This window comes from Pseudomonas tensinigenes (assembly GCF_014268445.2).
Taxonomy (GTDB): Bacteria; Pseudomonadota; Gammaproteobacteria; order Pseudomonadales; family Pseudomonadaceae; genus Aquipseudomonas; species Aquipseudomonas tensinigenes.
On the sequence record NZ_CP077089.1, the window covers coordinates 995,778 to 1,042,500 of the forward strand.

General features: G+C 60.5%; 42 protein-coding genes (2 of these 42 only partly in view). 14 read left to right on the top strand and 28 right to left on the bottom strand.

All coding sequences use genetic code 11. The features are described from left to right. The 5 genes in view from HU718_RS04280 to cpaB are tightly spaced (at most 20 nt apart) and all read right to left on the bottom strand, a layout consistent with a single transcriptional unit that may run on beyond the window. Positions 1–478 carry the 5' portion of a type II secretion system F family protein gene (locus tag HU718_RS04280; protein WP_150730308.1) on the bottom strand. It extends 407 nt beyond the left edge of the window, so the window shows 478 of its 885 coding nt (coding positions 1–478); its start codon is at positions 476–478; its stop codon lies beyond the left edge, outside the window. Between the two features lie 18 nt (positions 479–496). Beyond that, the gene (locus tag HU718_RS04285) at positions 497–1,765 is read right to left on the bottom strand and encodes a TadA family conjugal transfer-associated ATPase (protein WP_007914641.1); all 1,269 of its coding nucleotides are present in this window, start codon (positions 1,763–1,765) and stop codon (positions 497–499) included. After that, a complete protein-coding gene (locus HU718_RS04290; RefSeq protein ID WP_102901613.1) occupies positions 1,762–2,952 on the bottom strand; it encodes a CpaE/TadZ family protein in 1,191 nt (396 codons plus the stop codon). The genes HU718_RS04285 and HU718_RS04290 overlap by 4 nt, the downstream gene beginning before the upstream one ends. Next, entirely contained in the window at positions 2,949–4,166 is a 1,218-nt protein-coding gene (locus HU718_RS04295; RefSeq protein WP_095121996.1) for a type II and III secretion system protein family protein, read from the bottom strand. The genes HU718_RS04290 and HU718_RS04295 overlap by 4 nt, the downstream gene beginning before the upstream one ends. 20 nt (positions 4,167–4,186) lie before the next feature. Next, positions 4,187–5,128, bottom strand: coding sequence for a Flp pilus assembly protein CpaB (cpaB, locus tag HU718_RS04300; RefSeq protein WP_150795297.1), 942 nt, complete (start codon positions 5,126–5,128; stop codon positions 4,187–4,189). Between the two features lie 338 nt (positions 5,129–5,466). On the opposite strand from cpaB, the gene HU718_RS04305 reads away from it, so the two are divergent. Then, the gene (locus tag HU718_RS04305) at positions 5,467–5,673 is read left to right on the top strand and encodes a Flp family type IVb pilin (RefSeq protein WP_186613097.1); all 207 of its coding nucleotides are present in this window, start codon (positions 5,467–5,469) and stop codon (positions 5,671–5,673) included. A gap of 71 nt (positions 5,674–5,744) precedes the next feature. Further along, positions 5,745–6,152 (top strand): response regulator, encoded by a 408-nt coding sequence (locus HU718_RS04310; RefSeq protein WP_095047381.1) that lies wholly within the window; start codon positions 5,745–5,747, stop codon positions 6,150–6,152. A gap of 667 nt (positions 6,153–6,819) precedes the next feature. Here the strand turns inward: HU718_RS04310 and HU718_RS04315 are convergent. From HU718_RS04315 to HU718_RS04330, 4 genes are all read right to left on the bottom strand, one after another. After that, complete coding sequence (locus tag HU718_RS04315; RefSeq protein WP_034154780.1) at positions 6,820–8,490, bottom strand: ShlB/FhaC/HecB family hemolysin secretion/activation protein; 1,671 nt, start codon at positions 8,488–8,490, stop codon at positions 6,820–6,822. A 134-nt stretch (positions 8,491–8,624) separates the two neighbouring features. Continuing rightward, complete coding sequence (locus tag HU718_RS04320) at positions 8,625–10,235, bottom strand: collagen-like triple helix repeat-containing protein (RefSeq protein WP_186612813.1); 1,611 nt, start codon at positions 10,233–10,235, stop codon at positions 8,625–8,627. Positions 10,236–10,533: 298 nt separating this feature from the next. Continuing rightward, on the bottom strand, positions 10,534–11,388 hold the full coding sequence (locus HU718_RS04325; RefSeq protein WP_186612811.1) for a MaoC family dehydratase: 855 nt from the start codon (positions 11,386–11,388) through the stop codon (positions 10,534–10,536). A gap of 2 nt (positions 11,389–11,390) precedes the next feature. After that, positions 11,391–12,743 carry a 3-oxoacyl-ACP reductase gene (locus HU718_RS04330; protein WP_186612809.1) on the bottom strand — a complete coding sequence of 451 codons (1,353 nt, stop codon included), beginning with the start codon at positions 12,741–12,743 and terminating at the stop codon, positions 11,391–11,393. Positions 12,744–13,000: 257 nt separating this feature from the next. Here HU718_RS04330 and HU718_RS04335 point away from each other — a divergent pair, with 257 nt between their 5' ends. From HU718_RS04335 to HU718_RS04345, 3 genes are all read left to right on the top strand, one after another. After that, positions 13,001–14,278, top strand: a complete 1,278-nt coding sequence (locus HU718_RS04335) for an acetyl-CoA C-acetyltransferase (protein ID WP_150709015.1) — start codon at positions 13,001–13,003, stop codon at positions 14,276–14,278. Between the two features lie 421 nt (positions 14,279–14,699). Beyond that, complete coding sequence (locus HU718_RS04340; protein WP_007914672.1) at positions 14,700–15,596, top strand: PA4780 family RIO1-like protein kinase; 897 nt, start codon at positions 14,700–14,702, stop codon at positions 15,594–15,596. Positions 15,597–16,083: 487 nt separating this feature from the next. Continuing rightward, positions 16,084–17,292: an MFS transporter gene (locus tag HU718_RS04345; RefSeq protein WP_186612807.1), complete on the top strand. Its 1,209-nt coding sequence runs from the start codon at positions 16,084–16,086 to the stop codon at positions 17,290–17,292. Here HU718_RS04345 and cueR read toward each other — a convergent pair. The 3 genes from cueR to HU718_RS04360 all read right to left on the bottom strand — a co-directional run bounded on the left by cueR (position 17,246) and on the right by HU718_RS04360 (position 20,628). Then, positions 17,246–17,659, bottom strand: coding sequence for a Cu(I)-responsive transcriptional regulator (gene cueR / locus HU718_RS04350; RefSeq protein WP_095122009.1), 414 nt, complete (start codon positions 17,657–17,659; stop codon positions 17,246–17,248). The two genes, HU718_RS04345 and cueR, sit on opposite strands and share 47 nt — an antisense overlap. Further along, positions 17,656–20,049, bottom strand: a complete 2,394-nt coding sequence (gene cueA / locus HU718_RS04355; RefSeq protein WP_186612805.1) for a copper resistance metal-translocating P1-type ATPase CueA — start codon at positions 20,047–20,049, stop codon at positions 17,656–17,658. The genes cueR and cueA overlap by 4 nt, the downstream gene beginning before the upstream one ends. 195 nt (positions 20,050–20,244) lie before the next feature. Beyond that, complete coding sequence (locus HU718_RS04360; RefSeq protein ID WP_102901604.1) at positions 20,245–20,628, bottom strand: hypothetical protein; 384 nt, start codon at positions 20,626–20,628, stop codon at positions 20,245–20,247. A gap of 148 nt (positions 20,629–20,776) precedes the next feature. Here HU718_RS04360 and HU718_RS04365 point away from each other — a divergent pair, with 148 nt between their 5' ends. Together HU718_RS04365 and HU718_RS04370 are read left to right on the top strand one after the other, a co-directional pair. Further along, a complete protein-coding gene (locus tag HU718_RS04365; protein WP_150709020.1) occupies positions 20,777–20,974 on the top strand; it encodes a cation transporter in 198 nt (65 codons plus the stop codon). A gap of 179 nt (positions 20,975–21,153) precedes the next feature. Beyond that, positions 21,154–22,356 (top strand): multidrug effflux MFS transporter, encoded by a 1,203-nt coding sequence (locus HU718_RS04370; RefSeq protein WP_186612803.1) that lies wholly within the window; start codon positions 21,154–21,156, stop codon positions 22,354–22,356. A gap of 6 nt (positions 22,357–22,362) precedes the next feature. Here HU718_RS04370 and HU718_RS04375 read toward each other — a convergent pair whose 3' ends face one another. The 3 genes from HU718_RS04375 to HU718_RS04385 form a co-directional block, all read right to left on the bottom strand. Beyond that, complete coding sequence (locus tag HU718_RS04375) at positions 22,363–22,536, bottom strand: hypothetical protein (RefSeq protein WP_007914687.1); 174 nt, start codon at positions 22,534–22,536, stop codon at positions 22,363–22,365. 161 nt (positions 22,537–22,697) lie between these two features. Beyond that, positions 22,698–23,711 (bottom strand): zinc-binding alcohol dehydrogenase family protein, encoded by a 1,014-nt coding sequence (locus HU718_RS04380; protein WP_186612801.1) that lies wholly within the window; start codon positions 23,709–23,711, stop codon positions 22,698–22,700. A 32-nt stretch (positions 23,712–23,743) separates the two neighbouring features. Further along, positions 23,744–24,037: a putative quinol monooxygenase gene (locus HU718_RS04385; protein WP_186612799.1), complete on the bottom strand. Its 294-nt coding sequence runs from the start codon at positions 24,035–24,037 to the stop codon at positions 23,744–23,746. Positions 24,038–24,156: 119 nt separating this feature from the next. On the opposite strand from HU718_RS04385, the gene vimR reads away from it, so the two are divergent. From vimR to HU718_RS04400, 3 genes are all read left to right on the top strand, one after another. Next, on the top strand, positions 24,157–25,086 hold the full coding sequence (gene vimR / locus HU718_RS04390; RefSeq protein WP_110721127.1) for a transcription regulator VimR: 930 nt from the start codon (positions 24,157–24,159) through the stop codon (positions 25,084–25,086). A 316-nt stretch (positions 25,087–25,402) separates the two neighbouring features. Next, complete coding sequence (locus HU718_RS04395) at positions 25,403–26,134, top strand: ArsR/SmtB family transcription factor (RefSeq protein WP_095122022.1); 732 nt, start codon at positions 25,403–25,405, stop codon at positions 26,132–26,134. A gap of 140 nt (positions 26,135–26,274) precedes the next feature. Continuing rightward, positions 26,275–27,657 carry an MFS transporter gene (locus HU718_RS04400; protein ID WP_186612797.1) on the top strand — a complete coding sequence of 461 codons (1,383 nt, stop codon included), beginning with the start codon at positions 26,275–26,277 and terminating at the stop codon, positions 27,655–27,657. 121 nt (positions 27,658–27,778) lie between these two features. Here the strand turns inward: HU718_RS04400 and HU718_RS04405 are convergent, their stop codons facing one another. From HU718_RS04405 to HU718_RS04415, 3 genes are all read right to left on the bottom strand, one after another. Further along, complete coding sequence (locus HU718_RS04405) at positions 27,779–28,732, bottom strand: adenosine deaminase (protein WP_042557518.1); 954 nt, start codon at positions 28,730–28,732, stop codon at positions 27,779–27,781. Between the two features lie 80 nt (positions 28,733–28,812). Further along, entirely contained in the window at positions 28,813–29,778 is a 966-nt protein-coding gene (locus tag HU718_RS04410; RefSeq protein WP_186612795.1) for a 2-oxoglutarate and iron-dependent oxygenase domain-containing protein, read from the bottom strand. Between the two features lie 143 nt (positions 29,779–29,921). Beyond that, on the bottom strand, positions 29,922–30,995 hold the full coding sequence (locus tag HU718_RS04415) for a BMP family ABC transporter substrate-binding protein (protein ID WP_150731324.1): 1,074 nt from the start codon (positions 30,993–30,995) through the stop codon (positions 29,922–29,924). Between the two features lie 287 nt (positions 30,996–31,282). Between HU718_RS04415 and HU718_RS04420 the strand changes: the two genes are divergently transcribed. Then, positions 31,283–32,374: a calcium:cation antiporter gene (locus tag HU718_RS04420; protein ID WP_102901595.1), complete on the top strand. Its 1,092-nt coding sequence runs from the start codon at positions 31,283–31,285 to the stop codon at positions 32,372–32,374. Between the two features lie 124 nt (positions 32,375–32,498). Here the strand turns inward: HU718_RS04420 and HU718_RS04425 are convergent, their stop codons facing one another. The 3 genes from HU718_RS04425 to HU718_RS04435 form a co-directional block, all read right to left on the bottom strand. Next, complete coding sequence (locus HU718_RS04425; protein ID WP_116256686.1) at positions 32,499–33,857, bottom strand: 8-oxoguanine deaminase; 1,359 nt, start codon at positions 33,855–33,857, stop codon at positions 32,499–32,501. 252 nt (positions 33,858–34,109) lie between these two features. Further along, positions 34,110–34,793, bottom strand: a complete 684-nt coding sequence (locus tag HU718_RS04430) for an SDR family oxidoreductase (protein ID WP_186612793.1) — start codon at positions 34,791–34,793, stop codon at positions 34,110–34,112. Between the two features lie 25 nt (positions 34,794–34,818). Continuing rightward, positions 34,819–35,169, bottom strand: coding sequence for a MerR family transcriptional regulator (locus HU718_RS04435; RefSeq protein ID WP_186612791.1), 351 nt, complete (start codon positions 35,167–35,169; stop codon positions 34,819–34,821). 83 nt (positions 35,170–35,252) lie between these two features. Here HU718_RS04435 and HU718_RS04440 point away from each other — a divergent pair, with 83 nt between their 5' ends. Beyond that, entirely contained in the window at positions 35,253–35,687 is a 435-nt protein-coding gene (locus HU718_RS04440) for a hypothetical protein (RefSeq protein ID WP_186613095.1), read from the top strand. Between the two features lie 59 nt (positions 35,688–35,746). Here HU718_RS04440 and HU718_RS04445 read toward each other — a convergent pair whose 3' ends face one another. The 7 genes from HU718_RS04445 to HU718_RS04475 all read right to left on the bottom strand — a co-directional run bounded on the left by HU718_RS04445 (position 35,747) and on the right by HU718_RS04475 (position 43,707). Then, positions 35,747–36,673, bottom strand: coding sequence for an ABC transporter permease (locus HU718_RS04445; RefSeq protein ID WP_095122036.1), 927 nt, complete (start codon positions 36,671–36,673; stop codon positions 35,747–35,749). Then, positions 36,673–37,779, bottom strand: coding sequence for an ABC transporter permease (locus HU718_RS04450; protein ID WP_186612789.1), 1,107 nt, complete (start codon positions 37,777–37,779; stop codon positions 36,673–36,675). Before HU718_RS04450 ends, HU718_RS04445 begins: the two co-directional genes overlap by 1 nt. Positions 37,780–37,792: 13 nt before the next feature. After that, positions 37,793–39,340, bottom strand: a complete 1,548-nt coding sequence (locus HU718_RS04455) for an ABC transporter ATP-binding protein (RefSeq protein WP_186612787.1) — start codon at positions 39,338–39,340, stop codon at positions 37,793–37,795. 608 nt (positions 39,341–39,948) lie between these two features. Then, positions 39,949–40,530, bottom strand: a complete 582-nt coding sequence (locus HU718_RS04460) for an IMPACT family protein (RefSeq protein ID WP_186612785.1) — start codon at positions 40,528–40,530, stop codon at positions 39,949–39,951. A gap of 7 nt (positions 40,531–40,537) precedes the next feature. Then, on the bottom strand, positions 40,538–41,188 hold the full coding sequence (locus tag HU718_RS04465) for a TetR/AcrR family transcriptional regulator (protein ID WP_016987357.1): 651 nt from the start codon (positions 41,186–41,188) through the stop codon (positions 40,538–40,540). An 88-nt stretch (positions 41,189–41,276) separates the two neighbouring features. After that, positions 41,277–42,665, bottom strand: a complete 1,389-nt coding sequence (locus HU718_RS04470; protein ID WP_150731329.1) for a uracil-xanthine permease family protein — start codon at positions 42,663–42,665, stop codon at positions 41,277–41,279. Between the two features lie 121 nt (positions 42,666–42,786). Continuing rightward, positions 42,787–43,707, bottom strand: a complete 921-nt coding sequence (locus HU718_RS04475) for a LysR family transcriptional regulator (protein WP_102901587.1) — start codon at positions 43,705–43,707, stop codon at positions 42,787–42,789. Between the two features lie 138 nt (positions 43,708–43,845). Here HU718_RS04475 and aptA point away from each other — a divergent pair, with 138 nt between their 5' ends. Beyond that, positions 43,846–45,195: an omega-aminotransferase AptA gene (aptA, locus tag HU718_RS04480; protein ID WP_007914732.1), complete on the top strand. Its 1,350-nt coding sequence runs from the start codon at positions 43,846–43,848 to the stop codon at positions 45,193–45,195. 76 nt (positions 45,196–45,271) lie between these two features. Further along, positions 45,272–46,723 carry the 5' portion of a CoA-acylating methylmalonate-semialdehyde dehydrogenase gene (locus HU718_RS04485; protein WP_038360740.1) on the top strand. It continues 42 nt past the right edge of the window, so only the first 1,452 of its 1,494 coding nucleotides appear in the window; the start codon lies at positions 45,272–45,274; its stop codon lies off the right edge, out of view.

Consider the following 46,723-nt stretch of genomic DNA (forward strand, 5'->3'; position numbering starts at 1 on the left):
TGGCTTTTTTCAGCGGATCTTCACTGGCTTCAATGCCGCCCATGACTGCGTCGCTCAGGGTGCGCCCGGACTTCAGGCTGCGCACGGTGTGGTCAAGCAACTGCGGCAGTTGCTCGATCATCCGTTTGACCCGGCGCTGGTAGAGCACGGCGATGTACAGCCGCAGCGCCAGTGGCGGTACGAAGATCATCAGCAGCAGGCCGACCCAGTCGGCGAGAAAAAACCCCAGCGCCATCGCCAGCGCCCACAGACTCAGCCACAGGCCGAAACGCTCGGTCGGGCGGCCCAGTCCGGCACGCAGAAACATCCGCTCCAGTCCGACCCACACAGGTTTGTCCGGCGCCAGTTGCGGCTGTCCGGCGGCGAGACGGTTGAGGACTTTTTCCGTGGCGGTCTTGCGCAGGCCTTGCAGGAACAGACGGATCGACAGCCCCAGCAGCGTCAGGCAGATAACAATGAGAATGATCGGTCCCAGCATGCTCGGTGCTCCTTGCCGTCAGCCCAGATGGGCCTCGTGGCGCAGCTTGTCGCCGGCCGGATTGACGGCTTCGCGCAGGAAGCCGAAACCGCTGCGGCGGTCGAGGCGGAACAGGGTGTTGGTGACGTAGACATCTTCGCGAATGCCGACCACTTCCACGACCTCGCTGACGCAGCGGCGCCCGTCAGGCATGCGCGTCAACTGGATGATCACGTCGAGGGCGGCGCAGATCATCTGGCGCAGGGTGCGTTCGGCGATGGAGCGGCCGGTCAGGCCGACCAGTGTTTCCAGACGCAGCAAGGCATCCTGGGCGTTGTTGGCGTGTACGGTGCTCATCGAGCCGTCGTGACCGGTGTTCATCGCGGTGAGGACGTCGACCACTTCGACGCCACGAATCTCGCCGAGGATGATTCGGTCTGGGCGCATCCGCAGGGCGTTGCGAATCAGGTCGCTGGCCTTCACTTCACCGTGGCCTTCGGCATTCGGCGGACGGGTCTCCAGGCGCACCACGTGTGGGTGGCCGAGTTGCAATTCGGCGACGTCTTCGATGGTCACCAGACGCTCGTGCGGGTTGATCAACTGGCTGAGAATATTCAGCAGCGTGGTTTTGCCGGTGCCCGTGCCGCCACTGATCAGGATGTTGCAGCGCTTGCCGACGGCATTCTGGAAAAACTCGAAGATCGACAGGTCGATGGTTTGCATGGCCATCAGGTCGCTGCTCTTGAGCATGTCCTTGCGAAATTTACGGATCGACAGGCATGGGCCGTCGAGGGCAATCGGCGGAATGATCGCGTTGACCCGACTGCCATCCGGGAGGCGTGCATCGACCATCGGCGAAGACTCGTCGAGGCGCCGACCGAGCGGCGCGAGGATGCGCTGCATCACGCGTTCGACGTGATGCGCATCGATAAAACGCAGGTCACTCTGGTGCAGCACACCGTCGCGTTCGATGAACACCCGGTGCGGGCCGTTGACCAGAATTTCGGTCACCGACTGATCGCGCAGCAGCACTTCCAGCGGGCCGAAACCGGTGAGCTCGTCGACGATCTCTTCGGCCAGCCGCTCCATTTCGTAGCGCGATATCGCCAAGTGCAAACGCGCGATGTATTCGGCGACTTTGTCGGTGACAAATTGCGCGAGTTGCTGGCGTGAACCTTCCAGCAGGTTTTTCCCCGACTCTTCGAGGGCGTCGATGATGTAGCGATGCAGGACCAGTTTCAGGCCTTCGTGATCGCTGTTGCCGACGCCACTGCGGGGCGCCGCACCGAAGAGTTTTTCTGCGCTCATGAGGTGCCTCGCAAGCGGTCGAACCAGGTCACTTTGGGCTTGGCCAGGCCTTCGGAACGTTTCGCCAGACGTTCGCCGAGGGCGCGCAGGCTCTGCGTGAGTTTTTCTCGCGGGGCCAGTTCGAACAGGCTGACGCCCTGGTTTTTCGCGTTCAGACGAACTTCCGGGGTGAGGGCCAGCGTGGCAATCACTTCCAGGTTGAAGGTCTTGCCGAGGGTGTCCGAATCGGGCGCGACGTTGCTCAAGTAGCGGTCGATCAGCAGGCGTCCGTGGTCGAGCTTCATGCCTTTTTCGCGCCACAGATTGAGCACGGCAAGGTTGCGTCGGCAGTTGAGCACATTCTGATCGGTGTACCAGAGCAACTTGTCGCAGTGGCTGACAAAGGTGCGCAAGGCTTCGCTGTCGGTCTGCCCGGTGAGGTTCACGACGATGTGCTGGAAGTGCTGGCGCAAGGCGCTGAGCAACATGTACAGCTCGGCAGCGCTGGTGTTTTCCAGCGGCTCGTCGTTGCTGGCGTAGGCGAGAATCCGCAGGCCGGCTTCGGCACTGGTGAAGGCGCTGTCGATCAACGTGGCGTCGAGCCTGCGCAAGTGGCGCAAGGCATCGCCGAAGTGGAACGAACTCTCCAGCCCGAGCAGGGCGAGGCTGTCACCGCGCGGCAAACCGAGATCAAGCAACAAGGTTTGCTGACCGCTTTTTTGCACCACCAACGCCATGTGATTGGCCAGCAGTGCGCCGTCGGAACTGCTCTGCACGCCATACATCACCGTGAGGCCGCCCAGTTGCGTGTTCGGTGCCACGGGCGGCAGGCGTTTGCTCAAGCGCCGCACCAGCCCGGCGACTTCACTGGAGCGTGAACCGTAAGCGACAAAATCCCGGGCGCCGGCGCGCATCGCGTTGAGCACCAACTGATTGTCCATGCCGTCGCCGAGGGCCACGATCGCCAGCATCGGTTTGGCCTCCAGCGCGCCTTCGATCAACGCGCTCTGGGCGACCACGTGCTCGCGATCAAGGCCGACGAACACCAGATTGGCAAAGGTCACGTCCACCAGCGCCAGCAGTTCATCAAGGCTGCCGCCACCGGCGCTGACCACTTGGCCCAACGGTGCGAGTGCGCCTTGCAGCCACTCCAGATCGGTGCTGTTGCGGGTGATGGCGAGAAAGGTCTGGCTCAGGCTCTGGCTCATTGCGATAACCCGCTGCGCTTGTCGAAGTTGCCGTTTTCAAGGAAGAACATGCGGTAGAAATTCGGATCGTAATTACGCAGTTTTTCGCCCGGTAACGACGGCAGTTGCGCATCGGCGGCCAGTGGCTGGACCAGATGCGGGGTGACGATCATCAGCAGTTCGCGTTCTTCGCGCTTGATCTGCGAGCCTTTGAAAAAGGCGCCGAGCACCGGGATGTCGCCGAGGCCGGGAAACTTGTTCACTTGCGAGCTGTTGGTGGTGCTGATCAAGCCACTGATGACGAAGCTTTCGCCATCGCCCAGTGACACGCTGGTGTCGGTGCGGCGGATGGTCAGGGCCGGCACAGTGGTGCCGGCGATCTGCACGGCATTGCTGAAGTCCAGTTCGCTGACTTCCGGGGCGACCTTCAACGCGATGCGATCGCGGCCGATGATGGTTGGCGTCAGGGTCAGGCGGATACCGAATTCCTTGTATTCGATCGACACGCTGTCACTGCCGGAACTGGGCACCGGAATCGGGATTTCACCGCCGGCCAGAAAGCTTGCGCTCTGCCCGTTCAGTGCCACCAGACTGGGCCGCGCGAGGGTATAGGCGAAGCCGCTGGTTTCCAGCGCATTGATGATCGCCATGGTCTTGCCGCCGACCCACGAGAAGTTGAACAGCGAGTTGTCCACCGGCAGGCGTGGCTGCGGCACCCCGTCAATCGGCGGCAGGGTGCCGGGCGAGCCGAACAGAAAGTTACCGCGCGTGCCGATCAATGAGGCGGTGGCTTCCTTGAGTTTGGTGCGGCTGACTTCGACGAAACGGATGTCGGTCTGCACTTGCGACGGCAGGCTCGGGTCATCCGAGGGTAGGGTGGCGGTCATGGCGGCAGTGGCGGCGCCCTGAACAAAGACCATGCTTTGGCGCGGCTCGCTTGAACACGAGGTCCAGACCATCAGGCTGGTGGCGCCGGGCGCAACACCGGTGAGCAGAAAGGACGAACTGCCGTTGGCGTGCACGTCGGCGATTTTCGGATCGCCAATCGCCAGACGGGTGATCGCCACTGGCGATTGCACATCCTGCTGAAAGCCTTCGCCGATTTCGATCACCGGCGGCATGCGCCCCAGTGCCGAACAGTTGCCGACCGCCGCCAACGCGGCGTCCATCGACAGGCCCATCAGTAGCAGGGCGCGCAGCATGGGTTTGAATGTCGGCCTGGAACGACTCTGCATGCCCTTGGATCCTTGCGCAGTCATGGGTTTTGTTGGGTGATCTGGTTGCCGCGAATGATTTCCACGGCAGGCCTCGGGGCCGCGCCGGAACCGCCGCCGGCAGGCGCTTTCGGTCCAGCGCCCAAGGCCAGTTGGGTGAACTGGAAGAGTTGGCTGTTGGCGCTGCTCAGATGCTCCGGCGCCTGAGTTTCGCCGGCCCAGTATTTGGCCAGGCGTTGTTCTTCACTGCTGCGTACGGCCAGACGCAAGGTGCCGACTTGCGTTGCCAGCATCAGTCGGCTGAGCAGTTGTTCGGGCACCGCCAGCACCACGGTGCGCGCGGCGATGCGGCGTTGATCCTGTTTGAGTTTTTCCTCGGCGCTCAGGGCCGGCGAGGCGGGTTGGCCGTCGTTGGTCAGGCCGTACTGGTCACCGACACCCAGCACGCGCATGGCCGGCAAAACGATCTGTGCCGACTGTTCGAGGTTGCTGGAATCCTGGCGCAGGTAGAGCAAGACATCGACGTAATCCCCGGGGATCAGTTGCCCGGCCGCGCCGATCACTTCGTCGACGGCCACGGTGAGGGCGCGTTCATCGCTGTGAATCATGCGTGCCAGTGAGCCGCCGGCGCTGAAGCTTTCATCGTTCAGCCAAGTGCCGGCGCTGAGGTGCCGCCAGGGTGTGCGGCCGATGGCCTGATCGACGTTGCTCAAGCTGCCGGCCGGTGCACTGCGCAGTTTTTCCACCGCGACATCGGCAGCGGTCAGCGCGGTAAAGGGTGGCACGTCGTGCAGCAGTACCACCACCGGTTGGCGGGCCTGGTCTTCGGCGATCGCGACAGTTTTTTCAACGGTGACGGCTGGGGCAACGGGGGCCTCGGCGACGGGTGCCGGTTGACGACTGAGCACCAGTCCCCAGTAACCGACAAAGATCGCTCCAAGCATAAGGATGGCTGCAAGGCCCATGGTGACGCGACTGTTCATGACGGCTCTCCCTTTCCTGCTGCACTACCCACCGCACTTGCTTACGAGAGAAGTTCCCAATCCGGCAGCTATGAACATGCAACTATTTCGCTATTTCCACGCTAGCTGATCCGAGCCAAAACGCCATTAGTGACAGGAAAATAACCCACTAAAGTATGAGTCTTGGCCAATTAACAGCAGCAATCGGCAACTTCGCGATGTGATTAATCCTTTGTGATTAATCCGTTCTTACAGTTGTTGGGTGGGGGTTTGTTGACAATGCTCAAATGGCACGGTGGTTCTTTGCCGTTGTAGTGACATCAGCGCCAGAGGCGCAAAGGAGCAGTCCTATGTTTCGCATGACTTTCGACTATCTAATGTCCAGAGCCCGGGTGTTCATCAAGAACGAAGAAGGGGCTTCGGCGATCGAGTACGCCATTGTGGTGGCGATGGTCGCCGTCGTGGTTGTGGCATTCGTAACCCCTCTTGGCGATAGGGTGCTGGCGATCTTCAATAATATTTTGACGTCTCTTGATGGTACGGTTGTGACACGGCCGACGCCTTGAGTCATGGGAACGCTGCACCTGGCTGATATCGCACTACAATGGATTTTCCATTCAGCTTTCAGGTATTGCCTATGAACGCGTCTTCGCCGCACCGCCAACAGTTGCTTCTGGTTGACGATGAAGAGGACGCGTTGCTGGAACTGGCGGAGTTGCTGGAGGGTGAGGGGTTTGTCTGTCATGCGGCGACGTCGGTGAAGCTGGCGTTGCATCATCTGACTCGCCATCCCGATATCGCGCTGGTGATTACTGATTTGCGTATGCCGGAGGAGTCCGGGATGTCGTTGATCAAGCGGTTGCGTGAGCATACTTCTCGGCAGCATTTGCCGGTGATTGTGATGTCGGGGCATGCGGATATGGAAGACGTCAGTGATCTGTTGCGGTTGCAGGTGGTGGATCTGTTTCGCAAGCCGATTTATTACGTCAGGTTGTTGGAGACTCTGGATAATTTGTTTCCCAAGCCTAAGGTTCAGGTTGGCTGAGGTTGAGCTCGGCGGCCTCTGGGCCGACCGTGCTTTGGGTGTTTTGGGTGAATATCCGTTTTTTTGGGTGTTGCGGCTGGCGGTTTCGCCCTTACGGCGAGGCACTTTTTCCAGACGCCGAAAAAGTACCCAAAAAGGCTTGCCGCAACGTTCGGCCCGCTCGCTGGGGCTCGGGGTTCCTTCGCTCCGGGATCGATCCGGGCGCAGCGCCTACGGTTTGCTTCGCTGCACCTCCTCTCGCTGTGTTTGGCTTCGCCAAACGGTCGCTGCGCTCCCACCCCCGGATCAATCCCTCCACTCAGCCTGCCGACGCGGCCGATGAGTCAAGATCAAAAGCTGCAGCCGAGCTAACGCTCATCCTGTTGAGTGGTGAAAAGCCTAGGAGCGGCGTGGGTCGCTTTTGCTTTTCTGTGGGAGCGAGCTTGCTCCGGGCGGCGTTCCTACGAAAGCAGCCTGACAGCCGGCCAATTTCTAACTGAATGCACTCAATCCAACTGTAGGAGTGAGCCTGCTCGCGATGGCGGCCTGACAGCCGGCCAATCTCTCTTTGTATGCACCCAATTCAACTGTGGGAGCGAGCCTGCTCGCGAAGGCGGCCTGCAATCCGACCCATTTCTGCCGGTTGTACATTCCACCCGCCGCTGCCGAAGCCTCCTGGTTTTTCAGCTTACAATTGGTAACTGAAACTGATGCTGTACCTGGGCTTGCGATTGAACGTGTCCAGTGCTTCATCCGACATCGCCTTCGCCGCTTCCAGCGCAATGTTGTAGTACTTGGCATCGCCAAACCGCAGCCCGATTGCTGCCGATGACAGATTGTTGGCCTTTACCGGCAGTTCATTGAACCAGCTGCGCGAGCGATCGAGTACGACATACGGTTGCAGGATGCGCACCCAGTTGCCGTCGCGGTTGAAGCTGTAGTTGACCTCGTACGCCACGCCCCAGCCCTTGTCGCCGGACGCTTGATCGTCGGGATAACCGCGACCGAAATTCTGCCCGCCGAACACCGCGCGCTCGCTGTCGGGCAGGGTGTCGTCGCTCCAGTACAGCGCGGCCGAAAGCACGCCTTGCCAGTTGTCGAGGAACTTGTTGCTCTGCACCCCGGACAGGCGTACGCGGAAGAAATCGAGGTCGATGTCGTCGTAGTTGGTATGCGCGCCCAGGCTGTCGAAACCCTGATACACGCCGCCACTGAGAATACGCAGTTGCCGGGCATCGGCTTTGCGCCAGTCGCCTTCGAAAGCCAGAGCGCGTACGTCGGTACGGAACTCGGTGCTGAACGGGAAGTTGATGCCGTTGTAGCGGGTCTTGTCATCGACTGCGTACAGGCGCGAGCCGGCGGTCAGCAATTCGTTGGAGGCGGCAATCAACGGCAGGGTGAACCCGATGGAGTAGCGGTCGTTTTCTCGATGGGTGCTGAGTCGACCACCGCCGTCGATGAGCACTTCGGTGCTGGGATCGGCGCGGTAACGTGAAGCAGACAGCGCCAGTTGCGCGCCCTCGTCATTGAGGAACTGGTTGTAGTCGAGGCGGTAGTAATGCTCATGATCGTCACCCGGTGGAAACAGACCGCTGAGGGTCAGTTGTTCGCCCATCGAGGTTTGCGAATTGCTACTGACGCCGAGCAGGGCCTGGGTGCCGTTGCGGTTGTCTTCGGTGGTGCTCAGCGTGCTGGTGAAGGGTTTGCGACTGGCCTGGGCGACCAGCGTTGTCGCACCGTCGGTAGTGCCGGGCGGTGGCACCTGGGCCTGGATCGTCACGCCGGGGATGCGTGTCATCAGCGTGGTGTAGCGCTCGAACGTCTTGCGGGTCAGCGGCCGTTCGGCCTGGATCTTCGCCGCCAGTTTGTCGAGCAGCGCTCTGACCCGGCCGACATCACCCTCGATCTGGATATCGCGAACGTAGCCTTCTACCAGCACCACGCGTGCTACGCCGTCATTGAAATTTTGCTGCGGCAAGAACGCGTAGGACAGCAGGTAACCGTCCTGCTGATAGCGTCGAGTGATGTTGCGCGTGGCTTCGATCAGTTCGGCGAGGGTGGCTTGGCGGCCGATCAGGGGTTTGTAGATTTCGGCGAGCTCGTTGAGCGGGTAGAGGGTTCCGCCTTCGATCTGCACGGTTTGCAAATTGATCTTGGTCTCCATCAACAGCGGTTGCGCAGCGGCGGCACCAGCGTCAGGCACTTGCACGGGCGTGGCGCTCGGGCGATAGGCGTCGGCGGGCAGGTTCGGCACCGGCAGGTTGCGGATGGTTTCGTTGCTGTTGAGAAAGCTGGGCAGGGTGTCGGCGAGGGCGGCGGAACTGAGACTGAGGAACAGCAGGGATGCCATTACGCGCATAGGACACTCCATGGTCAGATCACAGCACTGGGCTGAATTCTCCTAAGAAAAAAGGCGGAAGACTCGTGGGAATCTTCCGCCCTCAACCAAGCGTAGGCGCTGTAGGTGAGGCCGTCGAATCGGCCAGGTGCAATTTAGCGTTGGCTGCCTCCCAGAGTATTAGTCAGACCACCGAGTACACCGCCCAGACCGCCACCAGTGGTACCTCCGCTGGTCCCGCCGTTGACCAGTCCACCGACGGCGGCAACGGTGCCGCCGACGTTGGTGACCAGACCACCGACCGCTGTGGTGACCGGGTTGTTGGTCGCGGCAATGGTGGTGCCGATACTGCTGACCGCACCGCCAACCTGGCCGGTGAGACCGGCGACGGGTGCTCCGATACCGGTCGCTGCGCCGACTTGTTGAGTCACGTTGGTTACAGCACTGGTGACCGGATTCAGACCCGTGCCCAAGGTGGCGCCAACCGTGGCCAGAGGTGAGGTTGTCGCGGTGATCGGGGTGCCCGATCCACCGAGTACGGTGTTGAGCGAAGCGACGGTATTGCCGAGGCCGGTAGCGGTAACGCCGCCGGCGCTGACGACGCCATTGGTATTGCCGGCATTCAGCCCTGCGCCGACGTTGACCACGGCACCGCCGACGGTTTGCAGCAGGCCAGTACCACCGAGGCCGCCGCCCAGACCACCACCCACTCCACCAGTACCCGAGCCGGTGCCGTTGGACACAAGACCACCAGCCTTGCCGACCGCGGTACCGGTATTGCTCAACGCGCCGCCGAGGGTGTTGGTCAAAGCATTGCCGTTACCCGCATCGGTGACCTTGCCGCCCAAGGTGTTCACCGCGCCACCGACTTGCGAGATCGCGCCTTTGAGTGGATCGCCGAGCCCGGTGGCAGCGCCGAGTTTGTCCGTGGTGCTTTCGACCATCGCGATCACGGGTACCAGACTGCCGCCGACTTTGTTCGTCAGTTGGCTGGTCGGGCCGTTGGTCAGCGTGGTGTCGAGGGTATTGCCGAGCATGGTGACTTTCTCGCCGACACCATCAAGCAGCGGCGCGACTTTGGTCACAACACCGCCCACCACTGGAACGCTGCCAGTCGCAGTGGACAGCTTGGCGCTGAGGTCGGACACGCCGTTGCCGACATCAGTCACCACGCCGCCGACCGAAGCGACGGTGGTGGTCAGGCCATTCGGGTCGGTGGCCAGTTTGCCAACGCCATTGGTGACACCGTCACCCAAGGTGCTGACGACATTTCCGGCGGTTTTGGCCGCACTTTGTACAACGCCACCGACAACAGGAACGCTGCTCAGCGAGTCACCGATCTGGCCAACGCCATCGCCGACGCCAGCGACGGTATTACCGACATCCTGCACCAGCGTGGTGGTCACCAACGGGGTGGTGGTTGGATTGGTCGGGTTGGTGGGATCGGTCGGATCTGTCGGGTTGGTTGGATTGGTCGGATCGGTGCCACCTGTACCACCTGTTCCGCCAGTACCACCCGTTCCGCCCGTGCCACCGGTTCCGGCAGTATCGCCGGTGCCCCCGGTTCCGCCGGTGCCGGCAGTATCACCGGTGCCACCCGTACCGCCAGTATCCGAGGTACCGCCAGTGCCAGCGGTACCGTCCGCCGCGGAACTGCCGGAACTGCTTTTATGACCGCCACCACCGCTGCTGCACCCGGTGAGGCCAAGGGAGAGAATCAATGCCAGAGCGATTGCCGATTTGCACCACACGCCTTGAGTTTTCATGATCGTATTCCTTGCACCTGTCACAACGTTCGTTGACCTCGATGGCTCGCCGATCTGATGCCGGTGATGCCTTCGTCCGTTGTGCTCAATCTCAGTCCAGGGGCGGGTTTCAGACCATTCTCAAGTTGGTATTAACGCCTTTATATAGAGGGCGAAGTTCAGCGCCTAAGGACTAATACCCACGATATAGCCGCACAAAAAAAGGCCTTGATAATCAAGGCCCGGGTTTTTTCAGTGGAAGGAGGAGAGACGGCGAAAACTTAAGTTATATACACACAATTAACGGTGTCCCGCGTGCTCAGGCAATGGGTTGCCACTGCCCGACCATGTGTTCCAGCTCTTGTGCACCGATCAGCCGCAACTCACCACTGGACCCCGCCGCACTTGCCAGCAAGGTCACCTCACTGGGCAGGCGCACCGGTTTGCGAAAGTGCACGGCGATCTCAAGGTTGGCCTTGGGCAAATGATCGCCCAGCGCCGCGAGCGTTCGCGCCTTGTTCCACAAACCATGGGCGATCGCTGTTGGAAAACCGAACAACTTGGCGCTGGCTGCACTCAGGTGAATGGGGTTGTAGTCTCCTGAGACTTTGGCGTATTGCCGGCCGATATCGGCCGGCGCTTTCCAGCGCGCCACCTCCACCAGCGATTGCGAGGGTTCCCAGGTTTGTTCGACAGCTTCGCCCTCAAGCTTCACGCCGCGACAGAGCATCTGGCTTTCGGCTTCCCACAACGGCCCGAGCTGGTCATCCAGCGTGGTCAGCAGATCGAACGTCGCACCTTTGGGATGCGCTTGCAGATTCGTCACGCGCACGCTTACCTGCGCCCGACTGATCCCGCCCATCGGGCGCAACACGCGAATGCGGTTGCTCAGATGAATCAACCCCAGCAGCGGAAACGGAAAGTCCTTGGCCGTGAGTAATTGCATCTGCAAGGCAAACGCGAGGATATGCGGATACGTCGGTGGCAACAGACCATCATCGACGAATCCGCAGACCTTTCGATAGGCCGCCAGGCGTTTGCCATCGACATCGACCCAACAGCGCAAACCGCTGTCGGGCAATTGCGTGCCGGTGATTTTCCGTCGCGTCGCCGCCCGTGCATACAGCCCGGGCAGACTCGGCTCGCGATCCAGCGTGTGCCATTCGATGCTCATGCCTAAGCCCCCAGAACACTTTGTCCACAGACCCGCAGCGCCTGCCCGGTGAATGCGCCGCTGCCCGGTTGTGCCAGCCACGCGACCGCTTCGGCGACGTCCTGCGGCAAGCCGCCCTGACCGAGCGAACTCATGCGCCGCCCGGCCTCACGCAGGCCGAACGGAATGTGCGCGGTCATCTGCGTCTCGATAAAACCGGGAGCGACGGCATTGATGCTGATGCCACGTTCCTGCAGCGTCGGCGCCCAGGCTTGCGCCAGACCGATCAGCCCGGCCTTGCTCGCGGCGTAGTTGGTTTGCCCCCGGTTACCGGCAATGCCGCTGATTGAAGCCAGCAGAACGACCCGCGCATCATCCTGCAGCGTGCCGCTGTCGAGCAGCGCTTTGGTCAGCACTTGCGGGGCATTGAGGTTGACCGCCAGCACCGCGTCCCAGAATTCCGGGGTCATGTTGGCCAGTGTCTTGTCGCGGGTGATGCCGGCGTTGTGCACCAGAATATCGAGGCCGTCGGGCAGCTGTTCGATCAGTTGCGTGGCGGCGTCTTCGGCGCAGATATCGAGGGTGATGGCGCGCCCGCCGAGGCGCGCGGCGAGGGCTTCAAGATCAGTCTTGGCCGGTGGTACATCGAGCAGGATCACGTCGGCGCCATCGCGCGCCAGGGTTTCGGCGATGGACGCACCGATGCCGCGCGCAGCCCCGGTGACCAACGCCTTGCGCCCGGCCAGCGGGCGCGTCCAGTCAGTCACTGGCGTCGCACAAGCGGTCAGGCGAATCACCTGTCCGGACACAAACGCACTTTTCGGCGAGAGGAAAAACCGCAGCGGGCCTTCCAGTTGATCTTCCGCGCCTTCGCCGACATAGATCAATTGCAGCGTGCCGCCGCTGCGCAGTTCCTTGGCCAGCGAACGGGAGAACCCTTCCAGCGCGCGCTGTGCGCTGGCGGCAAACGGATCACTTAGGGTTTCCGGCGCGCGACCGAGAATCACCAGATGGGCGCTGTGGTCGAGGTTTTTCATCAGCGGCTGGAAGAATTCGCGCAGTTGCTTGAGCTGGTCGGTGTGCAGCAATTCGCTGGCGTCGAACACCACGGCTTTGAGTTTCGGGCCGTGGCCGGGAATCCATTCGGTGGCGGTTTCCGGTTGTTCGCCGTAACGGTAGATGCCGTCGGTCAAACGGTTGGCGAAGGCACTGATGCGCTCGGCCAGCGGTCCGCCGCCGATCAGCAGTGCACCTTCCACCGGCCGCAGGCGCCCGGCCTGCCAGCGTTCCAGTCGCACCGGCGACGGCAGGCCCAGCGCCCCGACCAGACGATGGCCGATGGACGAGTTGGCGAAGTCGATATAGCGGTCAGACATGGAACGCTCTCCAGAAGTTGGGGTTCAAAGTGTGGACTGCCGACGGCAATCAATCGTTCGATTCACGCAATAAGGCCTACGCTAGACACTGAGGTTTAGCAGGTCTTGCAGAGGAACGCGGTAATTGTGGGAGCGAGCCTGCTCGCGAAAGCGATGTGTCAGCCACTGAAGATGCTGAATGTGCCGGCGTTTTCGCGAGCAGGCTCGCTCCCACAGGGGACTGCATCAAATTCGATCAATTTGAAAAGGAGTTATTCATGAGTCAGCTGCGCCGCGTCGCGATCATTGGCGGTAACCGTATCCCTTTCGCCCGTTCCAACGGCCCCTACGCCACCGCCAGCAATCAGGCGATGCTGACCGCCGCCCTTGAAGGCTTGATCGAACGCTATAACCTGCACGGCCAGCGCCTCGGCGAGGTGGTGGCGGGCGCGGTGCTGAAATTGTCACGAGATATGAGTCTGACCCGTGAATGCGTGCTCGGCTCACGTCTGTCACCCGCTACGCCGGCCTACGATATTCAGCAAGCCTGCGGCACCGGGCTGGAAGCGGCGATCCTGGTCGCAAACAAGATCGCCCTCGGCCAGATCGACTGCGGCATTGCTGGCGGCGTCGACACCACCTCTGACGCACCGATCAGTGTCAGTGAAGGCCTGCGCAGAATCCTCCTGCAAGCCAACCGCGGCAAGACCACCGGCGACAAACTGAAAACCTTTCTGCAACTGCGGCCCAGACATCTGATTCCGGATTTCCCACGCATCGGCGAACCACGCACTGGGCTGTCGATGGGCGAGCACTGTGAGTTGATGGCGCAGACCTGGCAGATCCCGCGTGAAGAGCAGGATCAACTGACTCTCCAAAGCCATCACAAACTCGCCGCGTCCTACAGCGAAGGCTGGCACAACGACCTGATGACGCCGTTCCTTGGTCTGACCCGCGACAACAACCTGCGCCCGGACCTGACCCTGGAAAAACTCGCGACGCTAAAACCGGCGTTCGAGAAAAGCGCGAAAGGTACGCTGACGGCGGGCAACTCCACGCCGCTGACTGATGGTGCCTCGGTGGTGCTGCTCGGCAGCGAAGAATGGGCAAAGGAACGTGGCTTGCCGATCCTCGCCTACCTGCGCGATGGCGAGGCGGCGGCAGTGGATTTCGTCAACGGCGCCGAAGGACTACTGATGGCGCCGGTGTACGCTGTGCCACGTTTGCTGGCGCGCAACGGGCTGACCTTGCAGGATTTCGATTACTACGAAATTCATGAGGCATTCGCCGCGCAAGTGCTGTGTACGTTGAAAGCCTGGGAAGACCCCGAGTACTGCAAAACCCGCCTGGGCCTCGACGCGCCGCTAGGCTCGATCGATCGCAGCCGACTCAATGTGAAGGGCAGTTCTCTGGCGGCCGGGCATCCGTTTGCCGCGACTGGCGGGCGTATCGTCGCCAATTTGGCGAAGCTGCTGGATGCGGCGGGCAAGGGCCGGGGCCTGATCTCGATTTGCGCCGCGGGCGGGCAGGGCGTCACCGCCATCATCGAACGCTAGAAGAGCCCCTCACCCTAACCCTCCCGAAACGTCGGACCGCCCAAAGGGAGAGGGGACAGATTGGGGGATGTTTGAGAGATACGCCGACCTGATCGAGATTTACCGAATCCATAATCGACGCGGTATTTCAGGTCGATGTATAACGCCAGACACCTCGGTCGGCCCCCTCTCCCTCGGGGAGAGGGCTGGGGTGAGGGTAAGAGGGCTGAATGGCAAATGTCAGATTCTGTCGCAAATGCCCTCAACGGCCGATACCAACAATCGAGGCCGGCTCGGCTATGATTCGCCGTGGTCGATTTTTTCGGCACAGTGTGTGCATTCACAGGTTCACAGGTCGGCAACCCCTCCCCGTAATGCGAGGATTGCCGTATAACGAGTGACATTCGCGTGTTTGGTAATAAAGGACCCACAATAAAAGCTGATGAAGACTCCAAAACGCATTGAACCCCTGATCGAGGACGGTCTGGTCGACGAAGTGCTGCGCCCACTGATGAGTGGTAAAGAAGCAGCTGTTTATGTGGTGCGCTGCGGCAATCAGTTACGTTGCGCAAAGGTCTACAAGGAGGCGAACAAACGCAGTTTCCGCCAGGCGGCCGAGTATCAGGAAGGCCGCAAGGTGCGCAACAGCCGACAGGCTCGCGCGATGGCGAAAGGCTCCAAGTTCGGTCGCAAAGAGACCGAAGATGCCTGGCAGAATGCCGAAGTGGCGGCGCTGTTCCGTCTGGCCGGTGCCGGTGTGCGAGTGCCCAAACCGTACGACTTCCTCGATGGCGTGCTGTTGATGGAACTGGTGGCCGACGAATTCGGCGATGCCGCGCCGCGTCTGAACGACGTGGTGCTGGAGCCGGATCAGGCGCGCGAGTATCACGCGTTCCTGATCTCGCAGATCGTGCTGATGTTGTGTACCGGTCTGGTGCACGGTGACCTCTCGGAGTTCAACGTGCTGCTGACGCCGACCGGTCCGGTCATCATTGACCTGCCGCAGGCTGTCGACGCTGCCGGTAACAACCACGCGTTCAGCATGCTGGAGCGCGATGTCGGCAACATGGCTTCGTACTTCGGTCGCTTTGCCCCGGAATTGAAGCTGACCAAGTACGCCAAGGAAATGTGGGCGTTGTACGAAGCCGGCACCTTGCACCCGAACAGTGTGCTGACCGGCGAGTTCGATGATCCGGAGGACCTGGCCGATGTCGGCGGGGTGTTGCGCGAGATCGAAGCGGCGCGCCTCGACGAGGAGCGCAAGCAGGCCATCCGTGCGGCGGACGACGAGCCGAAAGGCAAGTCCGACGAACCACCGCCACCACCGTGGATGCAGTGATTGCTTGACGAGAAACCCGGCTTCGGCCGGGTTTTTTGTAAATCAGAAGCTCCCTCACCCCAGCCCTCTCCCGGAGGGAGAGGGGGCCGACCGAGGTGTCTTGCGTCATACATCGACCTGACATACCGGGTCGATTATGGATTGGACGAGGTCAGCGTTTGGACCTGTCTGGATTCGGTAAAGAAATTTCAGGTCGGCGTCTCTCCACAGCATCCCCCAATCAGCCCCTCTCTCTCCGGGAGAGGGGGCCGACCGAGGTGTCTTGCGTCATACATCGACCTGAAACACCGGGTCGATTATGGATTGGACGAGGTCAGCATTTGGACCTGTCTGGATTCGGTAAAGAAATTTCAGGTCGGCGTATCTCCACAGCATCCCCCAATCAGTCCCCTCTCCCCCTGGGAGAGGGTTAGGGTGAGGGCCACTTTCGGATCAACGCAATTTCGCGTCTACTGTCCACCGCTCCAACCACACTCAAGGACTGAATGTGACCACCCCGCGCAACACCCACCTGATCGTGACTGCACGCCTGATCTCCGACTTCGGCGCTTTCCTCAACATGGTTGCTCTGGCCACCTACGTCTATCTGCTGAGCAACAGCGCCATGAGCGTCGGGATCTTTCTCGCCAGCCGCGTGGGCGGAGGAATTTTTGCCAGCCTGATCGGCACCGCGTTTTACCGCCGTTGCGGCGGCCGCGCACCGCTGATCGCGTTCGACCTGTTGCGCGCCAGCGTGCTGGGCTTGTTGTTGATCGTGCCCGTCAACCAGCAGGCCTTGCTGTTGCCGGTCATCGCCTTCGGTCTGGGCCTGGGCAATTCGATGTTCGCCATCGGCCTCAACAGCCAGTTACCGCGTTTGATCCACGCCGATCAGTTGCTCAAGGCCAACGCGTGGATCACCTCGGCCTCATCCGCCGCGATGGTTGGCGGCAGCCTGGTTTCGGGTTTGCTGGTCGCGGGGTTTGGGTTTGAAACGGTGTTCGCCCTGAATGCGCTGACTTACCTGCTGGCAGCATTATTGATTGTGCCGCTGCGGTTCGAACCGGCGACCGTCAACGACGAACCTGATCGCGGCGAATGGACAGCGCTCAAGCAGGGCCTGCGTGCTACGCCGGTGATTGCCGCGATGCTCGCGGTGACGATGGCCGACACCTTGGGCAGCGCTGCGCACAACGTCGGCTTTCCGATCATTTCCAAATTGCTCACGCCGGAGTCAGCGAGCACCACGCTGGGCCTGATGCTCGCGGTGTGGGCCAGCGGCAAACTGCTGGGCGCGCGCATCGCCAGCCGTCTCAAAGGCTCGGACAACATCCACCTCGAACGACGGTTTTTCTTCGGTGTGGCGCTGATGTCCTGTGGCTTTATCCTGATGTTCCAGCAACACAGCCTCTACGGTCTGCTGCTGTTTTCCTTGCCGGCGGGCCTCGGTGACGGCTTCTCCGAAGTCGGGCTGATGTCGCGTCTGCAACGTGAGCCCGAGCGCTTGCGCCTGCCGATTTTCAGCGTGCTGACCTTGCTGCAGATGACCGGGTTCGGCATCGGCATGCTCATCGCCGCGCCGTTCTACGGGTGGTGGACGCCGGGTGCCGTGGTCATGCTGTTCCACGGCATTCCCCTCGGCACATTGCTCACGATAAAGCTGTTGGCGCTCAAGCGCGGGCGGGTTGCGCGCAGCAGCCCGACGCCAGCTCCTTGAGAATCGGGCAGTCGGGGCGGTGGTCGCCGTTGCAGTGCTCGACGAGGTCTTGCAGGGTGTCGCGCAACTCGCCGAGTTCGCGGATCTTCTGATTCAACTCGTCGATGTGCTGGCGGGCCAAGGCCTTCACATCGGCGCTGGCGCGTTGGCGATCCTGCCAGAGGGTCAGCAGTTTACCGACCTCTTCCAGCGAAAAGCCCAGGTCCCGCGAGCGCTTGATAAACGCCAGCGTGTGCAGGTCATCGTCACCGTAAACCCGGTAACCGCTGTCGGTGCGATGCGCCGCTTTGAGCAGGCCGATCGACTCGTAATAGCGGATCATTTTTGCGCTCAGGCCACTGTGTTTGGCTGCTTGACCGATGTTCATCGGTGCTCCTCCAAGTCCTTGGGTTTCCAGGTTTTCAACAGTAGCGCATTACTCACCACGCTGACGCTCGACAGCGCCATGGCTGCACCGGCCAGCACTGGATTGAGAAAACCGAACGCCGCCAGCGGAATGCCGATCAGGTTGTAGACGAAGGCCCAGAACAGGTTCTGGCGAATCTTCGCGTAGGTCTTGCGGCTGACTTCCAGCGCCGCCGGCACCAGCCGTGGATCGCCGCGCATCAGGGTGATGCCCGCCGCGTGCATGGCCACGTCGGTGCCGCCGCCCATGGCGATGCCGATGTCGGCAGCGGCGAGGGCCGGGGCGTCGTTGATGCCGTCGCCGACCATGGCGACCACGCCGGTTTTTTTCAGCTCGCTAACGGTCGCGGCCTTGTCCGCTGGCAGCACTTCGGCGTGGACATTGCGGATGCCCAGCGCTTCGGCGACCACACGAGCGCTGCCGCGGTTGTCGCCGGTCAGCAGGTGGCTGTGGATATCCCGGGCGGCAAGTTGCTGCACGGCTTCTAGTGCGCCGGGTTTCAGGGTGTCACCGAAGGCGAACAAGCCGAGCACTTGCGGTTCAGGGCTTTGCTCGATCAACCACGACAGCGTGCGGCCCTCGGCCTCCCATGCCTGGGCAGATTCGCTCAGGTTGCCGGCGCTCAAACCACTTTCCTCAAGCATCCGCCGATTGCCCAGCGCCAGACGTCGTCCATCGAGATTGCCGGCAATGCCGCGACCGGTCAGCGACTGGCTGTCGCTGACATCCGGCACGTTCAGGCCTCGTTCGGCGGCTGCATCCAGCACCGCTTTGGCCAACGGATGTTCACTGCCGCGTTGCAGCGCGCCGGCCAGTTTCAGCAGCGCGTCTTTATTGCCATCCACTGCACTGAAATGGGCGATGCGCGGCGTGCCAGAGGTCAGTGTGCCGGTCTTGTCGAACACCACGCTGCTGACTTCATGGGCGCGCTCCAGTGCTTCCGCGTCCTTGATCAGAATGCCGTGGCGCGCAGCTACGCCGGTGCCGGCCATGATCGCCGTCGGCGTAGCAAGTCCCAGTGCACACGGGCAAGCGATGACCAGAACGGCAACGGCATTGATCAGTGCAGTCTCCAGTGGTGCGCCATAGAGCCACCAGCCGATCAGTGTCGCCAAAGCTAAAACCAGCACGGTCGGCACGAACACCTGACTGACTTTATCCACGAGTTTCTGGATCGGTGCCTTGGCGGCTTGGGCGTCCTCTACCAGACGAATAATCCGTGCCAGCACGGTTTCCGCACCGAGTGCCTGAGTGCGCACCAGCAAACGGCCTTCACCGTTGATCGCGCCGCCCGTGACCTTATCCCCCGGTTGTTTCGGCACCGGCAGGCTTTCGCCGCTGATCAGTGCTTCGTCGGCATGACTCTGGCCTTCGATGACTTCGCCATCGACCGGGAAACGTTCGCCGGGTTTGACCAACACCAGATCGTTCAGGCGCAACGCGCTGATGGCGACATCCTGTTCGCGGCCATCGATCACTTGAATCGCCCGCTCCGGGCGTAACGCCTCGAGGGCGCGGATGGCGCTGGCGGTCTGACGTTTGGCGCGACTTTCCAGGTATTTGCCGAGCAGCACCAGCGCAATGACCACCGCCGACGCTTCAAAGTACAGATGCGGCATACGCCCGGCAGCGGTGGCCCATTCGTAAAGACTCAGGCCGTAACCGGCGCTGGTGCCGAGGGCGACCAGCAAGTCCATATTGCCGGCGCCAGCGCGAACGGCTTTCCACGCCGCAACATAAAAGCGTGCACCGAAAATGAATTGCACCGGCGTGGCGAGGGCGAATTGCGCCCAGGCCGGGAGCATCCAGTGGATGCCGAACGGTTGCAGCAACATCGGAGCCACCAGCGGCAGGGCGAGGGCGATCGCGCAGATCAGCGCCCAGCGTTCATGTTTCAGGCGCTGTTGTTGGTTATCGTTTTGTGGGTGTTCGGCTTGCCAGACGCTGGCCGAGTAGCCGGCCTTGTTCACGGCGTCGAGCAGGGTTTGTGAGTCGACCTGACCGAGCAATTCCAGATGCGCGCGTTCGTTGGCAAGATTGACGCTGACGCTTTTCACCCCGGCGACTTTATTCAGGGCACGCTCGACGCGACCGACGCACGAGGCGCAAGTCATGCCTTCGATATTCAATTCGATAGTCTGCTGCGGCACGCTGTAACCGGCGCGCTCAACCGCCGCCATCAAGGCCGGCAGGCTGTCACCCGGCGCCTGCACACGGGCCTGCTCGGTGGCGAGGTTGACGCTGACGGCACTGGCGCCGCTGACTTTACTCAAGGCCCGCTCGACACGCCCGGCGCAACTGGCGCAGGTCATGCCGGCAATCGGCAGGTCGAAAGTGATGGAATCGGACATCGGTCGTACTCCCTGTAGTAGATGCCTACAAGGATCAACCTTGCCATGCGGGCAAGGTCAAGCGCCAATCTTTGAACCGCTGCAAAAGCAACTGTGGGAGCGAGCCTGCTCGCGAAGGCGGTGGGTCAGTCAACATCATCGCTGAATGACACACCGTATTCGCGAGCAGGCTCGCTCCCACAGGTCTGGATTTGCTTAATAGCCGAGATCGGCGCGCTTCAGGTACATGCCTTCCTGTGTCATCGCGATCCGGTACTTCTGCACATCGCCCGCCTGCAGTTTTATTTCCTGTGAACCCGGTGCGAGCAAGCCCGGATTGCAACCCGGTACTTGCCCCGGCAGTAGTTTCAGACGTAGCGAAACAGTGCCAGGTGGCAAGTTGAAAGATGTGCTCTGTTCCTGAAACAGGCGTGCCGACAGCTGATCCTGGATATACACACCGATCTCGCAGGAGGTTGCCACTTCCAGACGCTCACGGGAGATGATCAGAACGCCGTAATCCTCGCCGGCAGCTTGTACTTGAGGAACGGCGGCAAAGAGGCTGAGCAAGCCAAACAGGCTGAAAGCTGACCAGCGCATGGCTGAATCTCCTGAATTTAAGTCATTGATGCACGCAGCTTGGCCGAGCGCGACGCCGATTGCCAGCCCGGCAGTTTATTGAAGAACTTGACCTTGCCATCGTGGCAAGCTCGAAACTGCCGGCAACCTCACTCAAAGGAGTCATTCCATGCAAGTGTTCAACGTTCAAGGCATGTCCTGCGGTCACTGCGTCAAAGCCATCACCAACGCTGTGCAGGCCAAGGATCCGGCGGCCAGTGTGCGGGTTGATCTGGGGGCGAAAGAGGTCGGCGTGGAAAGCGCGCTGAGCGCTGAGCAGGTGATCGAGGTCATCAGCGAAGAAGGCTACGCAGTGAAACTCGCCTAGAAGCAAAAGATCGCAGCCTGCGGCAGCTCCTACAAAGGGACGCATTCCAAAGTAGGAGCTGCCGCAGGCTGCGATCTTTTGATCCTGGCTTTTTTGATTGTTAGCGAGCTATCGGAATGTTCAAGGCGTTCGGGCGCGGCTAGACTGACGGGCTGCCGACTTGCCAACTTGGATGCCTGATGAACTTCCGTACCATTCTGATCCTCGGTGCCTTGACCGCCTTCGGGCCCTTGGCGATCGACTTCTATTTACCTGCCTTTCCCTCGATGGCGCTGGCGTTCGGCACCGACGAGAAACATGTTCAGATGACGCTGGCGGCGTATTTCGCCGGGTTGTCGATTGGCCAACTGGCTTACGGCCCGGTGGCGGATCGCTTTGGCCGACGCATCCCGTTGCTTGTGGGCCTCACGCTGTTCACTTTGGCATCACTGGCCTGCGCTTATGCGCCGAACCTGGAATGGCTGATCGCTGCCCGTTTTGTCCAGGCCTTGGGCGGTTGTGCGGGGATGGTGATTTCCCGGGCCGTGGTCAGTGACAAATGCGACGCGGTGGGTTCGGCGAAAGTCTTTTCGCAATTGATGCTGGTGATGGGCCTGGCGCCAATTCTGGCGCCGATGCTCGGCGGTCTGCTGGTCAACACCACAGGCTGGCAGTCGATCTTCCTGGTGCTGACCGGGTTCAGCGCGCTGGCCGGTTTGGCCGTGGCGCTGGGGCTGCCGGAAAGTATGCCAGCACACATGCCGCGCCAGCCGTTGTCCGGCGCCCTGCGCCAGTACGGGCGCTTGCTCAAGGACCGGGTTTACCTCGGCCACGCCCTGACCGGTGGCATCGCCATCGCCGGGATGTTCGCCTACATCGCCGGTTCGCCGTTTATCTTCATCAAGTTGTATGGCGTCCCGGCCGAGCATTTCGGCTGGTTGTTCGGCACCAACGCGGCGGGGTTCATTCTGGTGGCGCAGGTCAACGCGCGGATGTTGGCCAAGCGCGGCCCGGCGTTTCTGCTGTCGCGGGCGGTGTGGGTTTACTTCGGCGCGGGGCTGGCGTTGCTCGCGGTCAGCGCAATGCACACCGAATCCTTGTGGCCGCTGCTGATTCCACTGTTCATCTGCGTGTCGAGCCTGGGCTGCATCAGCCCGAACGCCGCCGCCTGCGCGATGAACGGTCAGGGCGCACGCGCCGGCAGTGCTTCGGCACTGCTCGGCTGCATGCAATTCAGTGTCGCCGCTGGTGCTTCGGCGCTGGTGGGGGTGTTGCACGACGGCACCGCCGTGCCGATGGCAATAGTCATCAGCCTGTGCGGTTTGCTGGTGGTGTGCGTGGCGCTGCTCACCCGCCGTCTGCAGAATGCCCGGGCACTGGCGCAAGCTCAGGCCGAGGCATAAATAACCTCAGCCGGCGGCGCGCTGCTGGCTGCGGTCGGGAATCTGATGGGGCGCGCAAAGTCGCGCTTCGAGGGTGCGAGTGAAGGCCAATGCTTCGGCTTCACTGCGGAATGTCACGGCGTGTTGGTCCAGACGAACCTGCCATTGAGACTTTGCCACTTCTTTTATCAGGATCTTCATTGCTGACCTCCCTTGCGTAAAAGATGTATCGCAGAGGCTTCGATTGTAGACCTGAATACGATCGCAATTGTGACAACGCTCAAGCATCGGACTGACGGCAAAAAAACAGCGCAGCCCCGCCGACCGCTCTAGGTTCGGCGAAGGCTGCGCTGTGCGGTTTTTTAGAAACCTTCTAAAACAATTTTCCCCTTGGCTTTGCCACTTTCCAGCAGCTCATGGGCGCGACGCAGATTCGCCGCATTGATCGTGCCGAAATGCTCGCCCACTGTGGTTTTCAAGGTTCCGGCATCAATCAGCTCAGCCACGCGGTTGAGCAGGTTGTGCTGCTCAATCATGTCCGGCGTTTCGAACAGCGAGCGGGTGTACATGAACTCCCAGTGCAGCGACAGGCTCTTGCGCTTGAGTTTGCTCACGTCCAGCGACTTCGGATCGTCGATCAGTGCCAGTTTGCCTTGCGGGGCCAGCGCCTCGACCAGTTGATCGAGGTGCTGATCGGTCTGGGTCAGGCTGGCAACGTGCGTTACGCTGTCGATCCCGGCGCGCTTGAGTTCTTCGCTAAGCGGCTGGCTGTGATCGATGACCAGGTCGGCGCCCAGTTCTTTGACCCAGTCGCGGGTCTGCTCGCGGGACGCAGTGCCGATGACCTTCAGGCCGGTCAGTTGTTTGGCCAGTTGCGTGAGGATCGAGCCCACCCCGCCGGCCGCGCCGACGATCAGCAGGCGCTGATCTTCATTGGTTTTGGTTTCGCGAATTTGCAGGCGCTCGAAGAGCAATTCCCACGCGGTGATCGCGGTCAGCGGCAGGGCGGCTGCTTCGGCGAAACCGAGGGATTTCGGCATATGGCCGACGATACGCTCATCGACCACGTGCAGTTCACTGTTGCCGCCGGCACGGGCGATGGAGCCGGCGTAGAAAACCTTGTCGCCGGCCTTGAACAACGTCACTTCGCTGCCGACAGCCTTGACCACACCGGCAACGTCCCAGCCCAGCACTTTCGCCGCGCCGTTCTCCGGCGCCACGTTCTGCCGCACTTTGGTGTCGACCGGATTAACCGAAATGGCTTTGACTTCCACCAGCACATCGCGCGGGCCGGCGACCGGCTCTGGCAGATCGATGTCTTGCAGGGATTTTGCGTCGCTGATCGGCAGTGAAGCGTAATAGGCGATGGCTTTCATGAGTGGCTCCGTACAGGTAATAGAAGAAGGGGTCAGGCAATCGCGCCGAGGCGCTTGAGCTGAAAGTGTTCGATGGCGTGGCCAGCCGTTGCCTGGAAATGCTGGAAGTGCGCGCTGGCGTTGTGCGCCTCAAGAATCGCTTCGCTGGCCCAGTGTTCAATCACATAAAAAACCTGCGGGTCGGCGAGGTCGCGGTGCAAGTCGTACTGGCTGCAACCGTCCTCGGCGCGGCTCGGTTCAACCAGTGCGCGCAGGCCCTGTTCGAGAAGGTCCTGTTGGCCCGGTTTGGCGATCAGGGTGGCAATAGCGGTGAATGGCTGGGTCATGCTCGGCTCCAGAGAAGCGGGATGAATGCGATGGAGAGATGATTGGCTATTTCTCTGCGAGATAAAACCGGCTAAAAGTGCAGTCTCTTTCAATATTTTTTTGATAATCGAGGCTGAGCATGCTGCGTTTCGACGACTTGCAGTTGTTTGTCCGGGCGGCGGACCTGGGCAGTCTGTCAGCAGCAGCGCGGGTGATGGACATGTCTGCGGCCGTGGCGAGTGCGGCGTTGAAACGGATCGAGCAGCAGTTGGGCGCGCGCTTGCTGGCGCGATCGACTCGCAGCTTGCGCCTGACAGCCGAGGGCGAAGGCTTTCTCGAATACGCGCGGGCGGCGCTGAGCAATCTTGATGAAGGCCGACGTTTGCTCGCCAGCGGGCAGGAACAGGTCAGCGGCGTTCTGCAGTTGTCGGCGCCTTCGGACTTCGGGCGCAATCTGTTGCTGCCATGGCTCGACGAGTTCCAGCGCGAGCACCCGAAGCTGACCGTGCGCTTGCTGCTCGGCGACCGCATCGCCGATCTGTTCCGTCAACCGGTGGACATCGCCTTGCGCTATGGCGAGCCGGAAGACTCAAGCCTGGTCGCTTTGCCCATCGCCCCGCAAAACCGCCGCGTGCTGTGTGCCTCCCCGGCGTACCTGGCCCGACACGGCGAGCCGCACCAGCTCGAACAACTGACTCAGCATAACTGCCTGCTGTACATGCTCGGCAGCCGGGTTCACGACCATTGGAGTTTTCACGACGGCAAACGCGAGGTCAGTCTGACCGTCAGTGGTGACCGTTTCAGTGATGACGCCGACGTTGTGCGTCTATGGGCGTTGGCTGGAGCGGGAATAGCCTACAAATCCTGGCTCGACGTGGGCGCCGATGTGCTCGCCGGCCGCCTCAAAGTGCTGCTGCCGGAGCTGCTGTGCGAACGCGCTCCGCTGAATCTGTTGTGCGCCCATCGCGCACAATTGAGTAAGCCGGTGAACCTGTTAAGGGAAATGCTCGCCAGCCGATGCGCTTATTTGAGTAGCCAATTTCCCGTTTTCTCGAAAGTTGATCATTAGTCGCAGCTAAATAGAGAAATTTCTGTCAGGAACAATCACCACCCGTGCAGGCTGCGGCACGGGACGCGGCCTGCATCCCGCTTATACTAGCGCCCGCCTCATGCAAGTACCTTAACCCGGCCCGAACGCCTTCGCACTGTGCTGCTCCTGTCTGGTTCAGGATTGTTCAGCGAAGATGGTTTCTGCGCCGGAAGATGTTATGTCAATGGCCTGCCTTGCCCCGGCTCAGAGCGATTTTCGCGTCTTGGCCGCCGACCCATTACTGGTCAAGATGTCTGCGAGCAGTAGACGATACGATTCCACAGGGAGTGAATACATGGAACATGCACCTTGCATCAGCCAGATCGCCACGTTGCTGGCCGACCCCAAGCGCAGCGCGATGATGTGGGCGCTGATGGATGGCTCGGCCCGGCAGACCGAGGAGCTTGCGTTACTGGCAGGTCTGTCGCCGTCGTCGGCCAGTGCGCATCTGGCACGGCTGGCCTCTGGTGGTCTGTTGAAGGTCGAAGTCCGTGGGCGCAAACGGTTTTTCCGCCTCTCGGCACCGGAGGTGGGCGCGGCGATAGAGGCGCTGGCCAGCGCCACCATCGCCAGCGCCCCGCGCGAAGTCGCCGAGGTTTTCAAACGCAGCACCCCTATGGCCAAGCCCCAGGCGGCACCGTCTTCGCTGTTGCGCGCACGCTTTTGCGACGATCATCTGGGGGGCACGCTGGCGGCCGACCTGTATCAGCGATTGCTCGACGCCGGCTGGATCGAACAGCTTGAACAGCGCGTGGTGGTGACCCTCAAGGGTGCAAAACAACTGGCAGGGCGGGGAGTGTTCATTCAGGCGCTGGCCCATCGCAATGTTCAGGTCGCCTGTGCCTGCCCGGACTGGAGCGAGCGTCGTCCGCACATGGGCGGTACCCTCGGCGCCGCGTTGCTGCAGTTGTTCATGCAATCCGGCTGGCTGACCCTGCCCAATGACTCAAGAGCGCTGCAACTGACGGCGACCGGGCAGCGTGAACTGCATCGATTTGCCAAGGAAACCGAGCTGGAGATGGCCTAGCAGAGCCGCTTGATCATTACCTGCCACGGCGGCATTCCGGCTGGCGTCGTCTACGGCTGCGAACAGGTCGCATCCAGCACGAACGCCCAGGCGTGATCGCGCACACTCGATCCGGGGACATTTCGGATGGGGGACGCGGTATGGATAATCAAGGCTACAGTGCGGCAGAACGCTTGGAACGACTGCCGATCAGCGGTTATCACCGGATCATTTTTATCATCATCGCTCTGGCGTTTTTCTTCGACTCCATGGATCTGGCGATGATGACGTTCCTGCTCGGCTCGATCAAAGCCGAGTTCGGCTTGAGCAGTGCGCAAGCTGGACTGCTCGCTAGTTCGAGCTTTTTCGGCATGGTGCTGGGGGCGTCGCTGTCCGGCATGCTCGCTGATCGCTTCGGGCGCAAACCGGTGTTTCAGTGGAGCATCGTGTTGTGGGGCGTGGCCAGTTATCTGTGCTCGACGGCGCAAACGGTCGAGACGCTGACGCTGTTTCGCATCCTGTTGGGGATTGGCATGGGCATGGAGTTTCCGATCGCCCAGTCGATGTTGTCCGAGCTGATTCCAGCGCAACGCCGCGGGCGCTATATCGCGTTGATGGATGGCTTCTGGCCGCTGGGGTTCGTAGCGGCCGGCGTACTGTCTTACTTCCTGTTGCCGCTGATTGGCTGGCGCGACATCTTTCTGGTCTTGGCGGTGCCGGCGGTGTTTGTGCTGGCGATCCGCTTTTTCATTCCCGAGTCACCGCGCTGGCTGGAACAGGCTGGAAAGCTTGAAGCGGCAGACAAGGTGTTGAACGGCATAGAGGCGCGGGTGCGTTCGTCGCTCGGTGGCGCCGCGTTGCCGGAACCGCTGCGCTTGCCGCGCGCCGTGACGCCGCCGGGAGATTTCTTTGCGGCGCTCAAACAGATCTGGTCGCCGCAGTATCGCCAGCGCACCACGATGATCTGGAGCTTGTGGTTCTTCGCGCTGCTCGGCTTTTATGGGCTGACGTCGTGGTTGAGTGCATTGCTGCAACAGTCGGGTTTCGCCGTGACGCAGTCGGTGTATTACACCGTGCTGATATCCCTGGGCGGGATTCCCGGGTTCTTGATGGCGGCGTGGCTGGTCGAGCGCTGGGGGCGTAAACCGGTGTGCATCGTCACCTTGCTCGGTGGTGGGGTGATGGCGTTTCTCTACGGCCAGAGCGCAGTGTTTGGCGGCAATGTGGCGCTGTTGATCAGCACTGGGTTGCTGATGCAGTTTTTCCTGTTCGGCATGTGGGCGGTGCTTTACACCTACACGCCGGAGTTGTATCCGACGTCGGCACGGGCGACAGGCTCGGGCTTTGCCTCGGCAATTGGCCGGGTTGGCTCGCTGCTCGGGCCATTGGTGACCGGGCTGGTGTTCCCGATAACCGGGCAGGGCGGGGTGTTTGCGCTGGGCGCGGCGTGCTTCGCGATAGCGGCGGGGGTGGTGTGGCTGTTCGGGATGGAGACGCGGGGGAAAACCCTGGAAGAGCTGACTGAAAGCCAAATCCCAGGCTGAACAAAGAACCCACTGTGGGAGTGAGCCTGCTCGCGAAAGCGGAGTGTCATTAAACGAAAATGTTAACTGACACTCCCTCTTCGCGAGCAGGCTCGCTCCCACATGGGTACTTCGGTGTTGCTTACGGTTTTACCAGTCGCGCATCCAGGCTGTTCTGCGCCAGGCGCTTGGCCTGATCCTGGGTCATGCCCAAATGCTCATACAACGCATGGAAGTTCTCGGTCACATAACCACCGAAGTACGCCGGGTCATCGGAGTTCACCGTGACCTTCACGCCACGCTCGAGCATGTCGAGAATGTTGTGCTGCGACATGTGATCGAACACGCAAAGCTTGGTGTTCGACAGCGGGCACACGGTCAGCGGGATCTGTTCGTCGATGATCCGCTGCATCAAACGCTCGTCTTCGATAGCGCGTACGCCATGGTCGATGCGCTGGATTTTCAGCAGGTCGATGGCTTCCCAGATGTACTCCGGCGGGCCTTCTTCGCCGGCGTGGGCAACGGTCAGGAAGCCTTCGTGGCGGGCACGGTCGAATACGCGCTGGAACTTGCTCGGCGGGTGACCCATCTCGGAACTGTCCAGACCGACAGCAACAAACGCGTCACGGAACGGCAGCGCTTGATCGAGGGTTTTCTCGGCTTCTTCTTCGCTCAAGTGGCGCAGGAAGCTGAGGATCAAACCGCTGGTGATACCCAGTTGCTGCTCGCCATCCTTCAATGCCGCTGCGATGCCGTTCAGCACCACTTCGAACGGGATGCCACGGTCGGTGTGGGTCTGCGGGTCGAAGAACGGTTCGGTGTGAATCACGTTCTGTGCTTTGCAGCGCAGCAGGTAAGCCCAGGTCAGGTCGTAGAAATCCTGCGAGGTGCGCAACACGTCCGCGCCCTGGTAATACAGGTCGAGGAATTCCTGCAGGTTGTTGAAGGCGTATGCCTTGCGCAGGGTTTCCACGTCGTTCCACGGCAGGGCGATCTTGTTGCGTTCGGCCAGGGCGAACAGCAGCTCAGGCTCCAGCGAGCCTTCCAGATGCAGGTGCAGTTCAGCCTTGGGCAAGGCGTTGAGCCAGTCGTACATATTCTTTTCTCATCAGGTGCAATGACGGCATTCTACAGATGCTCGCCGAAACAATTGGCAAAACCTGACCAAGCGATCCATCAAACAGCTTCCTGCTCACGGCGATAGGCATAGGTATCGGCGAAGCGCGAGAGCAGAAATTCGGCGCAAGTGGTCGTCGGATATTTCGCCGGATGCTGTGCGTCCTGACAACCGGGCAGGCATTCGATGCGCGTGTCGGGGTGCGGCTCGGCAAAGAACGGCATCGAATAGCGATCCACCCCGAGCGGGCTGATCACCCGGTGCGGAGTCGAGCGATAACGGTCGTTGCTCCAGCGCGCCATCATGTCACCGAGGTTGACCACGAAAGTGCCGTCGATCGGCGGTGCATCGATCCATTCGCCATTGACGTTTTTCACTTGCAAGCCGCCGGCGCTGTCCTGATAGAGCAGGGTGATGCAGCCGTAATCAGTGTGCGCGCCGGCACCTTGCTGCTCGGCGGAGCTGGCGGTGTGGCGCGGTGGGTAATGGATCATGCGCAGGACGCTGACCGGGTCAACGAAGCGGCTGTCGAAGAAATCGCGTTCGATGTTCAGGGCGATGGTCATCGCGCGCAGCAGGGTTTGCGCGAGGGCTTGCATGTCGAGGTAGTGCTGCTCCATCAGGGTTTCCCAACCCGCTTGCGATGGGTGCCGGTTCGGCCCGCGTAACGGTCTTTCAGCGAGCACGTCGGGATGCTCGGCCGGCAGGTGCAGGCCCATGTCGAAGGTTTCTTTCAGATCGCTGGGTTTGCTCGGGTCGAGTTGCTCGGTGGCGATCGCACCGTAGCCGCGATGGTGGCGGGTCTGGGTGATGTCGATCTTGAGTTTTTCTGCTGCGGGCAGGGCAAAAAAACGCTGAGTCTGATCGAGCACCGCGTCGATGCGTTGCGCTGAAATCGGATGGCCCTGGATGTAGAAAAAGCCCCATTCGCGGCAGGCTTGGTCGATTTGCCCGGCGACGGCAGGCCAGGCGTTTTCATCGTCGCTATAGAGCGGGCTGATATCGATGATCGGAAGCTGATCCATACACAATCCTTGAATACGCTGTGTTTCCAATGTGGGAGCGAGCCTGCTCGCGAAGAGGGAGTGTCAGACAACATTTTTGTTTAATGACACACCGCTTTCGCGAGCAGGCTCGCTCCCACAGGGTTTTGTGTAATTAGCAAAAATTACTTCGGCATCTCAGCCTTCATGCCTTCAACGTAATAGTTCATCGACGCCAGTTCAGCATTCGTCGCACTCACGCCCGCCGGGATTTTTTCGACGCCGGCCTGATCCTTGATCGGCCCGGTAAACGGCTGCAACGCGCCGCTCTTGATGTCGGCGATGATCTGCTCGGCCTCGGCTTTCACCGGCGCCGGCACCAGGTCGCTGATCGGCAGTTCAACCGTGCCTTCCTTCAGTCCGCCCCAGTAATCCTGGGGTTTCCAGCTGTGATCGATCACGCTCTGCGTCGCCTGGATGTAATGGGGCGCCCAGTCGTTGACGATCGAGGTCAGCACGGCTTTCGGCCCGAAGTGCGCCATGTCCGAGGCGTAACCCACCGCGTACACGCCACGACGTTCGGCGGCCTGAATCGGCGCCGGGCTGTCGGTGTGCTGGAACACCACATCGACGCCCTGATCGATCAGCGCGTTGGCCGCATCAGCTTCCTTGCCCGGGTCGAACCACGAGTTGACCCACACCACTTTGATCTCGGTGCCTGGGTTGTATTTGTTCAAGGCCAGTTGAATCGAGTTGATGTCACGGATCACCTCGGGGATCGGGAACGAAGCGACATAGCCGATCTTCTTGGTCTTGGTCATCTTCGCCGCGAGGAAACCACCGACGTAGCGACCCTCGTAAGTGCGCGCCAGATAGGTGCCGAGGTTCTTGTCCTGTTTGTAGCCGGTGGCGTGTTCGAAGGTCACCTTGGGAAACTGCTTGGCGACTTTGACAGTGGGGTTCATGTAGCCGAAAGAGGTGGTGAAAATCAGGTCGTACTTGTCCTTGGCCATGTTGCGGATCACCCGTTCGGCGTCGGCACCTTCGGCGACGTTCTCGACGTAGTTGGTGGTGATCTGATTGCCGAATTTCTCGGCGAGTGCCTTGCGCCCCTGCTCATGCTGATACGTCCAGCCGTGGTCACCGATCGGGCCGATGTAAACGAAACCGACCTTCAGCGGATCGGCGGCGCTGGCGCTCAGGCTGATCCCCAGACCGAGGGCGGCGCACAGCAGTTTGTGCAACGGACGTATTTGCATGAATTGGAGCTCCATTTTGTTGTGTGTGGTCAGGGCCAATGCAAATTGCTGACCAACAGGACAACAAACCGGTTTGAAACCGTGTGAAGGCCTTCGCGAGCAGGCTCGCTCCCACATTCGAGCGCATTCCCCTGTGGGAGCGAGCCTGCTCGCGAAGGGGCCAGCAAGTCCAATAAAGTGCAACTGCCAAAAGCCCTGCCAGCGCTTGGTGCGCTAAGGTGTAACGAAACGTTAGCGCCGCCCCGCAGTCAGTAGCTCATTCGCACTCTTCGGCAAAAGGCCCGTCCATGCTCACCCTCCTCAAGCAAGAAAGTTTTCTGCTACTGGCCGTCATCGCCGCGTGCGTCGCCTATCCGTTGGAACACTGGATGCTGCACAGCGGCCAGATCGTCGCGCTGACTGCCGGCCTGGCGCTGATCGCTTTCATCGTCGCCGCCTCGATGCGCGTCGCCCATCACGCCGAATTGCTCGCCGAAAAGGTCGGCGACCCTTACGGCACGATGATACTCACGCTCGCGGCTGTGCTGGTCGAAGTGGTGATTCTGGCAATCATGATGAGCAACGAAGCCTCGCCCACACTGGTGCGCGACACGATCTATTCCGCCGTGATGCTCGACATCAACGGCATCCTCGGCCTCGCCGCGCTGATGGGTGGGATCAAACATGGCGAGCAGTCGTACAACGACGATTCGGCGCGCAGCTACAGCGTGATGATCCTCACCGCCATGGGCGTGTCGATGGTGGTGCCGGAGTTTATTCCCGAGGCTAACTGGAAGATTTATTCGGCATTCACCATCGGTGCGATGGTGGTGCTTTACGCGCTGTTTCTGCGCATGCAAGTCGGCCCGCACAGTTACTTTTTCAGCTACAGCTATCCGGACAAACGCCGCAAGAAAGAACCGCAGGACGCGCAGGCGAAAGCACCGAGCATCGGCTTGTCGATCGGCATTCTGGTGTTTGGCATTGTGGTGATCGGCGCATTGGCCGAAGTGATGTCGAAGACCCTCGATCTGGGCCTGGAAGGCACGGGCGCACCGCCGGTGATCACGGCGATTCTGGTCGCGGCGATTTCCGCGGCGCCGGAGATTTTGACCGCGTTGCGTGCAGCGTTGGCCAACCGCATGCAGTCGGTGGTGAACATTGCGATGGGTGCGTCATTGTCGACGGTGATTCTGACCGTGCCGGTGATGGAGGCGATGGCGCTGTACACCGGCCAACCGTTTCAAATGGCGATGACGCCGGTGCAGACGGTGATGATCTTCATCACGCTGATCGTCAGCGCGATCAATCTGAATGATGGCGAGACCAATGCCATCGAAGGCATGACCCACTTCGTGCTGTTTGCGACGTTCATCATGCTGTCCCTGCTGGGGCTCTGAGGCTGGCAGAAACCAATGTGGGAGCGAGCCTGCTCGCGAAAGCGGTGTGTCATCCAACAAACATGTTGTCTGACACTCCCTCTTCGCGAGCAGGCTCGCTCCCACAGTTTTGAACGGCGGGGGATCAGGTACCGGCGATCAACTGGCGCGCCGCCTGGCTGTGGTCGGCGATCAGGCCTTTCAGATCCAGCCCTTCAACCTGGCCATCGACCACGCGCCACTTGCCACCAATCATCACCCGATCCGCACGATCCGCGCCGCACAACAGCAACGCCGAGATCGGATCATGGCTGCCCGAGAAGCGCAGCTCATCAAGCTTGAACAACGCCAGATCCGCCTGCTTGCCCACGGCAATCTCACCAATATCGGTACGGCCCAACAAGCTCGCCGAACCCTTGGTCGCCCAGCCCAGCACGCGTTCCGGGGTGATCTTCTCGGCGCCGTAACGCAGGCGCTGGATGTACAACGCCTGACGCGCTTCGAGAATCATGTTCGAGGCATCGTTGGACGCCGAACCATCGACGCCCAGACCAAAAAGTGCACCCGCGTCAGTCAGATCGATACTCGGGCAGATGCCGGAAGCCAGACGCATGTTCGAGCTTGGGCAATGGCAAATACCGGTGCCCGCCTGACCGAGGCGAGCGATTTCGTCCGGGTTGAAGTGGATGCCGTGGGCCAGCCAGGTGCGCGGGCCGAGCCAGCCGACGCTGTCGAGATAATCGACGGTGCGCAGGCCGAAACGCTGCAGGCAGAAATCTTCTTCATCGAGGGTTTCGGCGAGATGCGTGTGCAGGCGCACGTCGAGTTTGTTCGCCAGTTCGGCGCTGGCCGACATGATTTCCGGGGTCACCGAGAACGGCGAGCACGGCGCCAGGGCGATCTGGATCTGCGCCCCATCGCCACGTTCGTGGTACTCGTGAATCAGGCGCTGACTGTCGTCGAGAATCACTTGGCCTTCCTGCACGGTCTGCTGCGGCGGCAAACCGCCGTCCTTCTCGCCGAGGCTCATCGAACCGCGAGTGAGCATGGCGCGCATGCCCAGTTCACGCACGGTTTCGACTTGCACGTCGATGGCGTTTTCCAGACCGTCCGGGAACAGATAGTGGTGGTCGGCAGCGGTGGTGCAGCCCGACAGCAGCAGTTCGGCCAAAGCGACTTTGCTGGCGAGGGCGAGTTTTTCCGGCGTCAGGCGCGCCCACACCGGGTACAGGGTTTTCAGCCATGGGAACAACGGCTGATTGACCACCGGCGCCCAGGCGCGGGTGAGGGTTTGATAGAAGTGATGGTGAGTGTTGATCAGGCCCGGCAGGATCACATGCTCGCGGGCATCGAACACTGCATTGCACGGCGCCGACGGCTGCTGGCCAGCGGCGAGGACTTCGACGATGACACCGTCTTGCACGACAAGACCGCCACGGGCATCGAGCTCGTTGGAGGTGAAAATGGCGAGGGGATTTTTTAACCAGGTACGGGTCGCGGGCATGTTGCCGGCTCCTCTGAAAATGGGGTTCAGGGTTGCCAGCTCAGTGATGCCCTGTCTGCTGATCCAGGGTCGCCGCGGGGGACGAGGTGCGCAGTTTCAAACAAAACGCCGCATCGGGCAAGCCCAACCCGACCGGACAACATCACCAAAATACACAACCACTGTAGGAGCTGCCGAAGGCTGCGATCTTTTGATTTTGTTTTTAAGATCAAAAGATCGCAGCCTTCGGCAGCTCCTACAGGGGATCATCAATTACCAGGGAATCGTTTCGCCCTTGTAATTGATGAAGTGATGCCCGCCCTTGCCGGTGTACGCATTCACCTGATCGATCAACCCACGGGTGCTGGTTTCCACATCAAGGTCAGCCCCTTCACCGCCCATATCGGTCTTCACCCAACCCGGATGCAGCGACAACACGGTCATCTTCTGCTCGCCCAATTGCGTGATAAAACTGTTGGTCATCGAATTCAGCGCAGCCTTGCTCGCTTTGTACAACGCCAGCTCCGGCGCGTCCGGCACGGTCACGCTGCCGAGCCCGGAACTCATGAACGCCAGCAGGCCGCTGCCGTCACGGATCTGCCCGACAAAACGCTGGGCCAGATTGATCGGTGCCACCGCGTTGGTGAAGAACAACTGACCGACTTCGGCCAATGTAGCGCCGCCCGGGGTCTGATCGGCCGGGCCTTTGACCCCGGCGTTGACGAACAGCAAATCAAATGTTTCGCCCTTGAGCTGTTGGCTCAAAGCGATCACCGCTTGCTGATCGTCCATATCGAGCTTCTCGATCCGCACCTTGCCTAATGCTTGAAGCGCATCGGCATTGGCAGGGTTGCGCACGGTGGCGGTGACTTGCCAGCCGTCGGCCAGCAGGGTTTTCACCAAACCGAGGCCCAGGCCCCGGGAGGCGCCGATGATCAGTGCGTTTTTTGCAGACATGAGGGGCTTCCTTGATGGATGAGGATCATGGATTCAATGGACAGGCCTGACCGAGGCGAAGTTGCAGCTCTTGCCGCAGTACGTCGAGTTCGCTCATGCGGTTTTCAATCAATTGGAGTTTGTCGCGCAGCAACTGCGCCACGGCGTTGTCCGGATCGGGCGCGTTCCACAATGCGGCGACACTGTCACCGATCTCGCCGAGGGTAAATCCCAGACGCTGCGCAGTCTTGATATAGAGCACCAGTTGCACCATCTCCGGCGGATAGTCGCGATAACCATTGGCACTGCGCTGCGCCGCGATCAACCCGCGCTGCTCATAGAAACGCAGGGTGTCACGGCTGACGGCGCTGGCCTGGGCTAATTCACCGATGCGCATGCTGGCTCTCAAAAGAAGTATTGACCCTGGAGCATACTCCAGGCTTTACCGTGCTTGCTCCCTGAATTTCCGGAGCATGGATGATGTGGACTTCAACGCAGTATCGCAACGTGGTGCGCGGAAGTGCATGGTATGACTTGATCGTCACGGCAGCGTTTGCCACGCCATGGAGTTTTGCGCTTGTGCACGGGTTGTTGAGCGCACTGAATTTACCCGGCGAACTGCCGGTGTTTCAGCCTGTGCATATGTTGATGGCAAATCTGTTGGGGTCGGTGGTGTGTGTTTGGGCGGTGCTGCGGATTCGCGATCCGCAGGCGCTTTATGGTCGGTATGACGCGGTGGCGCGGTTTCTGTTTGCGGCTTGGCAGGCGTATGCCTTGTTGCACGGCGCCAGTTCGATTCTGATTGTTTTCCTGGTCTTCGAACTGGCGTGGGGCATTGCTCAGGTGTTGCCTGTGAGTAAGTCTTCGCGAGCAGGCTCGCTCCCACAGGAGATAGGTGTCACCTCACACCCCTGAGTCGGGCGCGGAAAATGTGGGAGCGAGCCTGCTCGCGAAGAGGCCCGCCCAAACAATAATTAATGCCCCGCCTGCCAAGGCTGCCCAAGCGACACCGGCGCATACAATCTTGTGCGCAGCGCATCCCGCGACAACAACACCAGCACCACAATCGTCGCGACATACGGCAGCATTGCCAGCAAACTCGACGGAATCGCCAGCCCCAACCCCTGCGCCACCAAATGCAGGATGCTGGCGAGGCCAAACAGATACGCCCCGAGCAACAACCGCCATACTCGCCAACTGGCAAATACCACCAGCGCCAAGGCGATCCAGCCACGCCCGGCGGTCATGTTTTCTGCCCACATCGGCGTATACGCCAGCGATAGATAAGCCCCGGCCAACCCGGCCATCGCCCCGCCGAACAGCACCGCCAAGGTGCGCACGGTCAACACCGGCAAGCCCATCGCACTGGCCGCATCCGGGTTCTCACCCACCGCTTGAATGATCAACCCGACACGACTTTTGATGATCACCCACGCCACCAGCGTAAACAGCGCGAACGACAGATACACCAGCAGATCCTGGGCAAACAGCATCCGCCCAATCAACGGAATCTCACTCAGATAAGGAATCGCCAGCGGCTCAAAACCGGCCAACGGTTTACCCACCCAAGCCGCGCCGACAAAGGTCGACAGCCCGACACCAAATATCGTCAGGGCCAAACCGGTCGCCACCTGATTGGCGTTGAACACCAGCGCCACCAAGGCAAACAGCGACGACAACAACATGCCGGCCAGCATCGCCAACAACACGCCGAGCCACAGGTTGCCGCTGTTCAGCGCGACGATAAAACCGATCACCGCGCCAAACAGCATCATCCCTTCCTGCCCGAGGTTGAGCACGCCGCTCTTTTCGCAAATCAGCTCCCCCAGCGCCACCAGCAACAGCGGCGTGCCGCAACGCACCATGGCGTAGAAAATATTGCTCAACAGATCGATATCCATCACAGCGCTCCGGCGGTTACGGCAGTAGTCGAGGTGCGCTTCACCCAGCGCAGGTTCAGGCGTGGCCGATAGAGGATCAGCACGTCACTGGCGAGCAGGAAAAACAGCATCATTCCCTGAAACAACTGGGTGATCGCTTGCGGCAGGTTCATCGTCATTTGCGCGCTCTCGCCGCCGATGTACAGCAGCGCCATCAACAGACTCGAAAACAGAATCCCGATCGGATTCAGACGCCCGAGAAACGCCACGGTAATCGCCGCATAGCCATAACCCGGCGACACCTGCGGCACCAATTGGCCAATCGGCCCGGTGACTTCGCAGACGCCGGCGAGCCCGGCCAATCCGCCGCTGATCAACAGCGCCAGCCAGATCAAACGCTTCTCGCGAAAGCCGACAAACCCTGCGGCACGCTTGTCCAGCCCTAGCACTTTGATCTGGAAACCGACAAAGCTTTTCTGCAACAACACCCACACCACGACCAGCGCGAGCAGGGCGAAATACACCCCGGCATGCACGCGGCCATCCTCCATCAACAACGGCAAACGACTGGCGTCGCCGAACATCGCCGACTCGGGAAAGTTGAACCCGGCGGGATCTTTCAGCGGCCCGTGCACACAGAACAACAGCAGGTTCAGCGCGATGTAATTGAGCATGATGCTGGTGAGAATTTCGTTGGCGTTGAAGCGCGTGCGCAACCACGCGGTGAGCCCGGCCCACGCCGCGCCAGCGAGGGTGCCAGTGAGCAGAATAAATACCAGCGCCCAACGACTTTGCATGCCGATGATGTTCACCGCCAAGGCACTGCCGGCGAGGGCGCCGAGGAGCAATTGCCCCTCAGCGCCGATGTTCCAGATCCGCGCCTGATACGCCACGGCCAACCCCATTGCGCAAAGCAGAATCGGCAGCGCTTTGACCAGCAATTCGGAGATGCCATACAAGTCGCTGACCGGCGCGATCAGCAGCGTGTGCAAGGTTTGCAACGGGTCGTGGCCAAGAGCGATAAACAGCAGCGAGCCGCAGCCAAGCGTCAGCGCCGCTGCCAGTAACGGCGAGCACCACAGCATCAGGCGCGATTGCTGGCCACGGGGTTCGAGGGAAAGCAGCATGAGTAAAACTCCGTTAAACCGTGGCGGCAGAAGGTGGGTTGTCGAACTGGCCGGCCATCCAGCCGCCGACGTCGCTGAGTTGGGTATCGGTGGTGTTGTGCAGCGCCGACAAACGTCCACCGCACAACGCACCGAGGCGGTCGCTGATCTGGAACAGTTCGTCGAGGTCTTCGGAGATCACCAGAATCGCCGCGCCGGCATCGCGCAACGCGATCAGCGCGCGGTGAATGGTCGCGGCAGCACCGACGTCGACGCCCCAGGTCGGGTGCGCGGCGATCAGCAGTTTCGGTTGCTGGAGAATTTCCCGGCCAAGGATGAATTTCTGCAGATTGCCGCCGGACAAACTGCGCGCGGCGGTTTGCGTGTCCGGGGTTTTTACGCCGAAACGCTGAATGATCTGTTGGGCGAGGGCTTCGACTTTGCCGCGCTGGATCAGCCCGTTGCTGACCAACCCTTGTTGGAACGCAGTCAGCAGGGCGTTGTCCGCCAGACTCAATTCCGGCACCGCGCCATGACCGAGACGCTCGGCAGGCACGAATGCCAGACCCAGTTTGCGTCGTGCATCGGGACGTAAGTCGGCGACGTGTTGCTCAGCGAATCGAATGGTCGCGGCGTCCGCCCGAGGCAATGTTTGTTCGCCACTGAGCAGGGCGAGCAATTCATCCTGACCGTTGCCCGCGACCCCGGCGATGCCAACGATTTCACCGCTGCGTACTTGCAGATTAATGTCCGCCAAAGAGCAACCAAACGGGTCCGGGTTATGCCAACTCAATCCGCTCACCCGCAAAAATGCCGCGCCGCCGCTGACCTTCGGATAGTCGCCAATCAACGCCGCCGCTTCCCCCACCATCATCTGCGCCAATTGCTGATCCGAACATTCGGCAGGCACGCAATGTCCGGCGACACGCCCGCCGCGCAGAACCGTCGCGCTATGACACAACGCACGCACTTCACCAAGTTTGTGGCTGATAAACAGAATGCTGCAGCCTTCGGCAGCGAGGCGGCGCAGGGTGATGAACAACTCGTCGGCCTCCTGCGGTGTCAGTACCGAAGTCGGTTCATCAAGGATCAGCAGGCGAATGTCCTGCATCAGGCAACGAATGATCTCCACCCGTTGCCGCTCACCGATCGACAGGCTGTGGACAAGTCTTTCAGGCTCCAGCGCCATGCCGTAACGGCGTGACACTTCGCGAATTTTTGGTTCCAGTTGTTTGGGCGTTCCGGCCGCCGCGCCCATTGCCAGGGCAATGTTCTGCGCCACACTGAGGGTTTCGAACAGCGAGAAATGCTGGAACACCATGCCGATGCCCAACTGCCGCGCCTGGGCCGGATTACGGATGTTGATCCGTTGTCCTTGCCAGAGCATCTCCCCGGCATCGGCTTGGGTGACGCCGTAGATAATCTTCATCAAGGTACTTTTGCCCGCACCGTTTTCACCGAGCAGGGCGTGAATTTCACCGGGCGCGATGCTCAGGTCGATGGCATCGTTGGCCAGACAACCGGGATAACGTTTGCTGATCTGGCGCAGTTGCAGGCGCGGGGTTGCAGGAGCAATGGACATGACAGGCTCGACTTGCTTGGAGTTGTGCCTGTGGATAAAGCAATTTCCTGGCCATTGAGTCAGGAACGCGAGCGGGCCGCGTGTGCGAGTGCCTGAAGCAGAGCATTGCCTGCAAAACTGGCTGGGCTCACGGCACCAATTCAGAGCAAAGCCGTTGATCGGGCTCCAGTTTTGCCCGCTGATAACTGATCAAAAAACGAGCAAACCCCTGTGGGCTAGGCGGGACCTGCGACTGCGCCAGCCATGAACGGGTTATCCACAGGTTGCTCCACAGTTATTGTGCGCAAGCTGCAAACCTGGGCATAAGCACTGCGGTGCTTTCTTCTAATGGTGATAAACCGAGCTAACTGACTGTTTCTGTTCGAAAAATTCGTTACGTCGGATGAATTGAACGAAAAATGAACAAACTGCGCAAAGCCACGTGACAGAAGGGTTACAGCAGAATGTGCTCAGGTTATCCACAGTCGGGTGCACAGCAGATGTGGGCAAGTCCGTGGAATAAGGAAAACGGGGAATGCCCTAAAAGATCGCAGCCTTCGGCAGCTCCTACAGGGGAACGCATTTCAAATGTAGGAGCTGCGGAACGCTGCGATCTTTTGATCTTGGCTTCACCGCTGCAACAAAATCCGCCCACGGCTCAAATCCGCCAATTGGCTTTGCAACAACTCGATCTGCGCCTCACCCACCGCTAACTTCAACTCGACCCCGTTCGCCGTGAAGTTTTCCTCCACTACCAATCCAGCCAGATCGGCAACGCGCAACTTCACCAAAGCCAACTCGGCAAACCCGCAAGTGCAACTCAACGGCACCCGGCTGATCAACTCGACCTTGGCCGCCGTTTGCAGGCACTTGTTCGCGCCACCGCCATATGCCCGGGCCAAACCGCCCGTACCGAGTTGAATCCCGCCGTACCAACGAATCACCAGCACCGCGACCTGATCACAATCCTGCGCTTCAATCGCCGCCAATATCGGTCGCCCAGCAGTACCACCCGGTTCGCCATCGTCATTGCTGCGATATTGATCGCCGAGTTTCCATGCCCAGCAATTGTGCGAAGCATTCAAATCGCTGTGCTGTTCAAAGAACGCCTGCGCATCAGCAGGGCTGCCGATCGGCGTGGCGAAGGTGATAAAGCGGCTTTTGCGAATCTCTTCGCGGTATTCGCAAAAACCGCTGAGGGTGAAAGGCATAAACGTCTTATAGAGGAGGAGTGAGGCCGCAGCCTTTGAGAATGATGCGGATCAGGTTGTTGCCGGCGTCTTCCATGTCCTGCTTGGTCAACTTGCTGCGACCGCTGACGCGACAGATCTGCGTGGCGAAGTCGGCGTAATGCTGAGTGCTGCCCCACAACAGGAAGATCAGGTGCACCGGATCGACCGGGTCCATTTTGCCCGCATCAATCCACGCCTGAAACACCGCCGCGCGGCCGGTGAACCAGGCGCGGTAATCCTGATTGAAATATTCGGTCAGGCATTCGCCGCCGCTGATCACTTCCATCGCAAAGATCCGCGAGGCTTGTGGTTGGCGACGGGAAAATTCCATCTTGGCGCGAATATAGCGAGTCAGTGCTTCGGCCGGATCGTCCTCGGCGGTGAGGGTGTTGAAGGTGCTGTCCCACAGCTCGATGATGTTGCTCAGCACCGCCACGTACAAACCGAGTTTGTTGGTGAAGTAGTAATGCAGGTTCGCCTTGGGCAACCCGGCATTCTGGGCGATGGTGTTCATGCTGGTGCCTTTGTACCCGTGACGGGCGAACTCGTCTTCGGCGGCTTTGAGGATGGTCTCTTCGTTCTTCTGACGAATGCGGCTGGCGGGTTTGCCGCCATGGGCTGGGACTTCAAAGGTCATAGGCACTTCCGGGTTTGTCTGTGGGTGCAACCAAGTGCGTTGATAGCGCACCCACAGGCATCCGACAAGTCTTTGCGCGATAAAACCGTTACGCCTGTTCGATCTTGTTCAGCGCGGCGGATACTTCAGCGCCATCGGTTTTCGCTTCCGGCAGCAGCAGGCACAGGACGATTGCCGTCAAACCACCGCTGGTGATCGCCGAGTCGAACAGGTTCTGCACCAGTTTTGGCAGCAGGTGCAGCAGGTTCGGTTGCGCGGCAATGCCCAGGCCGACGCCGAACGACGTGGCGATGATCAACATGCTGCGTCGATCCAGCGGCGACTGCGCGAGGATGCGCACGCCGGCCGCAGCCACCGCGCCGAACATCACCAGAGTCGCGCCGCCGAGCACCGGTTTCGGGATCTGTTGCAGCACCGCGCCGATCATCGGGAACATACCGAGACAAAACAGGATCGCGCCGATGTACAAACCGACGTAGCGACTGGCAACGCCGGTCAACTGGATCACGCCGTTGTTCTGCGCGAACGTGGTGTTGGGGAAAGCGCTGAAGGTCGCGGCGATCATGCAGCTGACGCCATCGCCGAGTACGCCACCGCGCAAGCGGCTTATATAAGAAGGGCCACTGATCGGTTGGCGAGCGAGCATGCAATTGGCGGTGAGGTCGCCGACGGTTTCGATGGTGCTGATCAGATAAATCAGCGCGACCGGCAGGAAAGCCGTCCAGTCGAAGCTGAAGCCAAACTTGAACGGTGTAGGAAAACTCACCAGCGGCAAGTCAGGCAACGGTTGCGGCAGCAGTTTCCCACTGAACCAGGCGGCGAGGCTGCCGAGCAGCAAACCAATGATGATCGCCGACAAACGTACCCACGGCGTATTGGAGCGGTTGAGCAGAATGATCGTCAGCAGAACGAACACGCCCAGCGCCAGATTGCCCGGCGCACCGAAGTCCGGCGCATTGAAACCACCGCCGAGATCAGTGATGCCGACCTTGATCAGGCTGATGCCGATCAGGGTGATGACGATCCCGGTCACCAGCGGCGTGACGACTCTGCGCAACTGGCCGATGAAGCGGCTGAGGACGATCTGCACGATTGCGCCGAAAAAGCACACACCGAAGATCATCGCCAGAATGTCTTCCGGGCTGCCGCCACGTTGCTTGACCAGAAAACCGGCCGACAGCACCGCACCGAGAAAGGCGAAACTGGTGCCCTGTAAACAGATCATTCCCGCCCCGATGCCGAACGGCCGCCGCGCCTGAATAAAGGTGCCGACGCCCGAGACCATCAACGCCATGCTGATCAGGTAGGGCAAATGTGCGGTCAGCCCCAATGCTGAACCGATCACCAGCGGCGGGGTGATGATGCCGACGAAACTGGCGAGTACGTGTTGCAGCGCCGCGAGAGTTGCGGCGAGTGGTTTGGGGCGGTCGTTGAGGCCGTAGATCAGGTCGCTGGATTGTTCGGAATCTGGCTGCATGGCTGAAGGCTTCTTGTTGAAGGATCGGAGTTGATCCTGCTTTGCAAAAAGCTGTCCACTTGCTCAGGTTATTTGTTGAATCTGTTGCTAAGGCCCAACGCCGGCGGGCCTCGGAGGATTTTCAACGCGTCGCCGCCAGACTCTCCAGAAAGCTCTCCAGCACCAAATGAGGGCGGCGCCCCTTGCGCGTGACCGATGCCAGACTCAAATCGTAAAACCGCGTTCCTGCTTTCAAAGCACGCAAGCGCCCCTGCTGCACCCAAAGACTGGCGTAATGATCCGGCAAATACCCAATATAACGCCCGGTCAAAATCAGAAACGCCATGCCTTCACGGTCAGAAGCACTGGCCGTGCAATTGAGCGCCTGGTAATGCGCCTGAATCTCCGCCGGCAAACGGAACGTCGGCGCAATCGCGTCCTGACTGTTCAGGCGTTCGTCATCAAGCTGTTTGTCATCGACGTAAAACAGCGGATGACCCACCGCGCAATAAAGCAGCGAACGCTCGCTGTACAACGGCTGATATTCCAGTCCCGACAACGCACTGGCCTGCGGCACCACGCCAACATGCAGACGTCCATCGAGCACGCCTTGCTCGACTTCATTCGGCGCAATCATGCGGATCTGGATCTGCACATCCGGCCCGCGTTCCTTCAACTGAGCGAGGGCGTGGGTGATGCGCATGTGGGGCAGGGTGACGAGGTTATCGGTCAGGCCAATGATCAGCTCACCGCGCAAATGCTGGTGCAGACCGTTGACCTCGGTGCGGAAACTTTCCAGGGCACTTAATAGTTGCAGCGCCGATTGATACACCTCACGGCCTTCTTCGGTCAGCGAAAACCCGGCGCGACCACGCTGACACAGACGCAAACCGAGACGCTGCTCCAGATCGCTCATCTGTTGGCTGATCGCCGAGCGCCCAATGCCGAGCACGGTTTCCGCCGCGGAGAAGCCGCCGCACTCCACCACGCTGCGAAAAATCCGCAACAGGCGAATATCAAAGTCACTGACCTGGGCCAGCGGATCGGGGCGGCGGCTGCTCATCTTGTTGTTCTCATTGTTTAGCGAAGTTCTAACTGAAGGTTAGAAGAGTTGGATTTCACCGACTTTATCCGCGTGGCAATTTAGCTGCAACAACGCTTTTTATCTCCCTGACGCTTATGCCCTGCGAGGTTTTGCCCGATGAACATGCCTGAAAACGCGCCGTCGCCACTGGCCAGCCAACTGAAGCTGGACGCGCACTGGATGCCGTACACCGCCAACCGTAACTTTCAGCGCGACCCGCGTTTGATCGTTGGTGCCGAAGGCAGCTGGCTGATCGACGACAAGGGCCGCCGGGTATATGACTCGCTGTCCGGTCTGTGGACATGCGGCGCTGGCCACACCCGCAAGGAAATTCAGGAAGCAGTCTCCAAGCAATTGGGCACCCTCGATTACTCGCCGGGCTTCCAATACGGCCACCCACTGTCGTTCCAGTTGGCCGAAAAAATCACCGAGCTGACCCCGGGCAACCTCAACCACGTGTTCTTCACTGACTCGGGCTCCGAGTGCGCCGACACCGCAGTGAAAATGGTCCGTGCCTACTGGCGCCTGAAAGGCCAGTCGACCAAGACCAAAATGATCGGCCGTGCCCGTGGCTACCACGGCGTGAACATCGCCGGCACCAGCCTCGGCGGCGTCAATGGCAACCGCAAACTGTTCGGTCAGGCGATGATGGACGTCGATCACCTGCCGCACACGTTGCTGGCGAGCAATGCGTTCTCCCGTGGCATGCCGGAGCAGGGCGGTATCGCTTTGGCCGATGAGCTGCTGAAGCTGATCGAATTGCACGACGCTTCGAACATCGCCGCGGTATTCGTTGAGCCTATGGCCGGTTCCGCTGGTGTACTGGTGCCGCCGCAGGGTTACCTGAAACGTCTGCGCGAAATTTGCGATCAGCACAGCATTCTGTTGGTGTTCGACGAAGTGATCACCGGTTTCGGCCGTACCGGCAACATGTTCGGTGCCGACACCTTTGGCGTTACTCCGGACCTGATGTGCATCGCCAAGCAAGTCACCAACGGCGCGATCCCGATGGGCGCGGTGATTGCCAGCTCCGAGATCTACCAGACCTTCATGAATCAGCCGACCCCGGAATACGCTGTGGAATTCCCGCACGGCTACACCTACTCGGCACACCCGGTGGCCTGCGCCGCAGGTCTTGCAGCACTCGACCTGCTGCAAAAGGAAAACCTGGTGCAGAGTGTCGCTGAAGTCGCACCGCATTTCGAAAACGCGCTGCACGGTCTGAAAGGTTCGAAGAACGTTATCGACATCCGTAACTTCGGTCTGGCGGGTGCAATCCAGATTGCCGGTCGTGACGGCGACGCTATTGTGCGTCCGTTCGAGGCGGGCATGGCCCTGTGGAAAGCCGGGTTCTACGTACGCTTCGGCGGCGACACCCTGCAGTTCGGCCCAACCTTCAACAGCAAGCCGCAAGACCTCGATCGCCTGTTCGACGCGGTCGGCGAAGTGCTGAACAAGCTCGACTGATTTTTCCTTCTATATATACCTACAAAAACGGGCACTCCTTAACGGGTGCCCGTGGACAAGAATTCAGGAGTTTTCGATGAGCGTTATCCCGCATTTGATCAATGGCGAACTGGTGACCGAGAACGGTCGCGCGGTTGATGTGTTCAACCCGTCCACCGGTCAGGCTATCCACAAGCTGCCACTGGCCAGCCAGGCAACCATCCAGAAAGCCATCGATGCCGCCAAGGCTGCGTTCCCGGCCTGGCGCAACACGCCACCGGCCAAACGCGCGCAGGTGATGTTCCGCTTCAAGCAACTGCTGGAGCAGAACGAAGCACGCATCTCGCAATTGATCAGCGAAGAACACGGTAAAACTCTGGAAGACGCCGCCGGTGAATTGAAGCGCGGTATCGAGAACGTCGAGTTCGCCTGCGCCGCGCCGGAAATCCTCAAGGGTGAGTACAGCCGCAACGTTGGCCCGAACATCGACGCATGGTCGGACTTCCAGCCGCTGGGCATCGTTGCCGGGATCACCCCGTTCAACTTCCCGGCCATGGTGCCGCTGTGGATGTACCCGTTGGCGATCGTCTGCGGCAACTGCTTCATCCTCAAGCCGTCCGAGCGTGATCCAAGCTCGACACTGCTGATCGCTCAGTTGCTGTTGGAAGCCGGTCTGCCGAAAGGCGTGATGAGCGTGGTTCACGGTGACAAGACTGCAGTAGACGCGCTGATCGAAGCGCCGGAAGTCAAAGCGCTGAGCTTCGTTGGTTCGACGCCGATTGCCGAGTACATCTACGCCGAAGGCACCAAGCGTGGTAAGCGCGTTCAGGCACTGGGCGGCGCGAAAAACCACGCAGTGCTGATGCCGGATGCCGATCTGGACAACGCCGTCAGCGCACTGATGGGCGCGGCTTACGGTTCCTGTGGCGAGCGCTGCATGGCGATTTCGGTTGCCGTTTGTGTAGGCGATCAAGTGGCCGATGCGCTGGTGGCCAAACTGGTACCGCAGATCCAGGCGCTGAAAATCGGTGCCGGCACTTCGTGCGGCCTGGATATGGGGCCACTGGTCACCGGTCAGGCGCGCGACAAAGTCAGTGGTTACGTTGATGACGGTGTGGCGGCGGGCGCGACCCTGGTGGTCGACGGTCGTGGTTTCAGCGTGGCCGGTCATGAAGAAGGCTTCTTCCTCGGTGGCTGCCTGTTCGACAACGTCACTCCAGAAATGCGCATCTATAAAGAAGAGATCTTCGGCCCGGTACTGTGCATCGTTCGCGTGAACAGCCTGGAAGAGGCGATGCAACTGATCAACGATCACGAATACGGCAATGGCACCTGCATCTTCACCCGTGACGGTGAGGCGGCGCGTCTGTTCTGCGACGAGATCGAAGTCGGTATGGTTGGCGTCAACGTGCCGCTGCCGGTGCCGGTGGCTTACCACAGCTTCGGCGGCTGGAAGCGTTCGCTGTTTGGTGACCTGCATGCGTATGGTCCGGATGGTGTGCGCTTCTATACCCGTCGCAAGGCGATCACTCAGCGCTGGCCGCAGCGT

Bases quoted from the DNA above. Each gene is read 5' to 3' on its own strand.
- HU718_RS04400 (WP_186612797.1), top strand. From the start codon at position 26,275: ATGGATAATCAAGGCTACAGTGCGGCAGAACGCTTGGAACGACTGCCG.
- HU718_RS04455 (WP_186612787.1), bottom strand. From the start codon at position 39,340: ATGTCCATTGCTCCTGCAACCCCGCGCCTGCAACTGCGCCAGATCAGC.
- HU718_RS04385 (WP_186612799.1), bottom strand. From the start codon at position 24,037: ATGACCCAGCCATTCACCGCTATTGCCACCCTGATCGCCAAACCGGGC.
- HU718_RS04360 (WP_102901604.1), bottom strand. From the start codon at position 20,628: ATGCGCTGGTCAGCTTTCAGCCTGTTTGGCTTGCTCAGCCTCTTTGCC.
- vimR (WP_110721127.1), top strand. From the start codon at position 24,157: ATGCTGCGTTTCGACGACTTGCAGTTGTTTGTCCGGGCGGCGGACCTG.
- cueA (WP_186612805.1), bottom strand. From the start codon at position 20,049: ATGTCCGATTCCATCACTTTCGACCTGCCGATTGCCGGCATGACCTGC.
- HU718_RS04475 (WP_102901587.1), bottom strand. From the start codon at position 43,707: ATGAGCAGCCGCCGCCCCGATCCGCTGGCCCAGGTCAGTGACTTTGAT.
- HU718_RS04335 (WP_150709015.1), top strand. From the start codon at position 13,001: ATGAGTCAGCTGCGCCGCGTCGCGATCATTGGCGGTAACCGTATCCCT.
- HU718_RS04410 (WP_186612795.1), bottom strand. From the start codon at position 29,778: ATGGATCAGCTTCCGATCATCGATATCAGCCCGCTCTATAGCGACGAT.
- HU718_RS04440 (WP_186613095.1), top strand. From the start codon at position 35,253: ATGTGGACTTCAACGCAGTATCGCAACGTGGTGCGCGGAAGTGCATGG.
- HU718_RS04450 (WP_186612789.1), bottom strand. From the start codon at position 37,779: ATGCTGCTTTCCCTCGAACCCCGTGGCCAGCAATCGCGCCTGATGCTG.
- HU718_RS04420 (WP_102901595.1), top strand. From the start codon at position 31,283: ATGCTCACCCTCCTCAAGCAAGAAAGTTTTCTGCTACTGGCCGTCATC.
- HU718_RS04310 (WP_095047381.1), top strand. From the start codon at position 5,745: ATGAACGCGTCTTCGCCGCACCGCCAACAGTTGCTTCTGGTTGACGAT.
- HU718_RS04370 (WP_186612803.1), top strand. From the start codon at position 21,154: ATGAACTTCCGTACCATTCTGATCCTCGGTGCCTTGACCGCCTTCGGG.
- HU718_RS04305 (WP_186613097.1), top strand. From the start codon at position 5,467: ATGACTTTCGACTATCTAATGTCCAGAGCCCGGGTGTTCATCAAGAAC.
- HU718_RS04315 (WP_034154780.1), bottom strand. From the start codon at position 8,490: ATGCGCGTAATGGCATCCCTGCTGTTCCTCAGTCTCAGTTCCGCCGCC.
- cpaB (WP_150795297.1), bottom strand. From the start codon at position 5,128: ATGAACAGTCGCGTCACCATGGGCCTTGCAGCCATCCTTATGCTTGGA.
- HU718_RS04405 (WP_042557518.1), bottom strand. From the start codon at position 28,732: ATGTACGACTGGCTCAACGCCTTGCCCAAGGCTGAACTGCACCTGCAT.
- HU718_RS04435 (WP_186612791.1), bottom strand. From the start codon at position 35,169: ATGCGCATCGGTGAATTAGCCCAGGCCAGCGCCGTCAGCCGTGACACC.
- HU718_RS04375 (WP_007914687.1), bottom strand. From the start codon at position 22,536: ATGAAGATCCTGATAAAAGAAGTGGCAAAGTCTCAATGGCAGGTTCGT.
- HU718_RS04445 (WP_095122036.1), bottom strand. From the start codon at position 36,673: ATGGATATCGATCTGTTGAGCAATATTTTCTACGCCATGGTGCGTTGC.
- HU718_RS04285 (WP_007914641.1), bottom strand. From the start codon at position 1,765: ATGAGCGCAGAAAAACTCTTCGGTGCGGCGCCCCGCAGTGGCGTCGGC.
- HU718_RS04330 (WP_186612809.1), bottom strand. From the start codon at position 12,743: ATGTCTGACCGCTATATCGACTTCGCCAACTCGTCCATCGGCCATCGT.
- HU718_RS04380 (WP_186612801.1), bottom strand. From the start codon at position 23,711: ATGAAAGCCATCGCCTATTACGCTTCACTGCCGATCAGCGACGCAAAA.
- HU718_RS04415 (WP_150731324.1), bottom strand. From the start codon at position 30,995: ATGCAAATACGTCCGTTGCACAAACTGCTGTGCGCCGCCCTCGGTCTG.
- HU718_RS04460 (WP_186612785.1), bottom strand. From the start codon at position 40,530: ATGCCTTTCACCCTCAGCGGTTTTTGCGAATACCGCGAAGAGATTCGC.
- HU718_RS04425 (WP_116256686.1), bottom strand. From the start codon at position 33,857: ATGCCCGCGACCCGTACCTGGTTAAAAAATCCCCTCGCCATTTTCACC.
- cueR (WP_095122009.1), bottom strand. From the start codon at position 17,659: ATGAACATCGGTCAAGCAGCCAAACACAGTGGCCTGAGCGCAAAAATG.
- HU718_RS04395 (WP_095122022.1), top strand. From the start codon at position 25,403: ATGGAACATGCACCTTGCATCAGCCAGATCGCCACGTTGCTGGCCGAC.
- HU718_RS04325 (WP_186612811.1), bottom strand. From the start codon at position 11,388: ATGAGCATCGAATGGCACACGCTGGATCGCGAGCCGAGTCTGCCCGGG.
- HU718_RS04365 (WP_150709020.1), top strand. From the start codon at position 20,777: ATGCAAGTGTTCAACGTTCAAGGCATGTCCTGCGGTCACTGCGTCAAA.
- HU718_RS04465 (WP_016987357.1), bottom strand. From the start codon at position 41,188: ATGACCTTTGAAGTCCCAGCCCATGGCGGCAAACCCGCCAGCCGCATT.
- HU718_RS04470 (WP_150731329.1), bottom strand. From the start codon at position 42,665: ATGCAGCCAGATTCCGAACAATCCAGCGACCTGATCTACGGCCTCAAC.
- HU718_RS04295 (WP_095121996.1), bottom strand. From the start codon at position 4,166: ATGCAGAGTCGTTCCAGGCCGACATTCAAACCCATGCTGCGCGCCCTG.
- HU718_RS04320 (WP_186612813.1), bottom strand. From the start codon at position 10,235: ATGAAAACTCAAGGCGTGTGGTGCAAATCGGCAATCGCTCTGGCATTG.
- aptA (WP_007914732.1), top strand. From the start codon at position 43,846: ATGAACATGCCTGAAAACGCGCCGTCGCCACTGGCCAGCCAACTGAAG.
- HU718_RS04340 (WP_007914672.1), top strand. From the start codon at position 14,700: ATGAAGACTCCAAAACGCATTGAACCCCTGATCGAGGACGGTCTGGTC.
- HU718_RS04290 (WP_102901613.1), bottom strand. From the start codon at position 2,952: ATGAGCCAGAGCCTGAGCCAGACCTTTCTCGCCATCACCCGCAACAGC.
- HU718_RS04430 (WP_186612793.1), bottom strand. From the start codon at position 34,793: ATGTCTGCAAAAAACGCACTGATCATCGGCGCCTCCCGGGGCCTGGGC.